Annotated in this window: 59 protein-coding genes and 1 pseudogene (1 of these 60 only partly in view); 26 read left to right on the forward strand and 34 right to left on the reverse strand. The window is 65.7% G+C overall.

Annotated elements, in window-relative coordinates; genetic code table 11:
• Window positions 1-99: 99 nt before the first annotated feature.
• From A5663_RS03550 to A5663_RS03580, 7 genes are read right to left on the reverse strand one after another with little or no spacing between them, the layout of a single operon-like run.
• On the reverse strand, window positions 100-867 hold the full coding sequence (locus tag A5663_RS03550) for an acyl-CoA dehydrogenase family protein (protein WP_197503282.1): 768 nt from the start codon (window positions 865-867) through the stop codon (window positions 100-102).
• Window positions 868-902: 35 nt separating this feature from the next.
• Window positions 903-2,030 carry an acyl-CoA dehydrogenase family protein gene (locus tag A5663_RS03555; protein WP_068143954.1) on the reverse strand — a complete coding sequence of 376 codons (1,128 nt, stop codon included), beginning with the start codon at window positions 2,028-2,030 and terminating at the stop codon, window positions 903-905.
• On the reverse strand, window positions 2,027-2,464 hold the full coding sequence (locus A5663_RS03560; RefSeq protein ID WP_068143956.1) for a nuclear transport factor 2 family protein: 438 nt from the start codon (window positions 2,462-2,464) through the stop codon (window positions 2,027-2,029). Before A5663_RS03560 ends, A5663_RS03555 begins: the two co-directional genes overlap by 4 nt.
• Window positions 2,457-3,668, reverse strand: coding sequence for an amidohydrolase family protein (locus A5663_RS03565; protein WP_068143958.1), 1,212 nt, complete (start codon window positions 3,666-3,668; stop codon window positions 2,457-2,459). Before A5663_RS03565 ends, A5663_RS03560 begins: the two co-directional genes overlap by 8 nt.
• 34 nt (window positions 3,669-3,702) lie before the next feature.
• Window positions 3,703-4,032 carry a hypothetical protein gene (locus A5663_RS03570; protein WP_068144092.1) on the reverse strand — a complete coding sequence of 110 codons (330 nt, stop codon included), beginning with the start codon at window positions 4,030-4,032 and terminating at the stop codon, window positions 3,703-3,705.
• Window positions 4,025-5,365: an aromatic ring-hydroxylating dioxygenase subunit alpha gene (locus tag A5663_RS03575; RefSeq protein ID WP_068143959.1), complete on the reverse strand. Its 1,341-nt coding sequence runs from the start codon at window positions 5,363-5,365 to the stop codon at window positions 4,025-4,027. The genes A5663_RS03570 and A5663_RS03575 overlap by 8 nt, the downstream gene beginning before the upstream one ends.
• A gap of 6 nt (window positions 5,366-5,371) precedes the next feature.
• On the reverse strand, window positions 5,372-5,899 hold the full coding sequence (locus A5663_RS03580; protein ID WP_068144094.1) for a carboxymuconolactone decarboxylase family protein: 528 nt from the start codon (window positions 5,897-5,899) through the stop codon (window positions 5,372-5,374).
• Between the two features lie 261 nt (window positions 5,900-6,160).
• On the opposite strand from A5663_RS03580, the gene A5663_RS03585 reads away from it, so the two are divergent.
• From A5663_RS03585 to A5663_RS03615, 7 genes are all read left to right on the forward strand, one after another.
• Window positions 6,161-7,456 (forward strand): amidohydrolase family protein, encoded by a 1,296-nt coding sequence (locus A5663_RS03585; protein ID WP_068143961.1) that lies wholly within the window; start codon window positions 6,161-6,163, stop codon window positions 7,454-7,456.
• Between the two features lie 123 nt (window positions 7,457-7,579).
• Window positions 7,580-8,746, forward strand: a complete 1,167-nt coding sequence (locus A5663_RS03590; RefSeq protein WP_068144096.1) for an acyl-CoA dehydrogenase family protein — start codon at window positions 7,580-7,582, stop codon at window positions 8,744-8,746.
• Window positions 8,747-8,762: 16 nt separating this feature from the next.
• Window positions 8,763-9,521, forward strand: coding sequence for an SDR family NAD(P)-dependent oxidoreductase (locus A5663_RS03595; RefSeq protein ID WP_068143963.1), 759 nt, complete (start codon window positions 8,763-8,765; stop codon window positions 9,519-9,521).
• Entirely contained in the window at window positions 9,518-10,735 is a 1,218-nt protein-coding gene (locus A5663_RS03600; protein ID WP_082973913.1) for a CaiB/BaiF CoA-transferase family protein, read from the forward strand. The genes A5663_RS03595 and A5663_RS03600 overlap by 4 nt, the downstream gene beginning before the upstream one ends.
• Window positions 10,732-11,538: an enoyl-CoA hydratase/isomerase family protein gene (locus tag A5663_RS03605; protein ID WP_068143965.1), complete on the forward strand. Its 807-nt coding sequence runs from the start codon at window positions 10,732-10,734 to the stop codon at window positions 11,536-11,538. Before A5663_RS03600 ends, A5663_RS03605 begins: the two co-directional genes overlap by 4 nt.
• Window positions 11,531-12,676: a thiolase family protein gene (locus A5663_RS03610; protein WP_068143966.1), complete on the forward strand. Its 1,146-nt coding sequence runs from the start codon at window positions 11,531-11,533 to the stop codon at window positions 12,674-12,676. Before A5663_RS03605 ends, A5663_RS03610 begins: the two co-directional genes overlap by 8 nt.
• 18 nt (window positions 12,677-12,694) lie before the next feature.
• Entirely contained in the window at window positions 12,695-13,843 is a 1,149-nt protein-coding gene (locus tag A5663_RS03615; protein ID WP_068143968.1) for an acyl-CoA dehydrogenase family protein, read from the forward strand.
• 7 nt (window positions 13,844-13,850) lie between these two features.
• Here A5663_RS03615 and A5663_RS03620 read toward each other — a convergent pair whose 3' ends face one another.
• Both A5663_RS03620 and A5663_RS03625 read right to left on the reverse strand, forming a co-directional pair.
• Entirely contained in the window at window positions 13,851-14,690 is an 840-nt protein-coding gene (locus tag A5663_RS03620) for a mycofactocin-coupled SDR family oxidoreductase (RefSeq protein WP_068143970.1), read from the reverse strand.
• A gap of 123 nt (window positions 14,691-14,813) precedes the next feature.
• Window positions 14,814-15,425, reverse strand: a complete 612-nt coding sequence (locus A5663_RS03625) for a TetR/AcrR family transcriptional regulator (RefSeq protein ID WP_068143972.1) — start codon at window positions 15,423-15,425, stop codon at window positions 14,814-14,816.
• 112 nt (window positions 15,426-15,537) lie between these two features.
• Here A5663_RS03625 and A5663_RS03630 point away from each other — a divergent pair, with 112 nt between their 5' ends.
• The 3 genes from A5663_RS03630 to A5663_RS03640 all read left to right on the forward strand — a co-directional run bounded on the left by A5663_RS03630 (window position 15,538) and on the right by A5663_RS03640 (window position 18,046).
• Window positions 15,538-16,818 (forward strand): cytochrome P450, encoded by a 1,281-nt coding sequence (locus A5663_RS03630; RefSeq protein WP_068143974.1) that lies wholly within the window; start codon window positions 15,538-15,540, stop codon window positions 16,816-16,818.
• A gap of 113 nt (window positions 16,819-16,931) precedes the next feature.
• Window positions 16,932-17,549: a TetR/AcrR family transcriptional regulator gene (locus A5663_RS03635; protein WP_068143975.1), complete on the forward strand. Its 618-nt coding sequence runs from the start codon at window positions 16,932-16,934 to the stop codon at window positions 17,547-17,549.
• Window positions 17,546-18,046 carry a hypothetical protein gene (locus tag A5663_RS03640; protein WP_068143977.1) on the forward strand — a complete coding sequence of 167 codons (501 nt, stop codon included), beginning with the start codon at window positions 17,546-17,548 and terminating at the stop codon, window positions 18,044-18,046. The genes A5663_RS03635 and A5663_RS03640 overlap by 4 nt, the downstream gene beginning before the upstream one ends.
• Before the next feature lie 72 nt (window positions 18,047-18,118).
• On the opposite strand, the gene A5663_RS03645 is transcribed toward A5663_RS03640, so the two are convergent.
• The 7 genes from A5663_RS03645 to A5663_RS03675 form a co-directional block, all read right to left on the reverse strand.
• Complete coding sequence (locus tag A5663_RS03645; protein WP_068143979.1) at window positions 18,119-19,084, reverse strand: NADPH:quinone oxidoreductase family protein; 966 nt, start codon at window positions 19,082-19,084, stop codon at window positions 18,119-18,121.
• Entirely contained in the window at window positions 19,084-20,088 is a 1,005-nt protein-coding gene (locus A5663_RS03650; protein ID WP_068144100.1) for a phosphotransferase family protein, read from the reverse strand. Before A5663_RS03650 ends, A5663_RS03645 begins: the two co-directional genes overlap by 1 nt.
• 32 nt (window positions 20,089-20,120) lie before the next feature.
• Window positions 20,121-21,422: an acyl-CoA dehydrogenase family protein gene (locus A5663_RS03655; protein ID WP_068143981.1), complete on the reverse strand. Its 1,302-nt coding sequence runs from the start codon at window positions 21,420-21,422 to the stop codon at window positions 20,121-20,123.
• A gap of 17 nt (window positions 21,423-21,439) precedes the next feature.
• Window positions 21,440-22,015, reverse strand: coding sequence for a TetR/AcrR family transcriptional regulator (locus tag A5663_RS03660; RefSeq protein WP_068144102.1), 576 nt, complete (start codon window positions 22,013-22,015; stop codon window positions 21,440-21,442).
• A 142-nt stretch (window positions 22,016-22,157) separates the two neighbouring features.
• Window positions 22,158-23,123: an LLM class F420-dependent oxidoreductase gene (locus tag A5663_RS03665; protein ID WP_068143983.1), complete on the reverse strand. Its 966-nt coding sequence runs from the start codon at window positions 23,121-23,123 to the stop codon at window positions 22,158-22,160.
• Window positions 23,124-23,135: 12 nt separating this feature from the next.
• Window positions 23,136-23,879 carry a hypothetical protein gene (locus A5663_RS03670; RefSeq protein WP_068144103.1) on the reverse strand — a complete coding sequence of 248 codons (744 nt, stop codon included), beginning with the start codon at window positions 23,877-23,879 and terminating at the stop codon, window positions 23,136-23,138.
• A gap of 10 nt (window positions 23,880-23,889) precedes the next feature.
• Window positions 23,890-24,798 carry an NAD(P)-dependent oxidoreductase gene (locus A5663_RS03675; RefSeq protein ID WP_068143987.1) on the reverse strand — a complete coding sequence of 303 codons (909 nt, stop codon included), beginning with the start codon at window positions 24,796-24,798 and terminating at the stop codon, window positions 23,890-23,892.
• A gap of 56 nt (window positions 24,799-24,854) precedes the next feature.
• Between A5663_RS03675 and A5663_RS03680 the strand changes: the two genes are divergently transcribed.
• A complete protein-coding gene (locus A5663_RS03680) occupies window positions 24,855-26,033 on the forward strand; it encodes an acyl-CoA dehydrogenase family protein (protein ID WP_068143988.1) in 1,179 nt (392 codons plus the stop codon).
• Window positions 26,034-26,118: 85 nt separating this feature from the next.
• Here A5663_RS03680 and A5663_RS03685 read toward each other — a convergent pair whose 3' ends face one another.
• From A5663_RS03685 to A5663_RS03695, 3 genes are read right to left on the reverse strand one after another with little or no spacing between them, the layout of a single operon-like run.
• Entirely contained in the window at window positions 26,119-27,828 is a 1,710-nt protein-coding gene (locus tag A5663_RS03685; RefSeq protein WP_068143989.1) for a nitric oxide reductase activation protein NorD, read from the reverse strand.
• A complete protein-coding gene (locus A5663_RS03690; protein ID WP_068143991.1) occupies window positions 27,825-28,643 on the reverse strand; it encodes a CbbQ/NirQ/NorQ/GpvN family protein in 819 nt (272 codons plus the stop codon). Before A5663_RS03690 ends, A5663_RS03685 begins: the two co-directional genes overlap by 4 nt.
• A complete protein-coding gene (locus A5663_RS03695; RefSeq protein WP_068143993.1) occupies window positions 28,644-29,807 on the reverse strand; it encodes a spirocyclase AveC family protein in 1,164 nt (387 codons plus the stop codon).
• Between the two features lie 126 nt (window positions 29,808-29,933).
• On the opposite strand from A5663_RS03695, the gene A5663_RS03700 reads away from it, so the two are divergent.
• Window positions 29,934-30,536, forward strand: coding sequence for a TetR/AcrR family transcriptional regulator (locus A5663_RS03700; protein WP_068143995.1), 603 nt, complete (start codon window positions 29,934-29,936; stop codon window positions 30,534-30,536).
• Between the two features lie 4 nt (window positions 30,537-30,540).
• Here the strand turns inward: A5663_RS03700 and A5663_RS03705 are convergent, their stop codons facing one another.
• A complete protein-coding gene (locus tag A5663_RS03705; protein WP_231976668.1) occupies window positions 30,541-31,674 on the reverse strand; it encodes a spirocyclase AveC family protein in 1,134 nt (377 codons plus the stop codon).
• A gap of 136 nt (window positions 31,675-31,810) precedes the next feature.
• On the opposite strand from A5663_RS03705, the pseudogene A5663_RS03710 reads away from it, so the two are divergent.
• A pseudogene (locus A5663_RS03710) lies at window positions 31,811-32,410 on the forward strand (TetR/AcrR family transcriptional regulator); the annotation flags it as partial.
• Here A5663_RS03710 and A5663_RS03715 read toward each other — a convergent pair.
• Together A5663_RS03715 and A5663_RS03720 are read right to left on the reverse strand one after the other, a co-directional pair.
• A complete protein-coding gene (locus A5663_RS03715) occupies window positions 32,400-33,170 on the reverse strand; it encodes an emopamil-binding protein (RefSeq protein ID WP_068144004.1) in 771 nt (256 codons plus the stop codon). The pseudogene A5663_RS03710 and the gene A5663_RS03715 overlap by 11 nt on opposite strands.
• A 3-nt stretch (window positions 33,171-33,173) precedes the next feature.
• Window positions 33,174-34,655, reverse strand: a complete 1,482-nt coding sequence (locus A5663_RS03720) for an aldehyde dehydrogenase (protein WP_068144007.1) — start codon at window positions 34,653-34,655, stop codon at window positions 33,174-33,176.
• Window positions 34,656-34,780: 125 nt separating this feature from the next.
• On the opposite strand from A5663_RS03720, the gene A5663_RS03725 reads away from it, so the two are divergent.
• The 12 genes from A5663_RS03725 (at window position 34,781) to A5663_RS03780 (ending at window position 44,545) form a co-directional block, all read left to right on the forward strand.
• Window positions 34,781-36,046, forward strand: a complete 1,266-nt coding sequence (locus tag A5663_RS03725; protein ID WP_068144009.1) for an aromatic ring-hydroxylating dioxygenase subunit alpha — start codon at window positions 34,781-34,783, stop codon at window positions 36,044-36,046.
• 1 nt (window position 36,047) lies between these two features.
• Window positions 36,048-36,392, forward strand: a complete 345-nt coding sequence (locus A5663_RS03730) for a hypothetical protein (protein WP_068144010.1) — start codon at window positions 36,048-36,050, stop codon at window positions 36,390-36,392.
• Window positions 36,389-37,651 (forward strand): amidohydrolase family protein, encoded by a 1,263-nt coding sequence (locus A5663_RS03735; protein WP_068144012.1) that lies wholly within the window; start codon window positions 36,389-36,391, stop codon window positions 37,649-37,651. Before A5663_RS03730 ends, A5663_RS03735 begins: the two co-directional genes overlap by 4 nt.
• 22 nt (window positions 37,652-37,673) lie before the next feature.
• Complete coding sequence (locus tag A5663_RS03740; RefSeq protein WP_068144018.1) at window positions 37,674-38,126, forward strand: MarR family winged helix-turn-helix transcriptional regulator; 453 nt, start codon at window positions 37,674-37,676, stop codon at window positions 38,124-38,126.
• A gap of 221 nt (window positions 38,127-38,347) precedes the next feature.
• Window positions 38,348-39,367 (forward strand): ferredoxin--NADP reductase, encoded by a 1,020-nt coding sequence (locus tag A5663_RS03745; protein WP_068144020.1) that lies wholly within the window; start codon window positions 38,348-38,350, stop codon window positions 39,365-39,367.
• 25 nt (window positions 39,368-39,392) lie between these two features.
• Window positions 39,393-40,136 (forward strand): SDR family NAD(P)-dependent oxidoreductase, encoded by a 744-nt coding sequence (locus A5663_RS03750; protein WP_068144022.1) that lies wholly within the window; start codon window positions 39,393-39,395, stop codon window positions 40,134-40,136.
• A gap of 36 nt (window positions 40,137-40,172) precedes the next feature.
• Window positions 40,173-41,432, forward strand: a complete 1,260-nt coding sequence (locus tag A5663_RS03755) for an aromatic ring-hydroxylating dioxygenase subunit alpha (RefSeq protein WP_068144025.1) — start codon at window positions 40,173-40,175, stop codon at window positions 41,430-41,432.
• Window positions 41,433-41,434: 2 nt separating this feature from the next.
• Complete coding sequence (locus A5663_RS03760; RefSeq protein ID WP_068144027.1) at window positions 41,435-41,770, forward strand: hypothetical protein; 336 nt, start codon at window positions 41,435-41,437, stop codon at window positions 41,768-41,770.
• 23 nt (window positions 41,771-41,793) lie between these two features.
• Window positions 41,794-42,639 (forward strand): TauD/TfdA family dioxygenase, encoded by an 846-nt coding sequence (locus A5663_RS03765; RefSeq protein ID WP_068144104.1) that lies wholly within the window; start codon window positions 41,794-41,796, stop codon window positions 42,637-42,639.
• 115 nt (window positions 42,640-42,754) lie between these two features.
• The gene (locus A5663_RS03770) at window positions 42,755-44,053 is read left to right on the forward strand and encodes a cytochrome P450 (RefSeq protein WP_068144029.1); all 1,299 of its coding nucleotides are present in this window, start codon (window positions 42,755-42,757) and stop codon (window positions 44,051-44,053) included.
• Window positions 44,050-44,241 carry a ferredoxin gene (locus A5663_RS03775; protein ID WP_068144031.1) on the forward strand — a complete coding sequence of 64 codons (192 nt, stop codon included), beginning with the start codon at window positions 44,050-44,052 and terminating at the stop codon, window positions 44,239-44,241. The genes A5663_RS03770 and A5663_RS03775 overlap by 4 nt, the downstream gene beginning before the upstream one ends.
• A 16-nt stretch (window positions 44,242-44,257) precedes the next feature.
• Window positions 44,258-44,545, forward strand: coding sequence for a DUF1330 domain-containing protein (locus tag A5663_RS03780; protein ID WP_068144035.1), 288 nt, complete (start codon window positions 44,258-44,260; stop codon window positions 44,543-44,545).
• Between the two features lie 96 nt (window positions 44,546-44,641).
• Here the strand turns inward: A5663_RS03780 and A5663_RS03785 are convergent, their stop codons facing one another.
• The 10 genes from A5663_RS03785 to A5663_RS03830 all read right to left on the reverse strand — a co-directional run bounded on the left by A5663_RS03785 (window position 44,642) and on the right by A5663_RS03830 (window position 53,888).
• Window positions 44,642-45,400, reverse strand: coding sequence for an alpha/beta fold hydrolase (locus tag A5663_RS03785; protein WP_068144039.1), 759 nt, complete (start codon window positions 45,398-45,400; stop codon window positions 44,642-44,644).
• Window positions 45,400-46,605 (reverse strand): cytochrome P450, encoded by a 1,206-nt coding sequence (locus A5663_RS03790; RefSeq protein ID WP_068144040.1) that lies wholly within the window; start codon window positions 46,603-46,605, stop codon window positions 45,400-45,402. Before A5663_RS03790 ends, A5663_RS03785 begins: the two co-directional genes overlap by 1 nt.
• Complete coding sequence (locus A5663_RS03795; protein WP_067218878.1) at window positions 46,602-46,802, reverse strand: ferredoxin; 201 nt, start codon at window positions 46,800-46,802, stop codon at window positions 46,602-46,604. The genes A5663_RS03790 and A5663_RS03795 overlap by 4 nt, the downstream gene beginning before the upstream one ends.
• Window positions 46,803-46,830: 28 nt before the next feature.
• On the reverse strand, window positions 46,831-48,033 hold the full coding sequence (locus tag A5663_RS03800) for a cytochrome P450 (RefSeq protein ID WP_068144041.1): 1,203 nt from the start codon (window positions 48,031-48,033) through the stop codon (window positions 46,831-46,833).
• A 112-nt stretch (window positions 48,034-48,145) separates the two neighbouring features.
• Window positions 48,146-48,937, reverse strand: a complete 792-nt coding sequence (locus A5663_RS03805) for an NAD(P)-dependent oxidoreductase (protein WP_068144043.1) — start codon at window positions 48,935-48,937, stop codon at window positions 48,146-48,148.
• Complete coding sequence (locus A5663_RS03810) at window positions 48,934-49,752, reverse strand: NAD(P)-dependent oxidoreductase (protein ID WP_068144045.1); 819 nt, start codon at window positions 49,750-49,752, stop codon at window positions 48,934-48,936. The genes A5663_RS03805 and A5663_RS03810 overlap by 4 nt, the downstream gene beginning before the upstream one ends.
• On the reverse strand, window positions 49,752-50,597 hold the full coding sequence (locus A5663_RS03815) for an alpha/beta hydrolase (protein ID WP_068144107.1): 846 nt from the start codon (window positions 50,595-50,597) through the stop codon (window positions 49,752-49,754). The genes A5663_RS03810 and A5663_RS03815 overlap by 1 nt, the downstream gene beginning before the upstream one ends.
• A gap of 38 nt (window positions 50,598-50,635) precedes the next feature.
• Window positions 50,636-52,279 carry an OB-fold domain-containing protein gene (locus A5663_RS03820; protein WP_068144047.1) on the reverse strand — a complete coding sequence of 548 codons (1,644 nt, stop codon included), beginning with the start codon at window positions 52,277-52,279 and terminating at the stop codon, window positions 50,636-50,638.
• Window positions 52,276-52,590, reverse strand: a complete 315-nt coding sequence (locus A5663_RS03825; RefSeq protein WP_068144049.1) for a ferredoxin — start codon at window positions 52,588-52,590, stop codon at window positions 52,276-52,278. Before A5663_RS03825 ends, A5663_RS03820 begins: the two co-directional genes overlap by 4 nt.
• Entirely contained in the window at window positions 52,587-53,888 is a 1,302-nt protein-coding gene (locus A5663_RS03830; RefSeq protein ID WP_068144051.1) for an NADH-ubiquinone oxidoreductase-F iron-sulfur binding region domain-containing protein, read from the reverse strand. Before A5663_RS03830 ends, A5663_RS03825 begins: the two co-directional genes overlap by 4 nt.
• Window positions 53,889-53,924: 36 nt before the next feature.
• Between A5663_RS03830 and A5663_RS03835 the strand changes: the two genes are divergently transcribed.
• Entirely contained in the window at window positions 53,925-54,398 is a 474-nt protein-coding gene (locus A5663_RS03835; RefSeq protein WP_068144052.1) for a hypothetical protein, read from the forward strand.
• Window positions 54,399-54,420: 22 nt separating this feature from the next.
• Here A5663_RS03835 and A5663_RS03840 read toward each other — a convergent pair whose 3' ends face one another.
• Entirely contained in the window at window positions 54,421-55,311 is an 891-nt protein-coding gene (locus A5663_RS03840) for an alpha/beta fold hydrolase (RefSeq protein WP_068144054.1), read from the reverse strand.
• A protein-coding gene (locus A5663_RS03845; protein WP_068144057.1) for a Rieske 2Fe-2S domain-containing protein crosses the window boundary here: on the reverse strand, window positions 55,308-55,584 show its 3' portion. It continues 131 nt past the right edge of the window; 277 of the gene's 408 nt are visible here — the last part of the coding sequence; its start codon lies beyond the right edge, outside the window; the stop codon is at window positions 55,308-55,310. Before A5663_RS03845 ends, A5663_RS03840 begins: the two co-directional genes overlap by 4 nt.

Raw genomic sequence — 55,584 nt, forward strand, 5'->3', positions numbered from 1 at the left:
GTGACGCTCGCGCGGCGTGAGCGTGCGCAAAATGCTGAACTTACGCGGCGTGTCGTGTGCAAACACGCACGCTCGCGGCAAAAGAAGGGGGGAGGAGGGCTAAAGCTCGGCGAGCCTCGGGGCTGAGCCTCGGGCACGCAGCCCCGCGCCGGCCTTTCGGGTGAGTTCCCTTGAGCTGCCCAGCAATCCGTCGAGCACGAGGGCCCGTTTGACGTGTCGGTGCAGATCGTGCTCCTCGGTGAAGCCGATGCCGCCGAGCACCTGCTGGGAGTGCTTGGCCGCGGTCAGCGCGGCCTTGCCCGCGGCGGCCTTCGCCAGCATCGCGGTCAAGTCTGCGCTCTCACTTCCGGGAAGCCCCAGCGTCGCCTCGGCGCCTTCGATCGCCACCAGCGTCTCGGCCAGCCGGTGCCGGACGGCCTGAAACGACGCGATCGGCTTGCCGAACTGCACTCGGTCCAGCGCGTGCTGCCGGGCCAGCGCCAGCATCCCCCTGGCCGAACCGACCAGCCACCAGCCGACCGCCCGTCGCGCCTCGCCCATCCGCATCAGCTCACCGTCGGGCACGCGGCGCAATGGGAGGTCACCGAGTGTCGGCTCGGCGTTGGCGGTACGTTCCCACACCACCCAGCCGCCGCCGGCATACGGCATCGGCGGTGTCCCGCCGGGAAGGCCGCCGATTGTCTCGAGCAGCACGTCGTTGAGAACCGATGCGTGCGAACCCGTTTCGCCCAGCAGGCGGAACACCAGCGGGATCGCCAGATCTGGTATGTCCGAGAGCATCTCGGCCCAGCCGAGGTCCGCCAGCGCGGCATCCAGCTCAGCGCCGGAGGTGGACAGCATCGTCTTGCGCAGCGTGTCCTCGAGCATCGCCAGCGATTCGGCGTCCAATCCGGTATCCACGGTCACCAGTCCTTACCGAGATCGAGCAGGCGACGAGCGATGATGTTGCGCTGCACCTCCGCGGTGCCGCCGTAGATGCTCGCGGCGCGCGAATACAGGAACTCTGTCCGCCAGGCATCGTCGTCGAGTTCTATCCTGCCCGGCAACAGATCCCGGACGGTGTCGTAGAGCCGCTGCTCGGCGGTAGCCAACAGCACCTTGTCGATCGACGTGTCGGTCCCCAGTTTCTGGCCGTCGCCCAGCCGGTGTTGGGTGGCTCGCGACCGGCAGCGCAGGGTGTGCAGTGCCAGATACACCTCGCCCAGATCCGAGTCCACCGACTGACCTTGCCTTTTCACCTCTTCGATCAGCGCGTCGAACCGCGAGTACAGGTAGGCGATCCGCTGCCAGAAGCATGTCGAGCGCTCGTACGGCAGCAAATCCATCGCCAGCTTCCAACCATCACCGGCCATGCCGAGCATCCGGTCGGCGGGCACCACGACGTCGTCGAAGTAGACCTCGCAGAACTCGTCGACGTCGTGCATGGTGCGTAGCGGCCGCACCGAGACTCCGGGAGAGTCGAGGTCGACGAAGAAGGCGGTGATGGCTTCGTGATTGGGAGTGCCCGCGTCACCGGTGCGGGTGAGCAGAATGCACCGCGTGGCGTACTGCGCGAAACTCGTCCAGACCTTCTGGCCGTTGACTATCCAGTTGTCGCCCTGTGGCTCGGCGCGAGTGGTCAGCGAGGCCAGGTCGCTTCCCGAACCGGGTTCGGAGAAGCCCTGGCACCACGACTCCTGGCCCGACAGCAGCCTGGGCACCATCTCGGCGGCCAGTTCCGGTCGCGCGTAATCGATCATGGTCGGGGTCAGCACGTCGAGCATCGAGTACGGCCCCGGATGGTCCAGTCCGCGGCCGACGATCTCTTCGCCGACGATCGCGCGCAGGATGTCCGGGCCGCCCAGGCCACCCGCCGACTCCGGCCAGCCGTAGCGCATCCAGTCGGCGTCGTACAGCGCCTTGAGCACCCGAAGGTGCTGCGCTTGGTGGGCGTCGAGGGAGTGGTCCCCTGGCGGGGGTGTCAGATCGTTGTCGTCGAGCCAGGCCTGCAGTGCCGCGCGGAACGCGGCGGGCTCGAACAAGTCGCTCATCCCGCCTCGGGCCTTCCGATCGCGTGGGGGCGCCCGGAGTCGTGGTCACCGCTGCGCCGGATGAACGTCATGGCACGGGTTTTCAGCCGCCAACCGTCGTCGGTGCGGACATAGGTGTCGTTGTAGTAACCGATTCGCATGTCGTGCTTGGAGTGCTCGATGAAGCAGAGGGGCTGGGTGCCGGTCGCCTTGTCGGGATCGTTCTCGTCGAGGTGCACGAGCGACGTTCCCGTCATGAACAGGCCCTTGGGTGCGGCGTCGACCAGTTCGGGAAAACGGTTGAGCGTGTAAGTCGAGCCGAACGCACTGTAGGTGCCGTCCGGGGTGAACACCGAGACCAGGCCGTCGATGTCGCCCTGGGTGATGGTGACGGCGTACTTGGCGAGCAGTTGCTGGATCTCGACGAGATCCTCGATTCGCTTCGACTCAGTCATTCTTGAAGACCTTACCGCCCTTCATTACAAAGTTGACATTTCGCGTAACGCTGATGTCTGCCAGTGGATCGCCGGGGACCGCGATGATGTCGGCCAGGTAGCCCTCCGCGATGCGGCCGAGGTCCGGCTTGTCGATGAGGTCGGCGGCGACGACGGTCGCCGCGCGCAGCACCGCCGCGGGCGGCATTCCCCAGTCGACCAGCGTGACGAGTTCGTCCGCGTTCTTTCCGTGCGGGATGGCCGGCGCATCGGTGCCGACCGCGATCTTCACGCCGGCCTCATAGGCGGCCTTGATCGAGGTGCGTGCCTTCGGGAACATCTCGGCGGCCTTGTCCTGCAACTCTTTCGGCGCCCGGGACACATCCATCGCTTCGGCCAGCCTGCGGGTGGTCACCAGCCACCGGTCGTTGTCGACGAGCATTCCGATGGCCTCGTCGTCCATCAGGAAACCGTGTTCGATGCAGTCGATACCGCACGCGACCGCGTGCTTGACGGCCTCTGCGCCGTGGGTGTGCGCGGCGACCTTCATCCCGCGACGATGCGCCTCGTCGACGATGGCCCGCAGCTCTTCGTCCGAATAGTGTTGTGCGCCGGCCTCTCCGGTCAATGACATGACACCACCGGACACGCAAACCTTGATCAGCTGCGCGCCGTGCTTGATCTGGTAACGCACCGCCTTGCGAATCTCGTCGACGCCGTTGGCGATGCCCTCCTCGATCGTCAATTCGAGCGCGCCGGGCATGAAGGCCGCGAACATCGTCGGGTCGAGATGGCCGCCCGTCGGTGTGATGGCGTGGCCCGCGGGGATGACACGCGGCCCTTCGATCCAGCCGGCGTCGATCGCCTTGCCCAGCGCCACGTCGAGCAGGTAACCGCCCGTCTTGACGAACAGTCCGAGGTTGCGCACCGTCGTGAAGCCTGCGCGCAGGGTCCGTCGCGCATTGCCGACGGCGCGCAACATCCGCGTCGGCGGGTCGTCCTGCACCTGGGACAGGCCGGGATTCTCGCCCCGGCCGCCCATGAGCAGGTTGACCTCCATGTCCATCAGGCCGGGGAGAAGGACAGCGTCGCCGAGATCGATGATCTCGCCCTCGGGTTCGCCACCCAGTCCCACGATCCGGTTGTCGTCGACCCGCACGACGCCCGGCCGGACGATCTCGCCGGCGTCGACGTCGAGCAGGCCTGCCGCCTTGAGGGTCAGCATCGATGAGCCGCTTGCGCGAAGGGCATCTGCACCGCTAAACCACCGGCTCCTTGATGAGATTGATATACGCGGCGCCGCTGTCGAGTACGCGGGGCTGCTTCCACACCTCGACGGGGAAGCTCACCATGACGATCGACTGACCGAGATGCACCAGCGCCTTGGCATCGTCCGGCATCCCCTTGAGTGGGAAGCGGGCGTCGACGTAGACCATGATGTCTTCGAGCCTAGCCATGCCCGCGTCGTACAGTTCCTGCATCTCTTCCATCGTGGAGTTCAGCCGCTTCTGGTAACGCTCTTCCTCGGTGGGTAGGCACCAGTCGCTGAACCGCTCGAGGTCCGCGAATTCCTCAGGGAGCTTAGACATTTGCAGCATCCTTCTCGCTCTTGGTGTGTGCCGCGCCATTCGCCCCGGCCCCGTTTCCGTTGGCCAGCGACTCCTTGTACCGGTCGACGTACTTGTGCGCGGTGTGGTGCAGGTGGCGTAGCAGGATTTCCTGATCGCACAGCGGGAAATCGAGTACGGCGCGGGTGCCGATCTGCGTCTGCGTGGCTTCGAGCGTGTTGGCGTCCTGGAACGCGTACTCCTTGAACGTCACCGCGGCCAGTTCCTGGGAGAGTCGTTCGCGCAGGTTCTTCGGCGGCACGAAGTACAGGTCGGCCTCGAAGATGTGGGTGTCCACACCGGTCGGCCAGTAGTTGTACGTCAGATACCATCCCGGCACCCAGAAGAGCAGGGTGAAGTTCGGAAAGAACTCGAAAGAGTCTTGTCCCCAGGTCGAGTGGCGGCCGGGATTGATTGCCGGCGGCAGCTCGTCGGGCAGGATGCCCTTGATGTCCGGGCGGTCCCACGGACCGAACAGGCCGCTGTGCAGGATCCGCTCGATGGGCTTGACCATCTTCAGATCCTTGGGCGGGCTCATGCCACCCCAGGACGAGATCATGGAGTGGTCGCCCTTGATGTCGTAGTGCAGCGCCTCGAAGCCGAACTTGGCCAGCTTCTCGGCTTCCTCCTTCTCCGCTTGCTTCATGTGCAGGATCGGTGCGTGGTAGAACTCGACGAATGCGTCGATGAACAGCTTCCAGTTGGACTTGACCTCCGCGCGATAGCTGTAGTGCTCGGTCATCTCGTGGAACGGATAACCCTTGAGGCCCTGGCCGAACTCGCCCAGATATTCCTCGAGCGAGACCGCGTCGTCGTCGAAGTTGACGAAGATGAATCCTTCCCACACCTCGCAGCGCACGGGCTTGAGCGGGTAGTCGGCCTTGTCGATGTCGAAGAACTCCTGCTCCTGCTGAATGAAGGTCAGGTCCCCTTTGAGGTTGTAGCGCCAGGCGTGGTACTTGCAGACGAACTGGCGGCAGGTGCCAGAGACCTCTTCACCGGGGTAGTCATTCCACACCAGCTTGTTACCGCGATGGCGGCACATGTTGTAGAAGGCGCGGACCTGGTCACCGTCGTTGACGATGACGATCGACGTGCCCGGGCCGACCGACGGCAGCTCACGGGTGATGTAGCTGCCCTTCTTGGGGATCAGCTCCACCCGGCCCATCTGCAGCCAGGTCTTGCGGAAGATGGCCTGTTGCTCCAGCTTCCATTGCTCGGGATCGATCGAGTCCTCATAGTTGACCGGAGCGGTGCCGAGTTCAGGCCAGTGCTCGGTCCAGCTGCCCTCTTCTGGTTTCGGGAAAAATGCCACGGTTTCTTACCTCTCCTGATCGGGTTCGACGCCGAAAGTGTTGATGGCCATGGCCAGTGCGCCATAGCAGCCGATAGTGAAGACGAGGTCCATCAGCTGACGTTCCTCGAGGTGTTCGGACAGGGTGGCCCACGTCGCGTCGGAGACGTTGGCGTGGTCCTGTAGTTCGTCGACCGCGCGCAGCACGGCGCGGTCCAGTTCGTCGGAGGCCTCGCCGCGTTGCACGGCCTCGATGGCCTCGTCGGTCAAACCCTCGTCGCGGCCCATGTTGACGTGGTGACGCCACTCGTACTCACAGTTGGTCAGGTGCGCGACGCGCAGCACCGCCAGCTCGCGCAACCGGGGCGACAGGGTCGAGCCGTACAACAGGTGGAAGTTGAATCGCAGGAAGTTTCTGGTCAGCTTCGGATGGCGGACGAGCGTGGCGAGCAGGTTGCCTGCCAGTTCGGGATTGCGCCGTTCGGGTGCCATGCCCGACAGGGCGTTGTCGACGGCGTCGTCCCACTCCTCGGCGGGCAGCGGAGGCAGGCGCAAGACGGCTCCTTCCTGTGTCCTCTCGGCGATGAGAATCAGGTTCTCATATTTCGCCAATAGATTTCCACCTTTCCCGCGAATGGTCAACGTCCGAGGCGGTAACCGATGGGCGCGGCGGGGCTCCGTTGAGCCTAATCCTGCTGCCAGGAGGCCATAGGGTGGCTTTCGGACATTGATTCTCGTACGGTGAGAAGATAGTTTTCCTCACATCGAGGACTGCCGCGCTGTACGACCTCTGGGCACGCGACGAAAGGAACGGGCATGAACAAGGACGAGATGATCCTGATCAGCGTTGATGATCACATCGTCGAACCGCCCGACATGTTCAAGAACCATCTGCCGAAGAAGTACATCGACGAGGCGCCGCGGTTGGTGCACAACCCGGACGGTTCGGATACGTGGCAGTTCCGCGACACGGTCATTCCGAATGTGGCGCTCAACGCCGTCGCCGGGCGGCCGAAGGAGGAGTACGGGCTCGAGCCGCAGGGTCTCGACGAGATCCGCCCCGGGTGTTGGCAGGTCGACGAGCGGGTCAAGGACATGAACGCCGGCGGAATTCTGGGTTCGATGTGTTTTCCGTCGTTTCCCGGGTTCGCCGGCCGGCTGTTCGCCACCGAGGACCGCGAATTCTCGCTGGCGTTGGTGCAGGCCTACAACGACTGGCATGTCGAGGAGTGGTGCGGGGCGTACCCGGCCCGGTTCATCCCGATGACGCTGCCGGTGATCTGGGACCCCGAGGCGTGCGCGGCCGAGATCCGGCGCAACGCCGCCCGCGGTGTGCATTCGTTGACGTTCACCGAGAACCCCTCGGCGATGGGCTATCCCAGCTTCCACGATTTCGACCACTGGAAGCCGATGTGGGACGCGCTCGTCGACACCGACACCGTGCTCAACGTGCACATCGGGTCGTCGGGCCGGTTGGCCATCACCGCCCCCGATGCGCCGATGGACGTGATGATCACCCTGCAGCCGATGAACATCGTGCAGGCCGCCGCGGATCTGTTGTGGTCGCGGCCGATCAAGGAGTACCCGGAGCTGAAGATCGCCCTGTCCGAGGGCGGCACCGGCTGGATCCCGTACTTCCTTGAGCGGGTCGATCGCACCTATGAGATGCACTCGACGTGGACCGGTCAGGACTTCGGCGGCAAGCTGCCCAGCGAGGTGTTCCGCGACCACTTCCTGACCTGCTTCATCGCCGACCCCGTCGGCGTATCGACCCGGCATCAGATCGGGGTGGACAACATCTGCTGGGAAGCCGATTATCCGCACTCGGATTCGATGTGGCCCGGCGCTCCCGAACAACTCGACGACGTGCTCAAGGCCAACGACGTGCCCGACGACGAGATCAACAAGATGACCTACGAGAACGCGATGCGCTGGTATCACTGGGATCCGTTCACGCACATCACCCGCGAACAGGCCACGGTCGGCGCTCTGCGGAAGGCCGCTGAAGGTCATGATGTCTCCATCCAGGCCCTGTCGAAGAAGGAGAAGACCGGCGCGACTTTCGCGGACTTCGCGGCGAACGCCAAAGAGCTGACCGGCAACAAGGATTGAGGCGCGCTTCCGGCGACGGCCGGCAGCACGTCCTGAAGTGCGCCGGTGCGCCGACGACCGTTCACGCGCCGGCGCACCGACGTGTGAGGCGATGACCATGAGGAGAACCACGTGCCCGGCGGGATGAGTTTCGAGCTGACCGAGGACCAGGAGCTGATCCGCAAGTCCGTCCGCGAGTTGGCGAGCAAGTTCGACGACCACTACTGGATGGAAAAGGATCTCGCGCACGAGTTTCCGCAGGAGTTCTACGACGCGATCGCCAAGGGTGGCTGGCTGGGCATGACCATCCCCGAGCAGTACGGCGGTCATGGGCTCGGCATCACCGAGGCGACGCTGCTGCTGGAGGAGGTCTCGCGGTCGGGAGCCGCGATGAACGGTGCCAGCGCCATCCACCTGTCCATCTTCGGGATGCAACCCGTCGTCAAACACGGCTCCGATGAGCTCAAAGCCGCGACGCTGCCCCGCATCGTCGACGGCGACCTGCACGTCTGCTTCGGTGTCACCGAACCCGGTGCGGGACTGGATACTTCGCGCATCACCACGTTCGCCAAACGTGAGGGTGACAAGTACCGCGTCAACGGCCGCAAAGTCTGGATCTCCAAAGCGCTGGAGTCCGAGAAGATCCTGCTGCTGACTCGGACCACGCCGTTCGACGAGGTCAGCAAGAAGACCGACGGCATGACGCTGTTCCTCACCGACCTCGACCGCGACCACGTCGACATCCGGCCGATCAAGAAGATGGGCCGCAACGCGGTGTCTTCCAACGAGGTGTTCATCGACGACCTCATGGTCCCGGTCGAGCACCGCGTCGGCGACGAAGGCAAAGGCTTCAAATACATTCTCGACGGGCTGAACCCGGAGCGCATGCTGATCGCCGCCGAAGCATTGGGCATCGGCCGCGTGGCGTTGGAGAAGGCGGTCAAGTACGGCAACGAGCGGCACGTGTTCAACCGGCCCATCGGAATGAACCAGGGCCTCCAGTTCCCGCTCGCCGACTCGCTGGCTCGGCTTGACGCCGCCGAGTTGGTGCTGCGCAAGGCCACCTGGCTCTATGACAACGGCAAACCCTGTGGGCGGGAAGCCAATACCGCGAAATACCTGTGTGCGGACGCCGGCTTCGGTGCCGCCGACCGCGCCCTGCAGCTGCACGGCGGCATGGGGTATTCCGAGGAGTACCACGTCTCGCGGTACTTCCGCGAGTCCCGGTTGATGAAGATCGCGCCCGTGAGCCAGGAGATGATCCTGAACTTCCTGGGCGAGCACGTGCTGGGATTGCCTCGTAGTTACTGACGATGGAGAGCTGTTGATGGTCAACTATTTCGACCTGTCCGGCCGGTCGGCATTGGTGACAGGCGCGGCCGGTGGCATCGGATCCGCCGTCGCACAAGCGCTCGCCGACGCCGGCGCCGCGGTGCTGGTCACCGATCTCGACAAGGACTCCGCCGCGGCTGTCGCCGAACGAATTTCGAGTGGCGGCGGCCGAGCGGAGGCCGCAGCGCTCGATGTGTCCGACCGCGAATCCGCCGACGCCGCTGCGATACAGGCCGCGGGGCTGGCCGGCGGAGCCCTGCACATCGTCGTCAACAACGCCGGTGTGACGAAGCCGGCGATGTTCGAGAAGACCAGCCAGGAATCGTTCCGGTTGCTGTTCGACATCCACGTCATGGGCGCCTTCAACGTCACCCAGGCAGCGCTTCCGCACATCCCGACCGACGGCACCGGCCGCATCGTCAACGTCACCTCGGCTGCGGGGCTCACGGGCACCTTGGGGCAGGTCAACTACTCCGCGGCCAAAGCGGGCATCATCGGGTTCACCAAATCGCTTGCCCGCGAACTGGCCACCAAGAGCATCACGGTCAACGCGCTGGCCCCGCTCGCCGCGACGCCGATGACCGAAACCATCCGCACGAACGAGAAATTCGCGGCCAACATGATGAACCGCATACCGATGAAGCGGTGGGCGGAACCGGCCGAGGTCGCGGGTGCGTTCGTGTTCATGGCATCGGACGCCGCCTCGTACGTCACCGGACAGGTGCTGCCGGTCGACGGCGGCATGGTGATGTGAGCGGCCCTGCGCCACTGGCCGGGATCACGGTCGTCGCGATGGAGCAGGCCGTTGCGGCGCCGATGTGCACCCGGGTGCTCGCGGACTTCGGCGCCCGCGTCATCAAGGTGGAAAATCCGAACGGCGGCGATTTCGCCCGCCACTACGACGACGTGGTGAACGGGCCCGGTGGGCTCGCCGCGCATTTCGTGTGGTGCAACCGCGGCAAGGAATCGGTGACGCTGAACACCAAGGCGCCCGAGGGGATGGAGCTGCTGCACCGCCTGCTCGATCGCGCTGACGCGTTCGTGTCGAACCTCGCGCCGGGAGCCACCGCACGGTTGGGGCTGGCGCCGGCCGATCTTGCTGCGCGGCACCCGAACGTCATCCCGGTCGAGATCGACGGTTATGGCCCCGGTGGGCCGATCTCACACAAGCGCGCGTATGACCTTCTGGTGCAGGCAGAGTCGGGTTCCTGCGCGGTCACAGGTTACCCCGGTATGCCGGCCAAGCCGGGTCCGGCGATGGCCGACTTCACCACCGGCCTCTACGCGGCGATCTCGATTCTGGCGCTGCTGATCGGCCGTGGTCACGGCAACGCCGAGACGGCGCCCGCGGTGGCGTTGAGCCTGTTCGACGTGATGACCGATGTGATGGGCTATCAACTGACCTACACCCAGCACTCGGGGATCGACCAGGAGCCGCTCGGGGTCGGCTCTCCCGCGGTCGCTCCCTATGGTGCGTTCCCGACGCGTGACGGGCAGACGGTGGTGCTCGGCACGACCAACGACCGCGAATGGCAGCGGGTGGCTCGAGAGATCATCGACCGTCCCGACCTCGCCGAGGACGCTCGCTTCGCCACCAACCCCGGTCGCTGCGCACATCGTGAGGTTCTCGACGAGGCCATCGGAAACTGGTGTGCGCAGCACGATCTGGTGGAAATCCAGAAGATCGCCGACGACGCCGGGATCGGGAACTCTCGTTATAACGTCCCCAGCGAGGTGGTCACGCATCCGCAGTTGACCGCTCGGGATCGGTGGCGCACGGTCAACACACCCAGAGGTGATATCCGCGCCTTGCGGCCGCCGCCGGTGATCAGCGGCTACGAGCAGCCGATGGGTGCGATCCCGGGACTGGGCGAACACACCGACGCGGTACTGGGTGAATTGGGCTTGACCGCAGACGATCTGGCGAGGCTGCGCGCGGACGGGGTGATCGGACCGGCGTACTCATGAGCGACGACGTCCTGTTGAGCGCCGACCGCGACGGCGTTCGCACCCTGACCCTGAACCGGCCGGAGCGGAAGAATGCGATCGACGCCGAGCTGTGGGAAGCGCTGGCCGACTCACTGCGCGCCGCCGCCCGTGACACCGAGTTACGTGCGCTGGTCATCACCGGTGCGGGTGGGGCGTTCTGCTCGGGCGCAGACATCGGTACCGGAGAGCAGATCCATCCGCGGCACAAGCTGCGCAGGCTCACTGACGTCGCGCTGGCGCTGCACGAGCTGGCCGTGCCCACGATCGCCAAGGTCACCGGGGTCGCCGTCGGCGCCGGCTGGAATCTGGCGCTCGGCTGCGACTTCGTCGTCGCAACGCCTGAATCGCGGTTCTGCCAGATCTTCTCGAAGCGCGGGCTGTCGGTCGATCTGGGTGGATCGTGGCTGCTGCCGAAACTTGTGGGCCTGCAACAGGCCAAGCGGCTGGTGCTGCTGGCCGACATGATCGATGCCGAGGAAGCGCTGTCGCTGGGGCTGGTCACGTGGATCAAGAGCACCGACGAGATCGACTCGTTCGTCGCAGATCTGGCATCGCGGCTGGCGGCCGGCCCGCCCTTCGCGCTCGCTCAGAGCAAGGCTCTGCTCAACGACGGCGCGAACTCGACATTGCGCGAGGCACTGGCCAACGAGGCCCGCGCGCAACCGGGTAACTTCGCCACCGCGGACGCGGCGGAAGCGTACGCGGCGTTCGCCGCGAAGCGCGACGCTGCTTTTACTGGTCGATGGGCTCTGCAGGCCGGATCGGAGAAGGACAATGCGTGAGACAGTGATCGTCGAGGCGGTACGGACGCCGGTCGGTAAGCGCAACGGCGGCCTGTCGGAGATGCACGCCGCTGACCTGTCGGCGGTCGTCCTCACCGCGCTCGTCGAGCGTGCCGGCATCGATCCCGAGATCGTCGACGACGTGGTGTGGGGCTGCGTTTCGCAGGTCGGCGACCAGTCGAGCAACATCGGCCGCTACGCGGTGCTCGCCGCGGGTTGGCCGGAGACCATTCCGGGCACCACGGTCAACCGTGCGTGTGGGTCGAGTCAGCAAGCCTTGGACTTCGCCGTACACGCGGTGATGTCGGGGCAGCAGGACGTCGTCGTCGCCGGCGGCGTCGAGGTGATGAGCCGAGTTCCGCTCGGCTCCGCTAGAGCCACCGGGATGCCGTACGGCCCGAGAGTGCTTGACCGCTACGGAGATTTCTCGTTCAACCAAGGCATCTCGGCAGAACTGATCGCCCAGAAGTGGGGCTTCTCGCGGACCCGGCTCGACGAGTATTCGGTGCGCTCGCACGAACTCGCCGCAGCGGCACAGGACAGTGGCGCGTTCGAGACGCAGATCATGCCGGTGTTCACCGAAGGTGAGCCTGTCGTCGCCGACGAAGGGGTGCGGCGGGGGAGCACCGTCGAGAAGCTGGCGGGTCTCAAACCCGCCTTCAAGGACGACGGCGTCATCCATGCGGGCAACTCGTCCCAGATCTCCGATGGCGCGGCTGCGTTGTTGGTGATGACCGCTGAGAACGCGGTCGCGCTGGGCCTGCGGCCGATTGCCCGCTACCGCGCGGGCGCGGTGACCGGTGCCGACCCCGTCTTGATGCTGACCGGACCGATTCCGGCCACGGAGAAGGTGCTGCGCAAGGCCGGAGTGGCCCTCGACGAGGTCGGAGTGTTCGAGGTCAACGAGGCGTTCGCCCCCGTGCCGCTGGCCTGGCTCGCCGAGACGGGGGCCGACGAGGCCAAGCTGAACCCGCTCGGCGGGGCGATCGCACTCGGGCACCCGCTCGGGGCGTCCGGCGCCGTCCTGATGACACGAATGCTGAACCACATGCGCGACAACGGAATCCGATTCGGTCTGCAGACCATGTGCGAGGGTGGCGGAACCGCAAATGCGACGTTGGTAGAACTCATCGCCTGAAGCCACGAGAGGACCGGCGTGCAAAGAGATCTGTTCACCGAAGACCACGAGGCGTTTCGGGAACTGGCCCGTGACTTCGTCGAAAAGGAGGTGGTCCCGCACTATCCCGAGTGGGAGAAGCGCGGACGCATGCCTCGGGAAGTGTTCAAGCAGATGGGGTCGCTGGGCATGCTTGGGATGCCCATCCCGGAAGAGTTCGGGGGAGGCGGCACCCCGGACTACCGCTACAACGTCGTGCTGCAGGAGGAAGCGGCGCGCGCCCTGGTCACGCTGTCAACTGTGCGCACCCAGCTCGAGGTGATTCTTCCGTACTTCCTGCACTACGCAAACGAAGAGCAGCGCCAGCGGTGGTTCCCTGGGCTGGCATCCGGTGAGCTGCTGACCGCGGTCGCGATGACCGAGCCGGGCACCGGATCCGACCTCGCGGGCATGCGCACCACCGCTGTGCGCGACGGAGAAAATTGGATTCTCAACGGCGCCAAGACATTCATCACCGGAGGCATGCAGGCCGACCTGGTGATCGTGGTCGCCCGCACGTCGACCGACCCGGACAACCGGCGTAAGGGGTTGACCCTGTTCGTCGTCGAGGACGGCATGCCTGGTTTCACCCGGGGCCGCGAACTGGAGAAGATGGGCTGCAAGGTTCAGGACACCGCCGAGTTGTCGTTCGTCGACGTCCGGGTGCCATCAGCCAACGTGCTGGGGCAGGAGGGCGAAGCGTTCGGATACCTCGGCCACAACCTGCCTCAGGAGCGGCTCACCGTCGCCGTGGGATCAGTCGCGCAGGCCCGCTCGGCGATCGCCGCGGCAATCGAGTACACCAAGAGCCGCAAGGCATTCGGCACGCCGGTGGCGTCGTTCCAGAACACGAAGTTCGAGTTGGCGGCGTGCTCGACCGAGGTCGAGGCCGCCCAGGCGATGCTGGACCGGGCGGTGAGCCTGCATGTCGGCGGCGACTTGTCGGCGCCCGATGCGGCCCGGGTGAAACTGTTCTGCACAGAGATGCAGCAACGGGTCGTCGACCGCTGCCTGCAGTTGTTCGGTGGCTACGGCTACATGATGGAGTATCCGATCGCGCGCCTGTACACCGATGCGCGAGTGGCCCGCATCTACGCCGGAACCAGCGAGGTGATGAAGGTGATCATCGCCAAGTCGCTCGGCCTGTAGTTGCCGATTACTTCAGCATGCTGCCGGCGTCGACGGTGACGGGAAGGCCGGTGATATAACGCGATTCGTCGGAGGCGAGGAAGAGCACGGCGTTGCTGATGTCGATCGGTTCCACCCATCCGACGGGCAGCACATGCATGAACTGCGCTGCGACGGCCAGGTCGTCGGGACCCGGGTTCTCCAGGTCGGGACGGAACAGCTTCATCGTGCCCTCGTTCATGAACAGTGGCGTGTTCACGTTGGTCGGGCAGACGGCGTTGACCCGGATCGAGTGCTGACCCAGCTCGACCGCGAACGTCCGCATCAGCCCGATGACCCCGTGCTTGGCGGCGATGTAGTGACCCGTGTGCGGATAGGGCTTGAGGCCGCCAACCGAACTCGTGAGGATGATCGACCCGCCGTGTCCGCCGGAGAGCAGGTGTGGCACAGCGGCTTTGACCGTCTTCCAGACACCGGAGAGATTGACGTCGATCATGTCGCGCCAATCGTCCTCACTGGTCTTGTCGAGCGTCGCCCCGCCGTTTCCGATACCGGCATTCGCGACGATCACGTCCAGCCGACCCAGCTGTTCGACACCGCTGTCGACCACTGCTTTCAGCGCGTCATAGTCGCGTACGTCGACTTCGGCTGTGACGATGCGGCGATTGAGGTTCTTGACCAGATCGGCGGTCTCGGCGAGGTCGTCGGGCGTCGCCGCCGGGATGTCGGTCTGACTGCTGATGCGCCTGCACACATCGACAGCGATGATGTCGGCGCCCTCCTCGGCCAGGCGCACGGCATGGCTGCGGCCCTGTCCGCGCGCCGCACCGGTCACGAACGCGACCTTGCCCTCGACTCGTCCACCCATGTGCCCACCTCGATTCTCCGGCCGCCCATCGGACGTACCTGTCAAAGACAAAAAAAGTTGGTCGATCGATCAGGAGCGTGGCATTGATCGACTCCGCTGTCAATAGCGGTTCCGCGTCTGCGCCTAACCCCGGGCCGGCGGCGTCGGCGACCGCAGCGGGTCGGCCAGGAATTTCAGCAGGTTGCCCATGAACGTGCGCAACTCGTCGTGGCCGAGAGTGACGCCGACCGCGCTCTCGTTACACAGGCTGCGGGCGATCTGGGCGATCAGCATCGAGACTGCCACCGGAGGGAATTCGTCGAGGTCGACGCCGTTGGCGCGCAAGGCAACCGTGACCGCCGCGGTCTCGATGTCGCGCACCCGCTCCGCATAGGCCTTGAGTTCGGCGCGAATCGCCTTGCGGTGATTGGCCAGCGCCATGAACTCGGTGTTGAGCGCCGTCGCGCGCAGATCGCTGTTGATCCGCCACAGCGTCTGCAGCGGGTCGTCGTCGGTCAGCGCGCTACGCATGTTGTCCAGGGACACTTCGGCGCCGGCGCGCAGCACCTCGACGAACAGGTCGTCCATCGTGGGGAAGTAGTAGTAGACCAGCGCCTGTCGCACACCGGCTTCGGCGGCCACTCGCCGCGACGTGGCGGCGGCGTAGCCCTCGTCGCGCATGACCTTGGCGGTCGCGTCGATCAAGCGCTGGCGCGCACCGGTTTCGGACGTCGTCGCCTTCCGGGAGGCCGGCATTCAGCGCGCTCCCGCTCGACTGCTTGACCGTCCGTCGCGTTCCGTGCTAAGCATGGCGCATCTTAACAGTTTGGTCGATCGATCAGATGATGATGACCGGAAGGACGATGGCATGACCGATCTCGCATCTGTGGACTACTTCTCGGACCAGGCGGTCAGTCAGGATCCCTACGACTACTGGGATCACCTACGCAACCAGGGACCGGTACTGCGCGAGCCCAACTACGGAGTGGTTGCCGTCACCGGCTATCAGGAAGTGCTGGCCGCGTTCAAGGACCATGACTCGTTCTCCGCGGTGAACGCGATCGGCGGTCCGTTTCCGCCGTTGCCGTTCGTTCCCGACGGCGACGACATCACCGAGCAGATCGAGGCGCACCGTCACCTGTTCCCGATCCACGAGCACATGGTCGTCATGGACCCTCCCGCGCACGAGCGGGCGCGGTCACTCCTGACCAAGCTGTTGACTCCGCGGCGCCTGCAGGAGAACGAGGACTACATGTGGCGGCTGGCCGACCGCCAACTCGACGAGTTCATCGCAAACGGCCGGTGCGAGTTTCTCTCCGAGTACGCGAAACCCTTTGCGACGTCGGCGATCATCGACCTGCTGGGAGTGCCTGACGAGGACCGGCCGGAATTTCTCGCGGCGCTGGGAGCAGAGCGCGACGGCGGCACCCGCGTGGGAGCCCTCGACGGTGAGCCGGTCGGACTCGACCCGCTGCAGTATCTCGACGACAAGTTCGCCGGTTATCTCGCCGATCGGCGCCGCGAGCCGCGCGGTGACGTGCTGTCCGGCATGGCGACCGCCCACTACCCCGACGGGTCGACGCCGGAGCTGATCGAGGTGGTCAAGCCGGCGACGTTCCTGTTCGCCGCGGGCCAGGAGACCGTCACCAAGCTGCTTTCCGCCGCGGTGCAGACGCTGGGGGACAGGCCCGAGTATCAGCAGCAGCTGCGCGAGCACCCAGAGCGGATCGGGGCCTTCATCGAGGAGGCGTTGCGCATGCATTCCCCGACGAAGGTGGACTTCCGGCTGGTCCGCAAAACCACCACCCTCGGCGGCGTGCACCTGCCGGCGGGGACGATCGTGATGCTGTGTCTCGGTGCGGCCAATCGGGACCCGCGTAAGTTCGAGGGCCCGCACGAGTTCCGTCCCGACCGCAAGAACGTGCGCGAACACATCGCGTTCGGCCGGGGCATCCACACCTGCGCCGGCGCGCCGCTGGCCCGCGTCGAAGGCAAGATCACCATTCGCCGGCTGCTGGACCGCATGTCCGAGATTTCGATCGACGAGTCCTTCCACGGCGCCGTCGGCAACCGGAACTACGCCTACGAACCGACCTTCCTGTTGCGCGGGCTCACGGAGCTCCACATCTCGTTCACGGCCACCAGCTGAGCCGCTGACCTGCGGTGTGATCGCCGCCTGAACACTTTTTCGCTGAGACGCTTGTCACAGAGGCCAAACCTACCTACTGTGTGTTCACTAGGTTGGTTGAACGAAGGGGTTCGGTGTCCAGCTCAGAGTCCGCGAGGCCCTACGCCACGCTCCTCGCCAAAGGCGAGGACCGCAGGCAGCGCATCCTTTCAGTGGCCGAGCGCCTGCTCGCGCGCAACGGGTGGCGCAACACCTCGCTGGCTCAGATCGCCAAAGAGGCCGGCGTCACGCCGGCAGGTCTGCTGCATCACTTCGAGTCCAAAGAGCAGCTCCTCAACGCGGTGCTCGACGCGCGTGACGCCGACGACGCGGTCCACGCCGATTACCGCTCCGGAGATCTGGTCACCGAACTCGGGCGGGTGCCCGAGCGCTTCGAACGGGCGCCCGAGCTGATCGGCACCTTCACCGTGCTGCTGGTGGAGAACATCGCGCCCGATGCGCCCCTGCACGGCCGTCTGGTCAAGCGGTACTGCGACGCGGTGGACATCATCGTCGGGATCATCGAGCGCGGCCAGCAGAGCGGCAAGTACCGCAAAGACGTCGACGCGGCAGCCAAGGCCGTGGAAATCCTCGCGTTTACCTATGGAATGGAGACTCTATGGTTGCTCGATCCCTCAATTCAGTTGGCCGAGGTGTTCAAGGGGTACGCCGAGTCGCTGGGCCGCGAGCTGGCGCCACGGAGCTCGACATGAGGTACCGATTGGATGTCGTCGCGCCGAGCGTTTCGGACGCGGTGAGGTTCGCGGGCGGGTGGATCTACGACCGGGTGATGGCAGGCTGGGACGTCACCGTCCTGGTCGGCGGGGACGAGAACGTCCGCCCGCTGACGATTCTCGGCGCCGAGACGCTCGACCTGGAGTCGGTGCTCTCGGACTGGGAAGGACGGCCGCATCCGCAGACCGTGGCCGTCGCGGCGAACATGTTCGACCGCGATACCCGCGTACTCCAGCACGTGCGCAACGCCCTGGAGCAAGGCGGAACCGAAGTCACCCTGTGGGGTGAACGGCTGCCCGCCGAACTCGACCGCAGCGTCGACTCCGTTGAGCACCCACTCAGCGCGGCGGCCCGAGCCTTCAAGGCCAAGGCACTCGCCGCCGCCGACGATCCTGACGCCGAGGTCGGCTACTGCGAGACGTTCCGCTGCGGGATGATGGCGTCGGTCGCCGCGGACCTGGTGCCCGCCAGCTGACATCACTGCGCCGAGCGTGCGGTGGCTGCGGAATTCAGCCCGATTTCTCGCAGTGGTCGCACGTTCGGCGGGTCAGGTGAGTTCGATGACGACCTTGCCGATGGCGCGCCCGTCGGCGACGTGGCGCAGCGCCTCGGCCGTCTGGGAGAGCGGATAGACGGCGCTGACGTGCGGGCACACCCGGCCGCCGACCAGGTGGTCACTCAACTCGGATTCGTTGCGGGCGAACTCGTCTGCCGGCACGTCCTGAAACTGGAAGCCCGACACGTGGACGCCTTTGACGAGGACCAGGTTCAGTGGGATGCGGGGGATCACACCCGAAGCGAACCCCACCGTGACGAACCGTCCGCCCCGGCGCAGCGAGCGCAGGGCGGCCTCGGAAAGTTCGCCGCCGACAGGGTCGACGACGGCGTGCGCCCCATCGGGAAGGGCCTCGCGCAGCGCACCGCGCAGGTTCGCCGTGCGATGGTTCACGAGGTGGTTTGCGCCGTATTGCGCTGCCGCAGCGAGCTTTTCGTCCGACGACGCGACCGCCGTGACCGAGGCGCCCAGCGCGACGGCGAGTTGCACTGCCGCCAGTCCGACGCCGCCGCCGGCACCGAGCACGACCAACTCGTCCCCCGGACGTACGCGTGCCACCGAGCGCAGGGTGTGGTACGCCGTGCGGTAGGCGACTCCGAAGGCCGCCGCAGTGCGGTCGTCGATGCCGTCGGGTATACGCATGAGTCCCGCGGCCGGCACGGCGATCTCCTCGGCGAACGCACCGTGAAGCCCTGTCCCGGTGACGCGGTCGCCGACGCTGAAATCGTCGGCCCCGTCGCCCAATTCGACGATCTCGCCGGCGAACTCACTGCCCGGAACAAAGGGCGCGGCCACGCTGATCTGATACTCGTCGGCGATGAGCAACACGTCGGGGAAGTTCACCGCCGCCGCGCGGACCCGCACCCGCGCCTGTCCTGCGTCGAGCGCGGGCGACGGCCGCGCCTCGATCCGGACCACCTCCGGCGGCCCATGGCGAGGGCAGATCGCCGCGCGCATCAGCGATAGTCGCTGGATTCGGCGAGATCAGCCGCCGAGCGCATCAACTCGACGATGATCGGGCCGTAGGCAAGCAACTTCTCGTTGTCCCCGGCCCGCTGGAACCCCTGCTCGAGAACGATCGCCAGCTTCCACTTGGCCAGCACCAGGTAGTAGTCCAAATCGTCGACCTGGCGACCCGACACCTGGGCGTAATGCTCGACAACGTCTGCGCGAGAGGGCATCCCGCGCATGTCGACGTAGCTCATCTCCGAAACATCGGCGTCCTGCCGGCCGCTGCCGGTGTCCTGCGGCCAGCTCTGCACCATCCAACCGAGGTCGAGTTTCGGGTCGCCGACCGTGCCCATCTCCCAGTCGACGATCGCCGCGAGTTGCGCCGGGGCACCGTGCCGGTACATCACGTTCGCGAACTGGTAGTCACCGTGCATGAGGCCGGGGACGAAGTCCAGCGGCCGGTGGTTGCGCAACCAGCCGGTCGCGACGTCGATGCCGTCGATCTCGCGGCCCTTGATCCGCTCGAAGAACGCGGTCCACCGGTCGACCTGACGCTCGTGGAAGCCGTCGGGGCGGCCGAGATCGTGCAGCCCCTTGGCTTTCCAGTCGACCTTCGACAGCAGCGCGATGCCTTCGGCCAGTTGGTAGGACAGCCCGGCCCGGGCGGCGAGGTCGGAGTCGAACGGGTCCGGCCATCGCCGGTTCTCGAGCTCCATCGGTGACCAGCCGTCGACGAAGCCCATCAGATAGAACGGCCGGCCCAGCACCGCGGCGTCGGGACACACTGCGACGGCCTCGGTGTGCGGGACATCGGTGCCGTCGAGCGCCTCGATGATGCGCCACTCGCGCAGGATGCCCTTGTCGCGGTCCGGGGGAGCGCCCGGCGGAGGCATCCGTAACACGCAACTGTGCTCGCCGCGGCGCAGTTCGTAGATGACGTTCTGGGTACCGCCGGACAGAAACCGGGTCCGCAGTGGTTCGCCCTTGCCGGGCAGCGCCGCCTCATCCATCCAGTCGGCGAGGCGCGCGACGTCGATGTCGCTCACAGGTTGCCCACCTCGGTTTCCAGGTACTCGGCGAACTTCGCTCGCGCGCGCTCCCGCTTGGCCGGGATCCACTCGGTCGGCCACGTGTCGGGGCTGGGCTGATAGTCACGCAATACCTGCTTGGCCACCGTCGTTTTGTGCACTTCGGTGGGGCCGTCGGCCAGCCCCATCACGGCGGCTCCGGTGACCATCCCGAGGAATGGCATCTCGTTGGTCACGCCGAGCGCACCGTGCACTTGCATTGCGCGCCAGGCAATGTCATGCAACACCGTCGGCATCACCACTTTCACCGCAGCGATGTCCTTGCGGACCTTCTTGTAGTCGTTGTACTTGTCGATCTCCCACGCGGCGTAGAGCACCATCAACCGAAACTGCAGCAGCTGCGCGTACGAATCGGCGATGTAGCCCTGGACGAACTGCTTCTCCGACAACCGGCTGCCCTGCGTCTCGCGGCTCAGCGCGCGCTCGCACATCATGTCCAGCGCCTTGCGCGACAGGCCGATCGTGCGCATGGCATGGTGGATGCGGCCGCCGCCCAGGCGGGTCTGAGCGATGACGAACGCCTGGCCCTCGCCACCGAGCAGCGCATCGGCGGGCACCCGCACGTTGTCGTAGTGGATCAGCGCATGCGAGCCCTCGTCGTCGCCCTCACCGTGGAGTCCGACGTTGCGGACGATGTCGACGCCCGGTGTGTCGGTCGGCACCAGGAACATCGACATACCCTGATACGCGCTCACTTCCGGATTCGTCACCACCATGACGATCAGGAACGAGGCGGTCCTGGCGTTGGAGGAGAAGAACTTCCAGCCGTTGATCACCCAGTCGTCACCGTCGCGCACGGCGGTGGTCTTGAACAGGGTGGGGTCTGCGCCGGCATGCGGTTCGGTCATCGAATAGCAGGAGAAGATCTCACCGTCGAGCAGCGGGCGCAGGTAGCGCTCCTTCTGAGCGTCGGTCCCGTAGTGGGCGATGATCTCCGCGTTGCCGGTGTCAGGAGCCTGACAGCCGAACACGATCGGCGCCCACTGCGATCGGCCGAGAATTTCGTTGAGTAGGGCCAGCTTCAGCTGCCCATAGCCCTGGCCGCCGAGTTCGGGACCGAGATGCGTGGCCCACAGCCCGCGGCGACGCACCTCCTCTTTGAGTGGGTCGATCGCTTTGCGACGGGTGGCGTCCAGCGGGACGAACTGCTGATCCGGGAAAGCCAGGTCGAGCGGCTCGACCTCCTCGCGGACGAACTCGTCGGCCCAGTCGAGCACCTTCTGATATTCGGGGTCGGTCTCGAAATCCCACGCCATCGGGGTCTCCTCTCGGTTCAGATACTTCGGTCTGCTGCTATGGCGGTGAGGCCGATGATCAGCGCGGCGATATCGGCGGTGACGACTTCGGCGAACGAACGGTCGCCGAAACTGCCTGCCGCCCAGTGCCGTACGCCCTCGCTGACGTGCATGCCGGCCAGGTGTGAGAGGTGTCCGACGTCGACGTGTCCGGCGAGCTTTCCGTCCTGCTGGGCTTGGGTGAACAGCTCGCCGAACATGTCCGCATCGGTGGTGCCGTCGACTGCGGTGCCGGCCAGGATCCGGTGCTCGTGCCGGTAGCCCTCGAGAATGGTTTCGATGATCAACTCGGGCGGGTTGCGCGACATGGACCGTTCGAGGCTGCGAAGCGCTTCAGCAATGACCGACTCGACGTCGTAGTCGCCGCGCAGCAGTGAACGAACCTTCTGCTGTGCGGCGCGGGTGGAGAGTAAGCCCACCTCGAAGAGGATGTCCTCCTTGGCCGGGAAGTAGAAGTAGAACAGCGCCCTCGACACCCCGGCGGCCCGGCAGATGTCGGCGACCGTCGTCTTGGCATACCCGTTGGTCCGCCACAACGCCATCGCGGCCTGGATCAGCGCCCGTTTGGTCGCATGCGACCGCGCGCGCTGATACGACGCGCGGCGTTGACCACCGTCAGCGGTCGCTGCAGCGTCACTTGGGGCCACTACGGCACCCTAGCAACGAAAACCGCCGGTGCAAATAGTCGACGCTTGTCTAACTAGAGGCGAAGCCCGCGGCCAGCGACGCGACGAACTCCTGAGTGCGGCTACGTGACCTGCCCCGCTCCGCGGCGTCCCGGCCCAGCGGCACGATCCGGGCGGCGAGATCGGTGACGCCCGCGTCGCGGTAGCGGCGCAGACGGTTCAGGACGGTCTCTTCGTCACCGGCGGCCATGGTGTCTCCGACGTCCTCGGCGTCGCCGTGCTCGAGCAGACGAACGTAGTTGGGGGAGAAGTCGGCGTGGCCGAGCACCTCGCTGGCATAGGCGCGAGCCTCGTCGACCTCGCCGGCTGAGCAGAGCGCGACGGGAACGCCCGCCACGACCCGCGTTCCGTTACGGCCGGCGTCGCGGGCCGCCTTGGTGATCGCCGGCACGACGTAGTCGCCGATTGCGCGTTCGTCGGCCATCCACAGAATCGTGCCGCCCGCGCGCTCGCCGGCGATCTTGAGCATCGTGGGGCCGAGAGCGGCGATCAGCACGGGCATCTCGAATGCGTCGGTGACGTCCACCGGGCTGTGCACGCGGTAGGTGTCGTTGTCAGCATCGACGGTGCCCGGCCCTCCGAAAGCGGCGACGAGCACGTCGAGGTAGTCGCGTACGAGACGCGCCGGTCGTTCGTAGGGCAGGCCGAGTTGGTCGCTGATGATCCAATGGTGTGACGGGCCCAGACCGAGCGTGAACCTGCCGTCGCACGCGACCTGAGTCGTCAGCGCCTGCTGGGCCATGATCATTGGGTGCCGGGTCTGGATCGGCACCACAGCAGTGCCGATCTCGACGCTCTCGGTGACGTGGCCGAGCAGCGCCGCGGCGGTCATGGCGTCCAGATAGCCGGGCACCTGCGGTATCCAGAACGATGCGAAACCTGCTGCCTCAGCGCTCTTCCCGTCTTCGAGGATCCCAGTCAGCCGCTCGGCCCGTGGGCGTTCCTTGTCGGAACCGACCATCAACCCGATGCGCATCAGACGCTGCGCTCACGGCACATAGCGGTCCCATTCGTGGGGGACGACGGCGTGAAACGGCGCGGCGAACAGTGGTTCGGCTCCCTCGTCGCTCCAGCGCTTGTCGAGCAGCGGGCACAGCCGCTCAGCCGTGACGACCGGGTCGCCGTCGAGGAAGCAATACGAAATCGTCTGCCCCGCTTGTGCACTGGCCAGCCGCGCCTCGACCGGCAGCGATGTCGCTGACCAGATCCCCACGACGCCCTCGACGTCGAGGACCTCTGTCGGCGGGGATGTGGCCGACTCCAGCAGCAGGTACGCGCCGCGCACCGGCCACCACGGCAGGACGTCGGCGCCGATCTTCACCCGCGGGGCCGCCGCCTTGTGCACGACGTCGTAGACACCTCGCTCGACCGGCGGCAGCAGCGGCAGCTTGCGTCCGGCGTCGCCGAGCGCCTTGGACAGGCTCAGGAACGGCGTCATGCCGCCGGGATCGGTGAAGAAGTAGGTCATCACATGGTCGATCTCGTCGTAACTGTCACGGCTGAACGCGCGGGCGGCCCGGCACTCCGGCGTCGACACCAGTCGCAGCGACGCGCGCACGGCAGAGAGCCGATGCTGTTCGGGGCGGTGGTCGAGCGTGTGCCAGCGCAGATAGTCCGCGTCGGCGCCGTCGGGATGTCGCCGTGCCATCGACACGAACAGTGTGGTGACGTCTCCGCGGCCTTCTGCGAGGACGCTCTCGACTTCATCGGACGGTGTGCCGGGTAGCTGCATCATTGTCCCTTCAGTCCGCTGCTCGCCGTAGGAGTTCTGGGCGCCGCGCTTCGATCATCTTTCGAAAGCCCTCGCGCCACGGCACTTTCGTCGACCCAAGCACCTCGTGCATGTAGGTGACGTCGGGCCACAGCGGGGTGTGCGCGTCCGGTGTGTACTCGAATGTCGGCTCGGCACCGACCAGTTCGCCCATGTACGCGCAGTAATCCTCGACGCTGACTGTCTCGCTGCCCGCCCAGTTGACCACGATCGGCGGGGTGTCGGCGACCTCCATCGCGCGGATGCCCAGGTCGACGTAGTCGTCCTCGTAGATCGGGTTGTAGTTGTTCGGCTTGTCGGGATGGAGGCGAATCGGCTTGCCGGCCAACATCATCTCCAACCGGTCGGCGGGTGCGCCGCCCTCGGGTCCGTAGGTGGAGCAGATTCGGATGATCGTCAGCGGTATGCGGTACTGCTTGGCAATCCAGGTGCAGACCGCCTCCCCGGCGATCTTGGAGAAGCTGTAGTTCGCGCGTAGCGGCACGCCCGGGGGATCGGACTCCCGCAGCGGACGTCGACCCTGATAGCCGTAAACCGAACCGGTGGAGCAGAAGACGAAGCCTTTGGCTGCGCGGCAGTGATAGAGCAGGTCCCCCGACTTCTGCGCGTTGGTGTCGATGCACCGGCTCCAGTCACCCTGTCCCGTGTCGACAGCTGCGTGGAAGACGTAGGTGAAGTCGTCTGGCAGCGCGGAGAAGTCGCCGGTGCTGACGTCGAGCGCGATCGGCGTGATGCCGGCGGCGGTGAGCTTTTCGCGGTCGTCCGGTTTCCTCAGCCGAGCCGCGCCCCACACCTCGTTGCGATGTGCGAGCGCACGGGCGATCGGGAACGCGATCTTGCCGGTCGCGCCGGTGATGAGGATCTTCTCTGCTTCGAGCATCCCTTCAGTCATAGCGCACCAAACCGCAAATGTTAAGTACTTGATATTCTGGGCGCGTGCAGCTCACCTTCGATGCCGACGTCGAGGCCTTCCGTGCCGAGTTCGTCGCGTTCCTCGATGAGCACCTGCCCGCACAGGCCGAGGCGGCAACCGAACGATCCCGTTCGACGTCGCATGTCCCCGCGTGGGCCCGCCGATGGCAGCAGGTGCAGTTCGACCACGGCTGGCTGCTTCCCGGCAATCCACCTGAGTACGGCGGTCGCAACGCGGGCGTGCTGCAGCAGTTCGTGCACCGCGAGGAACTCTCGCGTCGTCGCATCTACCACGCGTTCAACCCGCAAGGTGTTGGCATCATCGCCGCATCGCTGCTGTCGTTCGGCAGCGAAGAGCAGAAGCAGCGGTGGGCGGTGCCGATCCTGCGTGCGGAGATGACCGCGTCGCTGGGCATGAGCGAACCCGGCGCGGGGTCCGATCTGGCCGGATTGACCACTCGCGCCGCGATGACAGAGGACGGATTCGTCGTGACCGGCCAGAAGGTCTGGACGTCGGGCGCGCACGACGCCGACGTCATCCTCGCGTTCGTGCGCACCGATCCCGATGCGCCGAAACACAAGGGCATCAGCGCGCTGTTGATTCCGACCGACACTGCGGGCGTGGTGTGCCGACCGTTCGCGTCGGTGCACGATCGCGAGGCTCTCGATTTCAACGAGGTGTTTTTCAGCGACGTGCGGGTGCCGGCGGAGAACCTCGTCGGTCCGCTGCACGAGGGGTGGCGGGTGGCCAACGGGTCGCTCGGGCATGAGCGCACGATGATGTGGATGTCGTTCGCCAACCGGTTGGAGCAACTGCTCGATGACTTCCGGCCCCTCGGCGCGGTGAACCGGGACCATTACGCCTCGATTGCGATGGACTACCAGGCGCTACGGCTGCTCGGCTCCAAGGCGCTGGGGCAGGCGGCGCGCGGCGAGCGCGACATTCCTGCGGTCTCGGTGCTCAAGGTGCTCGGTTCGGAGGCCGAGCAGGACGCGATGAGGTGCGCGCTCGAGGCGGCCGGTGCCGACGGGCTGACCGATCCAGCGTTGACCGCGGCGGACAACCCTTATGCCCCAGACCTTTTCACCGCCAGCTGGTTCGCGCGCTACGTCAGCACGTACGCGGGCACGATCGCCGGCGGCACGTCGGAGATTCAGCGCAACATCATCGCTCAGCGGGTGCTGGGCCTGCCCGCGCGCTGACGGCGAGGGTCACGCCGCCGAGTGCACGCTGCAGGTACGGAAAAGCTCCAAAACCGGACGTGGACCGTGCATTCGGCACTTCGATCTACACCCGAGCGGGTTTCGGCGCGGCGAGTTCTGCGAGCGCGGACATGAACAACTCGTCCATCTGAGGGCTCAAGTCGGACAGGGTCGGGGCGCTGGCATAGCTGGCCGAGCCGAAGACTCGTTCGAGCACATCGTCTTCGGTGCAAGCGCCGATGGACAGACAAAGGCAGGCAACCCCGTCGACGCGTAGCTCTTCGAGGGCCTTGTGCGCGTCGGCTTCGGCGTATCGACCTTCGTAGCCCTCGTCGTACGGGAAGCCGTCCGACAGCACGAGCAGCAGCCGATTCGGCGTGCCGGCCTGGTTCTTCAGAACTTCGCCGGCGCCGCGAATTCCGGCGCCGAGACGGGTGTAGCTCGCAGGCTCGAGCTGGTTCAGCCTGGCCCTCCCGACGGCGCTGAAGCTCTGGTCGAACGTTTTGATCGCCGGCAGATGCACAGCGTGGCGGCCCTGCGACCGAAACGCATAGACGGCAACGCGGTCACCGAGCTCTTCGAGGGTGACTGCCAGAGTGGCTGCCGCGCGGCGCTGGTGGTCGTGCACCGTCAGGCCGTCCGAATCGGCGTCGACGGCGGAGCCGGAGGCGTCGATCAGGATGAGCACGCCGAGATTGCGGGCGAGTTTGCGGCGCTCCAGGTAGACGTGCTCGGGTGCAGAGTAGCCGGATTGCAGGTCGACGAACAGGTCGATGAGCGCCTCGACGTCGAGGTCATCGCCGTCGGCACGACCGCGCAGCACCTTGGGGCCGAGCCCGACCCGAGCCAGTCGGCGACGCAACACGTCGTCGCGCGCGACACCGGCATCGGAGACGTCGGCGGCGACCGTCAGCGGAAAGTCGATGACACGGCACCAGTCCGGTTTGTAGCGGTCGTTGAAGACGTCCCACTCCGGATACAGTGCGCCGCCCACGCCCACCGCAGCGCCAGGCTTTCCGTCATCGGTGAACTGGATTCGGGTGGGCAGTGGCCGGGCCTTGGCTCCGGCCTCGTGGACCCGCCGCACGGAGCGCAGTGTCATCCCGGCGCCCGCGGCGCCCTCTCCGTCTGAACGCTTGCCGCCGAACATCTTCCGGAAGTAGTCCGACACCGACTGATTGTTGAAGAGCGGACTCTCGAACAGCTTGAGAATCTTGCTCTCACCGGACTTTCCACCGTCGTCGTCCTCGTCTTCGTCGTCGTCCTCGGACTCGGGCATGTCGATCGGGTCGAACTGCAATTTGAGGTCTTTGTTCGTCGCCTGTCCGCCGGGCCCGGCGGTAGACCCCAGCAATCGGGAGGGCTTGATGACGCCGAACCACTCCGGTGGGTCGGCGACTTCGGCTCGGCCCTTGGCCACCTCGAGCGACTCGTCGGCGCTCGAAGTGCTGGGTTGGCCGTCAGGGAGAAGCGTGACGTCGATGGAAATCTCCCGGGCGAGATCGGCGAGAACGCGGTGACCTTCCAGTGCCAGGTAGCGGCGCGCCGTCGTCGCCCGCGCGCGCAATCTCTTCACCAACCGCGGGTCAAGGCTGCCCGCGCCGAGAAGTGCTGCCTGAACCAGTATTTCGCGGCGTTGGCCGTCGACGGACCCGCCGGCCGAGACGAAGATGAACTGTCCGTTTGTGTGGGCGGGCTGACCGGCCGGCGCCTCGGCGATATCGACGGACTTGCCTGCGATGTAGGTGGCGAGGAACCGGAACCGGTCCGGGTTGTTATCGGAAGCGTCGGTCACGTCTGGGGCAGAACGGTGTTCACGAGTTCGTCGAGGGCACGGATGACATCGTGATCGTCGGAGAGCACCTCGACGACGGCCGCGTGGACCGCACTGCGGAGGTTCAGCCCTTCGGCCGCAAGGCCGCCGGCAAGAATCAACATGCGGGTGGAGGACACTTCGCGCAGTGGTGAGCCGTCCAGGTTCCGGATCGCGTAGGCGAGCTTGACCAGCGACCGTGCCGTCTCGATGTCGATCCCGGCTTCGTAGGCCACCACCTCGGTCTCGACCTCCGGGGACGGGTACCCGAGTTCGATGGCGATGAAGCGCTGGCGGGTCGACTCCTTGAGGTTCTTCAGGACGCTCTGGTATCCGGGGTTGTAGGAAATCACCAACTGGAATCCGGGCGCCGCCTGCAACGTCGTGCCGAGCCGGTCGACGGGCAGCTCACGGCGGTGATCGGCGAGCGGATGGATGACCACGGTGGTGTCCTGGCGCGCCTCGACCACCTCGTCCAGATAGAAGATGGCGCCCTCACGCACCGCGCGGGTCAACGGCCCGTCCACCCAGACCGTCTCACCGCCCTTCAGGAGGAAGCGGCCCACCAGGTCTGCCGACGTCATGTCCTCGTGGCCGGCCACGGTGATCAGCTCCCGGCCCAGCTGGTGGGCCATCGCCTCCACGAATCGTGTTTTGCCGCAACCGGTTGGGCCTTTCAACAGTACTGGCAGGCCGCGGCGGGCCGCCGCGCGGAAGACCTCCACCTCGTCGCCGACTGCGCGGTAGAACGGCGCGTTCGAAACGGGCGTCACGACCGCAGAAGTACTGTTCAACATCTACTTTCCTCGCTCTAGCGGAACGTTCTCGGGAAGCTCGACCCCCTGGGGGAGGACAAGCTGACCGTCGTGGTTGATGTAGCCGGAATTCGTCAGCGGCATCGGTAGCGCGGGGTCCGGGCACGGCCTGTCGGTGTCTTCACCGCAGATGCCCATCAGGAAGTACGAGCGCTTGAGGATGTCCTGCGGCCACGGATCCTGGTGCATGGCGAAGAACTGAGCGGGAATGTTGTAGAAGACGAAGAAGAAGGCGCTGCACGCGGCGAAGATCGCAAGGAACCGGGTGAGCTGCTGTCTGACGGAACCGCCTCGGACCCGGTCGAGTCCACGCTCGACGAAGGTCCGGCCCCGATCGTCGGTGAAGTAACGCAAGCAGCAGAGGCCGGCCTGGACGCCTCCCCACATAAGGCCTTCATAGAGCGGCCACTGGTAGTAAGTTCCGGCATTGACCGACAGAGCCTGAATGGCGCCGGGGTAGGTGAACAGCCCCATCGGCATGAGGAACAGGCCCTCGATGACGAAATCGAAGAAGAAGGTCCAGGCGATCACCACGCCGATAAGGCCGACCGTGTTGATGTTGGGGAACCGCTTCTTGGCCAAGCGCATGACCGCGCAGCCGAGCATGGTGCACAGCAGCACGAAGAAATAGCCGGGAGCGTTCATCAGGACGGGTTCGGCCATCATGGCGCCCGGTTCCCCGAACGAGACCCAACCTGGAATGTCCTGGACCCACGAGCCCATGTTCCACATCCAGGTGTTGTAGGTGCTCCACGTGTTGAAGAAGTTCAGCAGCGGATCCTGGAACCACAGCAGGCCGCAGGACACGAAGAGCATGCCGTCGAGGGTGATTCGCCGTTCCCGACGCCACGGCCGAATGAGGAACCACCATATTGCGATGGGCATGCCGATCATGATCACGCCGGTCCAGGTGAACAGGATCGCCTTCATGAACGTCGGCGGGTCGGTCGGTCCTGGGGGGACGCGCTCGAAGTTGGGCCCGGTAACCCATTTGCCCCATACGAACAACTGGAAGGCGAGAATGAGACCGCCCACCGTCGCCCAGATTCTCACCGCGGGAATCTTCGATTGAGGCTGCGTGCCCAGCGACGCCTCATTCAGCGATTCGGTGACCACCGGCTTGTTCTTCTGCGAAAGATCGCTCACGACACCGTCTCCTCTGCATTCGTCGACTACATGGGCGCCAGAGCCCTCGAAGTGACCAAGACTCCGAAAATATACCAGTGAGTATCTTAGTGACCAAGGGGTAAAAACCTGTGGCAAGATTGTCCCATGGTTGAGCCTTGGACCCGCGAACGACGGCTCGAGCGCACGCGCTCGCTGCTGCTGAATGCCGCCGAGCATGTTTTCGCTGAAAAAGGGTTCGGCCCAGCGACTCTCGACGACATCGCCAAGGCGGCCGGCTACTCGAAAGGCGCGATCTACAAGTACTTCGCCACCAAGGAGGACCTCTTCTTGGCGGCGAGCGACCGGTACTGGCGTCGGTATTTCGACAACTTCACCGAGGTGATGTCGTCGTCCGACCACATCGGGGCGCGCGAGCTCGAGAACATCGCCAACCGCTGGCGCCAGCTCAGTCGTGATCGCGGCGCCGAGCATGCGGCACTGGGTCTCGAGTTCAACCTCTACCTGCTACGCAACCCGGACGCGCGAGAACGCGTGGCCGCCAAGCGATCAGAGGTCGTCGATCAACTCGCGAAGTACATCGTCGAGGGCATCGACAGCCTGGGTGCAACACTGCTGATCCCGGCGTCGACGTTCGCCCACATAATCATCGCCACGACCGACGCCGTCGAGTTGGGCAGCCACCTCGACGATGTCGACCTCTATCAGCCGACCGTCGAGATGTACGTGTCGGCCGTCAAGATGCCCTGACGGGTCAGTCCCCCCGTTCGAAGGGCACGGTCCTGGGAACCTCAGCTCCTTCCGGCAGTACGAGTTCACCGTCGGTGTTGATGTGGCCGGACCATCTGCTCGGCAATGGAAGGCTGGGGTCTGGGCAGGGGATATCAGTTCCGTCGCCGCAGATGCCCCCGTTGAAATATGAACGCTTCAGGTGGTCGGCGGGCCAGGGATCGGCGTGCAGGGCGAACCATTGCACGGGGATGTTGTAGAGCACGAAGAAGCATGCGCTCACGGCTGCGAAGATCGCGAGGAATCGGACGAACTGTGCTCTGACGAATCCGCCACGGACGCGGTCCAGGCCGCGTTCGACGATTGTGCGTCCGTGGTCGTCGGTGAAGAAGCGCAGACAACACAGGGCCGTCTGGACGCCGCCCCACATGAACCCTTCGTATATGGGCCATTGGTAATAAGTACCGGCGTTGAACGACACCTCCCTGATGGCACCCGGATACGTGTAGAGGCCGACCGGCAGCAGGACGAGGGCCTCCATCACGAAGTCGAAGACGAACGCGATCCCATAGGTCACCAGGATCAGGCGCAGGTTCGTGATATTGGGCCAGCGCGACTTGATCCTGCGCATGACCCAGCATCCGACGATCGTGATCAGCAAGACCCCGTATGCGTATCCCACCGTGTTCGTCAGCAGCGGTTCGGGCACCATGCGGCCCGGTTCGTCGGGTGAAAACCACCCTGGGATATGCGGTGTCCAGGCGCCACGGTTGAACAGCCAGCTGTTGTAGGTGCACCAGGTGTTGAAATAGTTCAGGAACGGGTCTTGGAAGAACATCAGACCCATCGACAGAAGGAGCATGCCGTCCAACGTGATTCGCCGCTCACGGCGCCATGGCCTGATGAAGAACCACCAGATGGCGAAGGGCAGGCCCACCCAGAGAACGACCGCGTTCGCGATCAGCGGGATCTTCATGTACATCGGCACGGGGGTCGGGCCGGCCGGCACTTGCTCGAAGTACGGCCCGGTGATCCATTTGGCCCATACGTACAACTGCAGCAGCAGGATCGCGCCGCCGAACGTCGCCCAGATCTGAACCGGCTTGCCCTTGGGTTGAACTTGAGCGCCCAGTTCGGCGGCTCCGCCAAGTGACTCGATCACTGCAGCTTGTTTGTTCGGCCGATCGCTCACAACGCCTCCTGATACGCCGCGCGGCTATGCGGCACACGAGCAAGATACCAGCCGGTATCTCACTGTCCAGCAAGATTCTCAGATTCTGTGGCACACTTTTTTGATGGTGGAGCGCTGGACGCGGGAGCGACGTCTCGAACACACCCGCTCGTTGCTACTCGACGCCGCGGAGGACGTATTCGCCGAAAAGGGTTTTGCGCCCGCCACTCTCGACGACATCGCCCAGACGGCGGGCTACACGAAGGGCGCCATCTACAAGCATTTCGCCACCAAGGAGGACCTCTTCCTGGCGGTGAGCGACCGGTACTGGCGGCGTTACTTCGACAACTTCGCAGACGTGATGGCGTCGTCCGAACAGCTCGGTTCGAGTGAACTCGACGAAATCGCCGCGCGGTGGCGCCAACTCAGCCGCGACCGAGGCGCGGAGCATGCGGCGCTGGGCCACGAGTTCAGCCTCTACCTGGTGCGCAACCCGGAGGTCCGCGACCGGGTCGCCGAAAAGCGGTCGGAGGTCGTCGAGGCGCTGGCCAAGTTCATCGTCGAGGGCATCGACAGACTCGGCGCGACCTTGCTGATCGCGCCGTTGACCTTCGCTCAGGTGCTGGTCGCCACCAGCGACTCGGTCGTTTTGGGCAGTGAACTCGACGACGTCGACCTCTACCGGCCGGTGATCGAGATGTACATCTCGGCGATCAAGCTTCCCGGAGCGTCCCGGCCCGCCGGGTCAGATAGTCGACCTGCAGGAAGATCGCGTAGAGCACCAGGAACGGCAGCACCATGAACGGCACGTTCTCGCCGATGAACTTGAACCAGAAGCCGAATGCGCCCTGCCCGATGTGCTCGAAGCCGGACCGCACCTCGGTCATGTAGTAGACGCCGGTGCTGCTGATCAGCATCGCTGTTCCCGCGAAAGCTAGCCACAGGCAACGAATCCGCGACTCCACGGTCAATCCCGGCTTGATCAGTCGCGTCCACACAGCGAACAACATGACGCCGACGACGACGCCGACGAACTCGAGGCCGAAGATCCAGTTGTTGGCGTTGGTGTAGCGGGAGTCGGCCAGCCCGTACTGCCACCACAGCCACTTCCAACCGGGGTCCTCGGTCGGCGTCCACAGCCCGAATGGGTGGCCGAGCAGGAAGACGAGTTCGTAGCCGATCTGGCTGGCCGCGGTGTACGGCAGGTACACCAGCACGAGCTCTGCGGCCTTTTCGAGCCGGGTGCGGGGCGCCCCCTTGCCCTCCCACAACAGCACGAATGGCAGGAGGATGACCGGCACCCCGAACAGCAGGTTCGCGATGACATCTGCCGTGAACGTCGGCTTGATCAGCCCGACGCCGACTCCGATCGTCATGCCCACGAAGACGACGCCCGTGATGGCGGTGACTGCGAAGTAGATCTTCACCCGATGTGGCGCCCACGGCTGCGCCAGATTCGGTTCCTTCTCGAGGGTGGTCGTCATAACCTAGGCTCCCTTTCCCACCGCCGCTGCGGCCGGATTCTGGCTCGCCGCAACGGAGATCGATTTGGTGTCGGTGAAGCCGTCGATGCCCTCGCGGCCGAGTTCCCGCCCGTACCCGCTGCCCTTCACGCCGCCGAAGGGGGCGAACGGGTCCATCGTGTAGCCCTGGTTGATCCCGAAGGTGCCGGTGCGGATGCGCGCCGCGACGTCGAGTCCGCGCTGACGGCCCCCGGTGAACACCGACCCGGCGAGGCCGTAGTCGGAGTCGTTCGCGATCGCGACGGCCTCGTCCTCGTCGTGATAGGAAATGACGGTCAGCACCGGGCCGAAGATCTCCTCGCGGGCGATACGCATCGAGTTGCTGGCGTCGGCGAACAGCGTGGGACGTACGTACCAGCCCTTGTCGACGCCGTCGGGCATCTCGGTGCCACCGGTGACCAGCCGCGCACCCTCGGCCCGGCCCGCCTCGATGTATCCCCGCACCCGGTCCTGCTGGCGGCGCGCGACCAGCGGACCGACCTGGGTTGCGGCGTCCGCCGGGTCGCCGACGACCAGTGAGGTCATCTCGGCGGCCAGCGCGTCGATGAATACGTCGGCTCGGGCGGCCGGCACCAGGATGCGGGTCAGCGCGTTGCAGATCTGCCCGCTGTTGCTCAGGCCGGCCGACCGCACGCCCACGGCGACGGCCTCGGGGTCTGCGTCGTCGAGCGCGATCGCGGCGGACTTACCGCCGAGTTCCAGGCTGACCCGTTTGAGGTCGACCGCGCATGCCGCTGCGACCGCCTTGCCCGCCGCGGTCGAGCCGGTGAACGAAACCTTGTCCACGCCAGGATGTTTGACGAGGTACTCGCCGAGAGCTCCGTCACCCGGCAGTACGCTCACCACCCCGGGCGGTAGGTCTGTCTCAGCGATCATCTCGGCGAGCAGCACTGCATCGAGCGGGGATTCGGGTGCCGGCTTGATCACCACGCTGCAGCCCGCCAGCAGGGCGGGGATCAGCTTGGTGACGATCAGGAACTGCGGCATGTTCCACGGCACGATCGCCGCGACGACGCCGACCGGTTCACGGCGGATGTGGACATCGGGCCCGTACATTCCGGGGCGGGCTTCCGACCACGGATACGACTCGGCCAGATCGCAGAACGCGGTCATCATCATCGCCGGCAAGCCGACCTGCGCGCGCTGCGCGAAGCTGATCGGAGCGCCGATCTCGGATGTGATGGTCGCGGCCATCTCAGAACGGCGTTCGCTGTAGCGCGTGGCCAGTCCGCGCACCGCGGCGATCCGCTCGGAGGGGGCTAGCCGCGGCCAGGGTCCGTGGTCGAACGCCTCACGCGCGGCGGCCACGGCGGCGTCGACGTCCAGGGGGCCGGCGGCGGCGACGCGGCCCACCGGTTCCTCGGTGTGTGGAGAGATGACCTCGATGTGCTCTCTGGTGGTCGGTTGCGACCACCTGCCACCGATGAACAGCTCATCCGGACGCACCTGTTCGAGTCCTTTCGCGATCCTGCACAGCAGAGTATCAACTACTTGTGATTGCCTGTCGCAGCATATATCGTCGGTTCATCAGGCTCCCGCCGAATGCCGAAAAGCAATGACAGGAGAAGCCGATGGCTCGCTTTCCCAAACCTGCGGAAGGCAGTTGGACAGAGCACTACCCGCAGCTGGGAACTGAGCCGGTCTCCTACGAGGACTCGATCAGCCCCGAGTTCTACGAGATCGAACGTCAAGCCGTCTTCAAGCGGGCCTGGCTCAATGTCGGTCGCGCCGAACAGGTTCCACGCAAAGGCAGCTATTTCACCAAAGAGCTCAAGGTGGCGAACACGTCCATCATCGTGGTGCGCACGACCTCGGGCGAGATCAAGGCGTATCACAACATCTGCCGCCATCGCGGCAACAAGCTCGTCTGGAACGACATGCCGCTGGAGGAAACCAGCGGTGTGTGCAGGCAGTTCACCTGCAAGTACCACGCATGGCGCTACGACCTCGACGGCAACCTGACTTTCGTCCAGCAGGAGGGCGAGTTCTTCGACCTCGACAAGAGCCGCTACGGCCTCGTGCCTGTCCACTGCGAGGTGTGGGAGGGCTTCATCTTCGTCAACTTCGCCAAGGAACCAGAGCAGTCGCTTCGCGAATTTCTCGGTCCGATGATCACCGATCTCGAGGGTTATCCGTTCGACAAGATGACCTCGCGGTTCTATTACCGGTCCGAGGTGAAGGCGAACTGGAAGCTGTACATGGATGCGTTCCAGGAGTTCTACCACGCACCGGTACTGCACGCGAACCAGTCACCCACCGCGTATTCGAAAGCCGCCGCCGAGGCCGGCTTCGAGGCGCCGCACTATCGCATCGAGGGGCCGCACCGGCTCGTCAGCACGTCGGGCGTCCGGGCTTGGGAGATGGCCGACGAGATGCGCAAACCTATCGAGGACATCTGCCAGAGCGGATTGTTCGGGCCGTGGGACAAACCGGATCTGGGGGAGATGCCCGCCGGACTCAACCCCGCGAAATGCGATCCGTGGGGGCTGGATTCGTTCCAGTTGTTCCCCAACTTCGTGATCCTGTTCTGGGGACAGGGCTGGTACCTGACCTACCACTACTGGCCCACGTCGCACAACACCCATATCTTCGAGGGGACGGTCTACTTCCCGCAGGCAAGAACTCCGCGCGAGCGCATCGCCCAGGAACTCGCTGCGGTGTCGTTCAAGGAATACGGGCTGCAGGACGCGAATACGCTGGAGGCCACGCAGAGCATGGTCGAGTCGCGGGTCATCGACGAGTTCCTGCTCTGCGATCAGGAGGTGTTGATTCGCCACCTGCACAAGGAGACCGCGGCGTGGGTGGAGGACTTCCAGCGCAAGACGGCGGGGGTGTGACATGACGACAACTGAGACGCCGGCGAAGTTGCCGCCCGAATTCTCTGATCTGGAGCAGTTTTCCGATTGGTGCCTGCCGACCGAGGCCGAGCGGTACGCCAAGCGGTTGGCCAGCACCATGCACGAGTTGCAGGCGTTCTACGACGCGCTCACCGCGCGCGCGGAGGAAGCAATTGCGTACTGCGACAAGTTCTCACTGGACGATCTGCCGGAGGACGTGCTCAACCTGATGCATCTGCTCTACTCCATGATCCAAGCGTCGTTCCCGGTCGAGTGCTGGAAGCAACCGAAGGTGCCGGATTCGGGCGCCACGACGCTGGACTGCGTGTCAGAACCCGTCCCGTGACCGGCCGAACAGTTCTGCGGGCCGCGCGGTGGGCGGACGTCGACACCGGCGAGGTACGCGCACCGGGCGTCGTAGTGGTCGAGGGCAACCGCATCACAGCGGTGAATCCGCCTGAGCTGCCATCGAATTCGACGATCGTCGAGCTGGGTGATGTCACGCTGCTGCCGGGCCTGATGGACATGGAGCTCAACCTGCTCATCGGCGGGCCGGGCGGTCCCGAGGGATTGCCCAGCCCGATGCACGGCGTACAGGACGATCCGGCGTATCGCACCCTGCGCGGCGCGGTGAACGCCCGCACCACTCTCGAGGCCGGTTTCACCACGGTGCGCAACCTCGGCCTGATGGTCAAGACCGGCGGCTACCTGCTCGACGTCGCTCTCATGCGCGCAATCGACCAGGGGTGGCACGTCGGTCCGCGCATCTATCCGGCCGGTCACGCCGTGACGCCCTACGGCGGTCACCTCGATCCGACCGTTTTCCAACGACTGGCGCCGGGGATCATGCCGCTGTCGGTGGCCGAGGGCATCGCCAACGGCGTCGACGACGTCCGCGCCTGCGTGCGCTATCAGGTACGGCACGGCGCCAAGCTGATCAAAGTCTCGGCTTCTGGCGGCGTGATGTCGCACAGCACCGCGCCCGGCGCACAGCAGTACTCCGACGACGAGTTCGCCGCGATCGCCGACGAGGCGCATCGCGCGGGGGTGCGCGTCGCGGCTCATGCGGTGGGGGACAGCGCAGTTCGCGCCTGTATAAAGGCCGGCATCGACTGCATCGAGCACGGTTTCCTCGCCAGCGACGAAACCATCCAGCTCATGGCCGACACCGGGACGTTCCTCGTCTCGACCACCTACTTGACCCAGGCCATGGCGATCGACCGGATCGCACCGGAGCTGCGCAAGAAGGCCGAAGTGGTGTTCCCCCAGGCGCAGGCGATGCTGCCCAAGGCCATCGCTGCGGGAGTGCGCATCGCCTGCGGCACTGACGCGCCCGCCATCCCGCACGGACAGAACGCAAAGGAACTCTGCGCGCTGGTCGAGCGTGGCATGACGCCGATGCAGGCGATCCGCGCAGCGACGGTCACCAGCGCCGAGTTGATCGAAGCCGACGACGAATTGGGGCTTCTCGCACCGGGTTACCTCGCCGACATCATCGCCGTACCCGGCGATCCCTCCCACGACATCGCGACCACGCTCGACGTCCGGTTCGTGATGAAAGACGGCCAGATCTACAAGCATGACGGCGGCGACGGCTGTGGCTAGGGAGACGAACCAAGAGCTGGGTATGGAGCTCGGCGACAACATCCTGTGGCATCTCAAGCAGGCGTGGTACTTCTCGCTCACAGCGGTCAACGACGCGGTCAGTCAACACGGCGTCAGCACCGCCCAGATCGGTGTGCTTCGCCAACTCACCAACGAGCCAGGGCTCTCGGGCGCTGAGCTCGCGCGTCGGCTGCTGATCACGCCCCAGGGTGTGCAGCTCGCGATCAAGGCGCTCGAGCAGCGCGGGTTCGTCGAGCGCAAAGCGGATCCACAGCACGCGCGGATCTTGAAGGCGTACCTCACCGAGGAGGGGCGCAAGGTCGCCACCGCGGTCGTCAGCGACGCGATCGCCGCGCACGAGGCGGTGTTCGGCGTGCTCACGCCGGAAGAGCAGCAGACGTTGCGCGATCTGTTGGCGCGCGTGGTCGAGAAGGGCACCGGCCACACGCTGGTCGACGACCACATCGGCGAATAGCGGTTCAGCTGTTGCCGAAGCCGATCTGGCTACGGATCGGCGGCAGGCGCGGTGGATACCGTTCAGCCCCGCCAGTCACAGCTATCGACATATTTCGTACTCCGTCTCGCACATTCTCTGACAGACGTCGATCGATGTGATCTGACGGGCTGGTGATGCGCCACAAACGCGATCAAGCTACTGCTTGATACCAATCACAAGTACTTGATACTCTCAACACGATGTCGGAACAAGCCGTCGAATTCGCGCCACTGCGCATCAAGCGGGTGGTGCGCGAAACCGGTGACGCGGTGTCGCTCGTGCTCGACGTGCCTGCCGATTGCTCGCAGCGGTTCCAGTACCAGGCCGGCCAGTTTCTGACCCTGCGGGTGAAGGTCGCCGGAGACGACCACCGCCGCTGCTACTCGATGTCGTCGTCACCCCACAATGGCGAAGAGTTGCAGATCACGGTCAAGCGTGACCCCGGAGGAGTTGTCTCCAACTATCTGAACGACACCGCATCCGCCGGCGACGAGATTCACGCCGCGCCGCCGGAGGGCCGCTTCGTCCTGGGGGAGTCCGAGCGCGACATAGTGGCCTTCGCGGGTGGCAGCGGTATCACCCCTATCTTCTCGCTGATCGGCTCCGCGTTGGTCAGCACGAACCGGCGCGTCAAGCTGTTCTACGCCAACAGAAGCCGTGGCTCGGTGATCTTCGGTGAATCGTTGAGCGCCCTCGCCGAGCGCAATTCCGATCGACTGTCTGTGGTCCAGCACTTCGACGAGGAGTCCGGGGTGGTCGAGCGCGCCGCCGTCCAGGCGTTCGTCGATTCCGGTCGCGACATCGACTATTACATCTGCGGACCGGGACCGTTCATGGACACCGTGGAAGCGACGCTGTTCGAGGCAGGCGTTCCGCGTGACCGGTTGCACCTCGAGCGGTTTGAGGTTGCGCCGGCGCCCGCAGATGCCGTCGAAGCCACCGAACAGACCGAGGAAGTGATCATCGAACTGGACCGCAAGACTGTCACCGCTGCCTACCGGGCGGGCAACACGTTGCTGCAGACGGCCCGCATCGCGGGGTTGCGGGCGCCGTCGTCCTGCGAAACCGGTTCGTGTGGAACGTGTATGGCGCGGATCGAATCGGGCAGCGCGCGGATGCTGAACAACGATGCGCTCGATGACGACGAGGTGGCCGAGGGTTGGGTGCTGACGTGCCAGTCCCTGCCGACCAGTCGGACAGTCCACGTGGTCTACGAGTAGGGGTGCTGAAGATGAGGCGGAATCGATGACTCGGGTCGCGGTGGTGACGGGCGGCGCGTCGGGAATGGGGGAGGCGACCTGCCACGAACTCGGCAGGCGGGGGCACAGGGTCGCGGTGCTCGACCTCAACGGCGATGCGGCGCAACGGGTCGCGGAAGACCTGCGCGCTCAAGGCGTCCCGGCGCTCGGCGTCGCTGCCGATGTCAGCGACCGCCAGGCGGTAGAGGAGGCGTTCGCCAAGGTGCGCACCGAGCTGGGGCCGGTGCACATCCTGGTCACCAGCGCTGGCGCGGTGGATTTCGCGCCGTTCACCGAGATCACCGTGCAGGCCTGGCAACGGCTGGTCGATGTGAACCTCACCGGTACGTTTCACTGCTGCCAGGTGGCGGTGCCCGACATGCTCGAAGCGGGCTGGGGCCGCATCGTGATGATCTCGTCGTCGAGCGCTCAGCGCGGTTCACCTGGAATGGCGCACTACGCCGCGTCGAAGGGTGCGCTGCTGTCGCTGACCCGATCGCTCGCGCGCGAGTACGGCCCGACGGGGATCACCGTCAACAACATCCCGCCGTCGGCGATCGAGACGCCGATGCAGCACGCTGGGCAGGCCGCCGGGCATCTGCCCTCGAACGAGCAGATGGCCGCAAGCGTTCCGCTCGGTCATCTCGGCACTGGCGACGACATCGCCGCAGCGGTCGGTTTTCTGTGCTCGGAGGAGGCCGGTTTCATCACGGGGCAGACTCTGGGCGTCAACGGTGGGTCGGTGATGTGATGGCGGGCAACGTATTCCCGCGAGGAGGAGGTTCGCATGGCCAAGTGGCCTAAGCCGGTGGAAGGCAGCTGGACTGAACACTATCCGGAACTCGGCACCGGACCGATCTCGTTCCGCGACTCCACGTCGCCGGAGTTCTACGAGCTCGAACGGGAAGCGGTCTTCAAGCGGGCGTGGCTCAACGTCGCCCGGGTCGAGGAGCTACCGCGGGTCGGCAGCTACCTCACCAAGGAGATCGATGCCGTCAGGACATCGGTGATCGTCGTGCGGGGCAAGGATCAGCAGATCCGTGCCTTCTACAACATCTGCCGCCACCGTGGAAACAAGTTGGTGTGGAACGACTTTCCCAACGAGGAGGTCAAGGGTACCTGCAGACAGTTCACGTGCAAGTATCACGGGTGGCGCTACGACCTCAAGGGCGATCTCACGTTCGTCCAGCAAGAGGGCGAGTTCTTCGGCCTCGACAGCGCCCGCTACGGGCTCAAGCCGGTGCACTGCGACGTCTGGAACGGCTTCATCTTCATCAACTTCGATCCCGAGCCGCAGTGGAGCCTGCGGGAATTCCTCGGCCCGATGATCACCGCGCTCGACGACTACCCGTTCGAAATGATGACCGAGCGTTACGAATTCGAAGCACACAACAACAGCAACTGGAAGATCTTCGCCGACGCGTTCCAGGAGTACTACCACGTTCCGTCGCTGCACTCGCAGCAGGTCCCCAGCGAGGTGCGTCAGCCGAACGCAACCTTCGAATGCGCGCACTTCCAGATCGACGGGCCGCACCGCTTGGTGTCCACGGCGGGCACCCGGCGCTGGCTGCTGGCGCCGGAGTACATGTATCCGGTCGAAAGGGTCACGCGCAGTGGGCTGGTCGGACCGTGGCGTACCCCGGAGACGCATCAGTCCGCCGGCCTGAACCCAGGCGGCATCGAACCGTGGGGCATCACCAACTTCCAGATCTTCCCGAACCTGGAGATCCTCATCTACCACGGCTGGTACCTGCTGTACCGGTACTGGCCGACGTCGCACAACACCCATAAGTTCGAGGCCTACAACGCATTTCACCCAGCACGCACCGTGCGCGAGCGTGTCGAGCACGAGGTTGCCTCGGTGGTGCTGAAGGAGTTCGCGCTGCAGGATGCCGGCATGCTCGGCGGCACGCAGGCCGCCTTGGAGTACGACGTCATCGACGACTACCCGCTCAGCGACCAGGAGATCCTCGTCCGCCACCTGCACCACGAGGCCGTCAAATGGGTGAAGGAGTACCAGGCCGAGCGCAGCACGGTTGGGGTTTGAGCATGCCAGACACTCGCCTGCCCAGCGCCTTTGCCCAATTCGAACAGTTCGCCGAGAAATGGTGTCTGGCAACCGAACCCGAGCGGTGGGAAGCGCGGTTGACCACTCCGATGCCGGAAATACGGGAGTTCTACGATGCGTTCTCGCCCCGCTTCGAAGAAGCGATCGACTACTGCGACAAGTTCCCGCTCGACGACGTGCCCGACGACGCGCTGAACCTGTTGCATCTCGTCTACTCGATGATCATGGTCTCGATGGCCGTCGAGATCTTCGGCACGCAGAAGCCCATCGACTCCGCCGACGCCGAAATGCACCGCGTCAGCGCGCCGGTGCCATGATGACCGATAAGGATGCGACGACCATGACTGTGCTCACGATGAACAAGCTCACCGCATCGGTCGGCGCGGAGGTGACCGGCCTGGATTCGGACGTCTTGGCCAACGATGACGCGATCGGCACAGCCGTCCTCGAGGCGCTGAAGGACAACGGCGTGCTCGTCTTCCCCGGAGTCGGCCTCACACCCGAGGCGCAGGTGGCGTTCTGTCGGCGACTCGGCGACATCGACCACTCGTCCGACGGACACCATCCGGTTGCCGGCATCTATCCGGTGACGCTGGACAAGTCGAAGAATTCCTCGGCGGCCTATCTGCGGGCCACGTTCGACTGGCACATCGACGGCTGCACACCGACAAACGGCGAGTGCCCGCAGAGGGCGACTGTGCTTTCAGCCAAACAAGTGGCCGAAAGCGGTGGCGAGACGGAGTTCGCGAACTCGTATGCGGCTTACGAGGCTTTCAGTGACGAGGAGAAGGAGCGTTTCGGCGGGTTGCGGGTGGTGCATTCGCTCGAGGCGTCGCAGCGCCGGGTGACGCCCGATCCGTCGCCGGAACTGGTGGCCAGGTGGCGCTCGCGGCCCACGCACGAGCATCCATTGGTGTGGACGCATCGCAGCGGTCGCAAATCGCTGGTGTTGGGCGCCTCGGCGGACCATGTGGTCGGCATGGACCCCGAGGAGGGCCGGGCGCTGCTCGCCGACCTGCTCGACCGCGCCACCCAGCCGCATTTGGTGTACAGCCATCGCTGGTCCGTCGGAGACACGGTCATCTGGGACAACAACGGCGTCCTGCACCGGGCCGCGCCATACGACCCCGACTCGCCCCGGCTAATGCTGCGCACGACCGTGCTCGGAGACGAGCCGATCCAGTAACTGCTGAGCGCTCGCACAGCACTGCTCGTTGACGGCGGCAGTGCCATATGGAAACCTGATACCCCGATATGAGAATCACGTTCTCGCTTGCCGAGATCGCTGAAACGGAGGGCCAATGACGGAGGACCTCACCTCGGTCGACTTCTTCCGGGACGGCCGTCTGACCGACGACCCGTACCGGTTCTACGCGGCACTACGCGACAAGTGCCCGGTAAGCCGTGAGGACCACTACGGCGTGACGATGGTGACCGGCTGGCAGGAGGCCGTCGACGTCTACAACGACGCCGAGACGTTCTCGTCGTGCATCTCGGTCACGGGCCCGTTCCCCGGGTTCCCGGTCCCGCTCGAAGGGCGGCAGGACGAGGACCTGACCGATCTGATCGTCGAGCACCGCGACGAGATCCCGTTCAGCGACCAGTTGCCGACGCTGGACCCGCCGACGCACACCAATCACCGCGCCCTGTTGATGCGGTTGATCACGCCCAAGCGCCTCAAGGAGAACGAGGACGCGATGTGGCAGTTGGCCGATGACATCCTCGACGAGTTCCTGGCGCCCGGCGAGGGCGAATTCATCAAGGGGTTCGCCGGTCCGTTCACCTTGCGCGTCATCGCCGATCTCCTCGGTGTGCCGGACGAGGACCGCCCCGAGTTGCTCGAGCGACTGGCGCGGGGCACCCATGGCGGTGGGCTCGGCAACGCCGAGAAGACGCTCACGAAGACGCCGCTGGAGTACCTCTACGAAGTGTTCGCCGAGTACGTCGAGGACCGCCGTCGTCAGCCGCGCGACGACGTGCTCACCGGCTTGGCGACGGCGACCTTCCCGGACGGCACGCTGCCCGAGGTGGGTGACGTGGTGCGGGTGGCCACCAATGTGTTCTCCGCGGGTCAGGAGACCACGGTGCGGCTGCTGTCGACCGCGCTGAAGGTGATGGGTGACCGCCCTGACATTCAGCGCAGGCTGCGCGACGATCGCAGCCTGCTGCCGAACTTCATCGAGGAGTGCCTGCGAATCGAGAGCCCCGTGAAGGGCGACTTCCGGCTGTCGCGGGTGCCGACGACGGTGGGTGAAGAGCCCTTGGGCGCGGGCTGCACCGTGATGGTCATCAACGGGGCAGCCAACCGCGACCCGCGCCGCTTCGAGGATCCCGACACGTTCGATCCGGAGCGTAAGAACGCCCGTCAACATCTGGCGTTCGGTCGCGGCATCCACAGCTGTCCGGGTGCGCCCCTGGCCCGCGCCGAAACGCGCGTCGGGCTGGAGCGACTGCTGGATCGCACTACCGACATCAGGATCAGCGAGAAACATCACGGGCCGGCGGATGACCGTCGCTACCAATACATTCCGACGTACATCCTGCGCGGGCTGACCGAGCTGCACCTGGAGTTCGATGTCGTTGCCGGTGATGGCCGATGAAGGTGACCGTCGACGAAGACCGCTGCGCCGGACATGGAATGTGTCTGACGCTGTGCCCGGAAGTCTTCGAGATGACCGACGACGGTTGGGCGGTCGCAGCTCCGGGCGCCGTGCCTGCCGGTCTCGAGGATGCCGCACGTGACGCCATCCAGAACTGTCCCGAACAAGCGATTTCCGAAATCGACTGAACACAAAGGAGTTCGAGTGCCCAAGGCGTACATCCTCATCACCGAGGACGTGAAGGATCCGGCCGGCATGGCCGAGTACGGCAAACTGGCCAGCCAGGCGATGGCCGGGTCGACTCTGTTGTCGTTCGACCAGAAGCCGGAGGTGCTCGAGGGCGACTGGCACGGCACCCAGACCGTGTTGCTGGAGTTCGAGTCGGCCGAAGCTGCTCGCGAGTGGTACAACTCCGACGCCTACCAGGAAGCCGCGAAGCTGCGGCAGGCCGCCGCCGACTGCAACGGCGTCATCCTGCACGGGCTGGGCTGATACTCGTCTACTCGTCACTGAAACCGACGTATTGGCGGAAAAGCACTTGTGAAAGCCGCCGAAACGTCGGTCTCGACGCAGTGGTGATCCGCTGGATCAGTGGGGGACCAGCGGGCCGGTGGGCTGCGTCGTCGTGGCGTGCACGAGCAGTTCGGCGAGCTCGCGCGGCCGGCTGAGGAACGGCGAATGCGAGGTGTCGATGGTCAACTGCTCGACACCGAGTCTGCGAGTCACGGTGTCGGCCAGCCAGCGCGGCATCGAGCGATCCTGCAGGCACCGGATGAAGCTGCGGGGGAGTTCGGCGGCCCAGAATGCGGGCACGGACACCGGCGTGACCGTGGTGTCGCCGAACCGCTCCGGCCCGAGGCGCTCGAACGCCCAGCGCGCGGTCGTCTCGTCGCAGTCGTGGTAGAAGTACCGCCACGCGCCGTCGAAGTCGGCGAACCACATCGCCCCGTCGTCGTCGAACTTCAAGTAGCTCAACATCTCTCCGACGTCGGCGTCGAACTCGCCGTCTTCTGAGTCACGCATGGCCATCGCTTCGGGGTACGTGCGGCCTTCGCGCGGCAGCGCCGCAGCCAGGTAGATGATGTGGCCGACCAGGTCCGGCCGCTCGTCTGCGGCCAGTGTGGCGTCGAACCCGCCGCCGGAGTGGCCGACGAGGACGTCGCCGGCGTGCATCACCGACACGATCGCCTCACGGCGGTTCGCCAATGTCGAGTCCTCGTCGACGCGCGCACCGTGGCCGGGTAAGTCGACGGCCACCGCCTCGTGGCCCATCCGCTGCAACTCCGCGATTGTGCGCTCCCAGCACCACGCGGCATGAAAACCGCCGTGCACGAACACGAACCGCATCAGCGCAGCACTCGCACCGGCACCTGCGACCAGCCCGCGACGTTCTGCGCGGCCACCCGGCGACAGTCGTCGAAGATCACTTCGTAGCGGGGCATGAAGTCCAGCAGCATCTCCAGCGCGATCGCACTCTCCATGCGGGCCAGCGCGGCACCCAGACAACTGTGCACGCCGTATCCGAACCCGAGATTCTGCGCCTCGGTGCGATCGCGGTCGATGTCGAAGGTGTCCGCATCGGCGAACGCCTCGGGATCCCGGTTGGCCGAACCCGCAAGCAGGAACACCGGTTTGCCGGCCGGGATCGTCACCCCGTGCAGCTGCACCTCGCGCATCGAGCGACGGACGTTGTACTGGTTGGGCGCCTCGTAGCGCAGCAACTCTTCGACGGCGGCCGGAACCTTCCTGCGGTCGTCGAGGAGCTTCTGCCACTGCTCGGGATTACGCGCGAACGTCACCGCGGCGTTGCCGATGAGCTTGGTGACGGTCTCCGCGCCCGCGCCGCCGAGAAGTGTGGCGAACCCGGCGATCTCGAAGTCGTCGAGCTGCTGCTTCTCCCCGTCCTCGCGCTCGACCTCGGCGGCGATGAGGCGGCTGAACATGTCGTCCTTCGGCTCGGCGCGCCGCTCCTGAATCAGGTTGAAGTACAGGCCCATCGACTCCGCGACGGCCTGCATGCCCTTCTCCGACATCTCGATCTGGCCGGGCTCACGCTGCAGGGAAAGTTCGACCCACTCACGTACCTGCTGGCGGTATTCCTCTGGCACACCGAGCATCTGGGTGATCACTTCGACGGGGAAGAGTGCGGAGAAGTCCTGCACCACGTCGAAGCGGCCGGGGTCCACCTTCGACAGGTGACGTTCGATCGTGTGGGTGACCATGGGCTTGAGGGCCTGGATCGCGCGCGGCGTGAACACCTTGTTGACCAGGCTGCGCATCTGCCGGTGTTCAGGGGGGTCCATGACGATGATCATCTTCGCGACGATCGGTTCGTCCGACCGCACGGTGGCGAGGTCCAGGCCGTAGGCCGACGAATACGTCTCGAAGTCCTTGTACGCGGCGGCCACGTCCTCGTGCCGGGAAAGCGCGTAGAAGTCGTACTCCTCGCTGTGGTAGACGGGAGCTTCCGCGCGCAACCGACGGTAGATTTCCCAGGGGCCGTTGAAGAACTCCTCGGAGAACGGGTCGAAGACGAGGTTCGTCGTCGTCATGCGTCTTCGATCGAGATCGCCTGGCGCGGGCACTGGCGCACCGCTTCTCTCACCTGCTGTTCGTTTTCCGGCGTCACTTCTTCCTGGAGCACATGCAGGTAGTCCTGGTCGTCGAGATCGAACACCTCGGGGATGATGCCCATGCACACCCCGTTGCTCTCGCAGAGCCCGAAGTCGACGACGATCTTCTGAGTCATGCGCGATCCCGCTCCGCTTCTCGCTGGCTCACTTCAGCACCCGCACCGGCACATGGTGGTATCCCGCGACGTTCTGCATGTGCACTCGTTCCAGACCGTCGAAGTCGAGCTGGTAGCGCGGCATGAAGTCGAGCAGGTGCTCGAGCGCGATCGTGGTCTCCAGGCGCGCGAGCGCCGCGCCCAGGCAGCTGTGAATGCCGTAGCCCAGCCCCAGGTTCTGGGCCTCGGTCTTGTCCCGGGTGATGTCGAAGGTCTCGCCGTCGGTGAAGGCTCGCGGGTCGCGGTTCGCGGCCGCTTTCATCAGGAACACCGGCTTGTGCGCCGGAATCGTGCCGCTGGGCACCTCGGCCTCTCTGAGGGTGTAACGCACGTTGTACTGCACCGGCCCTACATAGCGCAGCAATTCTTCGACGGCGGCAGGCACCAGGCTGCGGTCGTCGAGCAGCATCTGCCACTGCTCCGGATGCCGCGCGAACTCGACCACGGCACTGCCGACCAACTTCGTTACGGTCTCGGCACCGGCACCGCCCAGTAGCGCAACGAAGCCCGTGATCTCGATGTCGTCGAGCTTGCGCAGTTCGCCGTTCTCGCCAGGTATCTCAGCGGCGATCAGCCGGCTGATCATGTCGTCCTGCGGGTCGGCCCGACGCTCCTGCACCAGACCGTAGTAGTAGACGCCCGCGTCCATGTTGGCCTGCATGTTCTCTTCGGACAGTTCGACCTGGCCCGGTTTGACTTCCAGGCCCTTGTCGATCCAGTGCCGCACCTGCTGCCGGTAGTCCTCGGGCACCCCGGCCATCCGGGTGATCACCTCGACGGGAAACGGGCCGGAGAAATCCTGCACCACATCGAAGTTGTCGGGATCGACTTTCGACAGGTAGTGCTCGACGAGTTCGACGACGGTCTCGCGCTGCGACTGGATCGCTCGAGGGGTGAACGCCTTGTTCAGCAGGCTGCGCATGAAGCGGTGCTCCGGGGGATCCATGAAGATGATCGACTTCTGGAAGCCCTCGCCGGACTTGATCATGGACAGGTGGCAGCCTCGGGTGGACGAGAACGACTCGTGGTCCTTGAGCGCCGCCGCCACGTCGGCATGCCGGGTGAGCGCGTAGAAGTCATCCTGCTCGTCGTAGTAGATCGGAGTCTCGTCGCGCATGCGCCGGTAGATCTCGTATGGATCGTCGAAGTACTCCTGCGAGTACGGGTCGAACTCCAACTTCGGCTTGGTCATGATCTCCTCTTTCGCGGCGGGCTGACGACCGCTTCCGTTACGCGAGGCTGCAATTGTGTAACGCCAATAGTATCCCTCACGGGAAGGGTTTGAGTAGGGAGAATCGCTGTCTTCATGGCCGGATTCCGGCGTCGATGACGTCGTCGAGCAGCCCCAGATCGCTGCCGAGTTCCGCGGCGATCCGTCGCACCACCGCGACGTCCTTGCCGATGAACTCCCCGACGTCGGCGACGAACCCGTGCACTGACCCGCGGCGTGCGATGAACTCGCCGACGCGGCTCGCGCCGCTTCCGTGGGTGATCGAATCCAACAGTCTGTTCTCGTCCACCTCGAGGGAGGCGCCCAAGGACACTGCTTCGGCGAGCAAACCGATCTGCGCGGCGAACAGGGCGTTGTTGATCAGCTTGACGACCTGCCCCCCACCCAGCGGGCCGACGTGCAGGATCGGGTCGCCGTACGCGGCGACGACCGGGCGGATACGCCCTACCGCCTCGTCTGAGCCGCCGACGAACAGTGTCACCTCGCCGGCGGCGATATCGTGTGGGCCGCCGCTGACCGGTGCGTCGACGACGCCGATATGCGAAAACTCGGCCGCGATGGCGCGCGCCGTCGCCGGGCTTCCGGTGGTGTGGATGACGAGCGAGGCGCCCGGGCGCATCGCCGCCGCCAGCGCGTCTCGAAAGCAGATCTGATGGACCTGTTCGTCGGTGAACACGCACACGATCACCACGTCGGCAGCGGCGACGTCGGTCAGCGTGGCGACCGGGCGAGCGCCGAGATCGCTTACGGCGGCGCGTTTTTCGTCGGTCCGGCCGAGGGCGGCGACGTCGTGACCGGATTCGACGAGTCGACGGACCATCGGAGCGCCCATTCGCCCCGCTCCGACGAACCCGACGCCGGTCACCGCGGATGGTCCATCGACTCCAGTGCGGTGTCGGCCACGGTGAACACCGAGCCCTCGGGAGCCGAGGCGGTGGCGGCGATGCTGGCGGCGTGCCGAACGTCCTTCTGCAGCAACGCCCCGGCGATGGGAGCGAGGCCCTCCACGGTCCCGCCGAACATCGCGATGCTGCCCAGCGCCTTACTGGTGGCTGATCCGCCGTTGAGCACCTCGGCGAGGCGAACCCGTGGGATGCCCAGCGACTCGCCGAGATCCAGAGTGCTCAGTGCGCTGCCGAGGTTCGCGGTGAACAGCAGATTGTTGAGGATCTTGGTCACCTGTCCGCTGCCCAGGGGGCCGAGGTGGACGATCGGGTCGGCATAGCTGGCGAACACCGGGCGGCAGCGTTCGACGACGTCCTCCTCGCCGCCGACCATGACCAGCAGCTTGCCCTCCTCGACAGCGGGGGCGCCGCCGCTGACCGGCGCGTCGATCACCGAAACCCCTTGTTTCGCAGCGAGTTCGGCGAGTTCCCGGCACGTGTCGGGGTGCACGGTGCTGTGTATCGCGACGACGCCGCCGGAGGCCAATCCGGCGAGCACCCCGTTCGCACCGTTGAGGACTTCGCGCACGTCGTCGTCGCCCACTACACAGATGCACACCAGATCGCTTGCGGCGGCCATCTCGGCCGGCGTGGCCGCTGTCTTCGCTGGTGTGTCCCGGTACGGTTCCAGGCTGGCCTCGCGGCGAGCCCACAGTGTCGTCTCGAACCCGCTCTCGGCGATCCGGCGTGCCATGGGGCCGCCCTGGCTGCCCAACCCGATGAATCCGACCCGCATCAACCCGCCTCCAACTCAGCTTCGGCACTCTTGTGCGCAACGACACATTCTTCGACGAACGAAAGAACCTTGAGGTGGTAGGCCGCAGCGCTGACCGACAGCGAAATGTTGTGTCCGGCATCGCGTTGTTCGTCGAGCACGAACCGCGGTGCGGCGCTGAAGATCGCGGAGATACCGGCCGACGCGTCGGCGTCAGTCAGCCACACCCGTTCGTGCTCGGCGACGCTGAACAGCACCGGAACCGTCACCTGCGCGGCGAGCGCCGGAAAGTCCTGCCGCGGCCACGTCTTGGTCATCTCCGCTTCGTACGGTGCGCCGCCCGAGGAGTTGGTCATCCCGGAGAGCACGTCGGCTGGATACAGGCGCGCGGGCTCCCACAACAGTTCGCGTAACCCGACCGGACGCTGGGTGGCCGTCGCGGTCTTCATCATCTCGGCCGCCTGCTCTGAATACCGCAGGCCGGTTCCTGCCAGCCCGAGGCCGACAACCGCTGCGGCTGCCGGGCTTTCACTTGCGGCCATTCGCACCGCCAGTTCGCACCCGGCCGAGTGGCCCAGCAGGAACAGTCCGCCGCCGCGCGAGCCATCGCCGAGGATCTTGTCGATGGCGCCGTATGCCAGTGAGACGCGTTGGCCTGGTTGCTGCATCGCATCCGGATACGGCGCCGAACTGCCGTAGCCCGGCCGGTCCAGTGCCACGACGGTGAACCCGAGGGCGGCGCCGGCGCGCAGCAGGGAAAACCGCGGATGGCCGGGGCAGTCGAAATACGCTGCGGTGCTGGCTCCGCCGTGAAACGCGACGACGACGGCCCGCGGCTCGTCGACCGCCGCGACCAGTCCGGACATCGGTACGCCGTCGACCAGAACGACGCGTGGACGGGCCGTCACGGATCGGTCCGCATCAGGATCGCACCGCTCGGAGTCAACCCGCCGCTGCTGACCACGGCGACGCGCGCATTCTCGACCTGTCGCTCCCCGGCGTCGCCACGCAGTTGCGTGACCGCCTCGTGGAGCAGTCCCATTCCGTGTGTGCGACCGTGCGACAGCTGACCGCCGTGGGTGTTCAGCGGGATCACGCCGTCACGTGCGATGGCCTTGCCGCCGTCGAGGAAGTCCTTGGCCTCGCCGATGCCGCAGAAGCCGAGCGCTTCCAGCCAGGACAGGCAGTTGAACGAAAAGCCGTCGTACAACTCGGCGACGTCGACGTCGTTGGGCCGCAGCGAGGTTCGCGTCCACAGGTGCGCCGCCTGGCCGAGCACCTGAGGCTCGTGGGTCAGTGTGCTCTGGTCCCAGTCCGTGCGCTCGACGATCTGGGTGCCGACCGCTTCGAACAACACCGGTGTGCGCGGCATGTCCCTGGCCACCTCGACGGCCGAGACGATCACCGCGACCGCTCCGTCGCAGGGCACGTCGCAGTCGTACAGGCCGAACGGCGTGGTGATCATCCGCGCGCTCAGGTAGTCGTCCATGGTCATCGGGTCGCGGTAGATGGCAGTAGGATTCAGCGCCGCGTTCGCGCGCTGGTTCAACGCGATCCACCCGAGCGTCTCCCGCGTGGTGCCGTAGCGGTCGAAGTGCCGTTGGGCGTTGAGCGCGAGCGTGTGCGCCGCGGACATGGCGCCGAAGGGCATCTGCCAGCTCGACGTCCGCCCGCCTCCCGGCGGTGAGGCCTTGCCTTCCTTCATCAACTGCTGAAAGGTGGCCTCCCACAACGTGCGGAAGCACAGCACGTGGCGGGCCATACCCGTCGCGACCGCCATCATCGCCGCGATGACGGAGCCGCCCGGGCCGAAGGTGTCCATGCCGCCGTTGATCCACGCCGGACGGATGCCGAGCGCTCCCTCGAGCGCGCTGACGCCGCCTTCACCCATGCCGGCGATGTCCAGCCCCGGATACGTCGAGAGCCCGTCGATCTCGTCCAAGGTGAGGCCCGCGTCGGCGACCGCTGCTTCGCAGGCCTCGATCGTCAGCGACAGCGGCGGCACCATCAGCCGGCGGCCGAGCCGCGAGGCGCCGATTCCCGTGATGGCGGAGTGCTCTTCGAAACGCTGCGTCGTCAGCGGCGTGCTGACGTGCTTGGCGAAGTCCTGCGGCGCGATCTCGTCCTGCGGCAGCGGGCCGGGCTGGTCGTCGCCACTGGGCCGAAAGACCGGCAGCCAGACATCTTCGAGCTTCTCGAACTCGACTTCGACCAGCTGACCCAGCTCCAGGTCTTGCGGGTCGCAGTCGACGATGTTGGTGGTCAACCGCACTCGGGGGTCTTCGACGACCGCGACCTGGGCGACCACGTACGGCGGCGGCAGGTCGGGGAAGCCGAAGCGATGGTTGACCGTGAAGGCCGACAGCGTCGCTTTGCCGGACACGTCGCGCACGCCCATGTTGCGGCCGCGGCAGTACCGGCACACCGGCTGCGGCGGATGGATGAGCGCCGAACAGTCGCGGCACTCCTGGATGCGTAGGACGTTGTCAGCGCCTGCGGTCCAGAAGAACTCGTTGAGAACCGTCAGTTCCGGCAGTGGCCTTGTCACCGAACGAATCCCGAGATCGCCTCGTTGTTGTCGCCGGCCGTCGGGTCGGGCTCCGGGGACTCGTGCGGTTCGTCGCGCACGGCATTGTCGTCCGAAGGGCGGTGCTCGCCCATGTAGATGATCGCGTGCACGGGGCAGTCGAGCAGCGCACGCATCACCGCGTCGCGGTCCTTCTCCGGCACTGTTCCGTCGCCGATCAGCGAGGCGTATCCCCAGTCGTCGAGCGAGAAGTACCCCGGCGCGTGCTTGGCGCAGATGCCGAAGCCGTCGCACAGCGTGCGGTCGAGCCGAATCCTCAACCCGTCACTCATGATTGAGCCACCGCCTCCACTTCGTACGGCCGAACAGCATCGAACTTCCGGTTTCGGCAGGCATCGCAGTCATCGGCGAGATGGCGGGTGACCGCCTGCGGGAACTGGCGCAGCAGACTGGCGGCGATGTTGGTGGCGCCGTCGAGTGTGCCGCAGGCGCCGCGGCCGCGCAGCACCACCGACCACCGCTCCAGCCGGGTGACATCCTCGTCGGTCGCCGTTCCGTCGCGCAGCGCGCAGATGACGGCTGCCATCGCGGCGGTGCCGTTGAAGCAGCTTCCGCACTGGCCGGCGTTCTCGCGGTCGAAGTAGGACATCACCGATGCGGCGACGGCGACCGGGCAGTCGTCGGTCAGGATTGAGATTGCCCCGCAGCCGAGGCCGCTGCCGAGGCGCCGGATCGACTCGTGGTCGAGCGTCGCGTCGAGGACGTCGGTGTTGAGCAGGCCGGCGAAGTAGCCGCCCATCAACGCGCCGATCACGGACTCCTTGTCGACGCCGTGCACGTGCAGCAGCTCGGCAAATGTTGCGCCATGCGGGATCTCGTACAGTGCGGGCGGTCGGTCAGCGCCGGTGACGGTTGCGAGGAACGTCCCGGGCGACATCGGCGTGCCCGCCGACCGGAATGCCTGCGCGCCGTGCTCGTGGATGACCGGCAGGTTGGCCAACGTCTCGACGTTGCTGACCATCGTCGGCAGTCCGGCGACCCCTTCTTCGAAGGGCCGGGGCGGTTTGTCGGTTGGCTTGGCCTGGCCTCCGTTGATGCGCCGGACCGCCGCGGTCTCCTCGCCGGCGACATAGCCCGGTTCGACGGTCACGACCGCCACCTCGGTGCCACCGAACGTGTCCGATGGGACCTGGCTCAGCGCGGTGCTGACGGCACTGGCGGCCTCGTCGTCGGACACGTAGACGTAGGCACGCACGGCTCCGGCGACGGCGGCCGCGAGGCGTAGTCCGTCGAGTACCAGATGGGGCCGGTTGCGCAGCAGCCAGCGATCCTTGACCGAGGCCGGTTCGCCCTCTTCGCCGTTCGCGACCACGACCGTGTCCGATCCGCGCTGGTGTGCGGTGCGCACCGAGCGCAGCTTGGTGCCGATGGGGAAGGCGGCGCCGCCCCGGCCCAGCAGTCCCGACAGATCGACCTGCTCGGCCAACGCTTCCGCGTCGGTCAGTGGGCGATATCCACCGGCCTGCACGTAGTCGGCGTAGTCCTCTGGGCCCGACCCCGCGGTCCGCAGCAGTCGCGGCGCAGAGTCCGGCCAGGCGGCGGTGATGAGATCGGTGGCGGTGGAGGTCATGAGGGGTCCTTGTGAACCGCGGATAGGCTGACGGACATGAGGACTGCGGTGGTTCGTGTCGGCGTCGACCGCGCCGGCGAACTCAGCCCGGTGCAACTCGCCGACGGCACGGCCCGGCTACGCGAGTTGGCCGGTTCGGCAGGTATCGAACTGGTGGACAATGACATTTCCGGTCTGCCGCCCCACCGCCGCGAGGTGGAACTGCTGATCACAGGCGATGAACCCGACGAGCTCACGCGTACCGCAGTCAACTTGTGCGCCAAGGCTTTCGGGACCGCACCGGTACCCGGCGTGGTGACTTTCATCAGCCGTGGCACCGACGACGACGCGCACGGGGTGCTCGCCGGGCTCGGGCTTGCCGGCGACATCGAACGTGAAACCGGTGATGACGGTTGGGACATCGTCCATGTGACGCTGCGCAAGGCGGACCTCGAGCGCGTGCCCGAGAGTCGCGTCCACACCGCGCTGGAGGCATCGCTGAACTGCGAGGTGCGCATCCGCACGAGGTGAGGCACTGATGATGGTGCGCTCATCAGCTGTCCAGGAACTGGAGGATCGCCGGCGCTGCCTGCACCCAGGTGTCGAACATGTTGAAGCGCTTCACCTTTCCGGACGCACGCGCCTCGCCGGCCCGTTCCCACGCGTCCTCCGGCCATGGCGGGTCGATCAGCTGGGACCCTTTGATCAGGCAGCTGACCTCGAGAGACGTCCGCTTGGGGTGGTCGAGGTCGTTCTCGCCGCCGCGGATGATCAGCGTCGGCACCTTGATGTTGTCGAACATCTCGTCCTCGACACCGGGGATGGTCTGCCCTGGTTTCGGGACGAACGCGTTGAGCCACCGCAGCATCAGCTTGAGGAACTCATCAGGGTCCTGGCCCAGGAAGCGGTCACGGTTGGCGGGGTTCTCCTCGATGCGCTGCTTCCACTCGTCGACGTGGATGACGCCCTTCATGCCCGCACCGCGAACCGCGAGGATGCTCGGCACGATGTAGTACGAGCCCAGCACGAATGAGCCATACACACCACCGACGATGTTCCACACCACGAGTTTTCGGACGATCTCCGGATACAGCATGGTGGTCAGCATCGAGTCGCGCGCACCGCCGGACCCCCCGGCGATGATGCACGGACCGATGCCGAGTCCGGTGATCAGCGCGTGCAAGGTGTCGGCGCGCATGTGCGACTCGCTCTGCCCGTAGAACTGCACATCGGACTTGCCGCAGTTCGGCCGGTCCCACAGCAGTACGCGGTAGCCGCCGTCGACCAGCGCCTGCGCAAGCGGCCGCAGACCGTCGATGTCCTTGCTGAACCGGCCGCCGGGGGTGAGTGCGATGAAATCGCCTTGTTGGCCGAGGATTTCGTAGACGACGTTGCCGCCGTTGATCTCGGTGATCTCCTCGCCGGGCTGGAGCTTCGGGCTCATGCTTGGACCAGCACCTCGTTGCCGACCACCCGCACGGGATAGGTGCGAATGCTCCATTCCGGCTTGACCGCGGTTGTCCCCGTGGCCAACTCGAAACCCCACTGGTGCCAGGGGCAGTAGATGTACTCGAGGTCGCGCACCATCACCGCGTCGCCGGGCACGCTGTCGTCGACGACGGTCCGGCCCCGGGCCCGTCCGGAGCACAGCGGGCCGCCTTCGTGCGGACAGTAGTTCGCGATCGCGTAGAACGTGCCGTTGACGTTGTACACCCCG

The organism is Mycobacterium sp. E740 (genome assembly GCF_001672895.1).
Lineage (GTDB): Bacteria > Actinomycetota > Actinomycetes > Mycobacteriales > Mycobacteriaceae > Mycobacterium.

What these genes read in the sequence shown, in the direction of transcription:
- A5663_RS03750 (WP_068144022.1), top strand. Translation starts at nt 39,393, where the DNA reads ATGACTCGGGTCGCGGTGGTGACGGGCGGCGCGTCGGGAATGGGGGAG.
- A5663_RS03570 (WP_068144092.1), bottom strand. Translation starts at nt 4,032, where the DNA reads ATGTCTAAGCTCCCTGAGGAATTCGCGGACCTCGAGCGGTTCAGCGAC.
- A5663_RS03795 (WP_067218878.1), bottom strand. Translation starts at nt 46,802, where the DNA reads ATGACTCAGAAGATCGTCGTCGACTTCGGGCTCTGCGAGAGCAACGGG.
- A5663_RS03605 (WP_068143965.1), top strand. Translation starts at nt 10,732, where the DNA reads ATGAGCGACGACGTCCTGTTGAGCGCCGACCGCGACGGCGTTCGCACC.
- A5663_RS03790 (WP_068144040.1), bottom strand. Translation starts at nt 46,605, where the DNA reads ATGACGACGACGAACCTCGTCTTCGACCCGTTCTCCGAGGAGTTCTTC.
- A5663_RS03760 (WP_068144027.1), top strand. Translation starts at nt 41,435, where the DNA reads ATGCCAGACACTCGCCTGCCCAGCGCCTTTGCCCAATTCGAACAGTTC.
- A5663_RS03825 (WP_068144049.1), bottom strand. Translation starts at nt 52,590, where the DNA reads ATGAGTGACGGGTTGAGGATTCGGCTCGACCGCACGCTGTGCGACGGC.
- A5663_RS03625 (WP_068143972.1), bottom strand. Translation starts at nt 15,425, where the DNA reads ATGCCGGCCTCCCGGAAGGCGACGACGTCCGAAACCGGTGCGCGCCAG.
- A5663_RS03610 (WP_068143966.1), top strand. Translation starts at nt 11,531, where the DNA reads ATGCGTGAGACAGTGATCGTCGAGGCGGTACGGACGCCGGTCGGTAAG.
- A5663_RS03675 (WP_068143987.1), bottom strand. Translation starts at nt 24,798, where the DNA reads ATGCTCGAAGCAGAGAAGATCCTCATCACCGGCGCGACCGGCAAGATC.
- A5663_RS03645 (WP_068143979.1), bottom strand. Translation starts at nt 19,084, where the DNA reads ATGCGCGCGGCGATCTGCCCTCGCCATGGGCCGCCGGAGGTGGTCCGG.
- A5663_RS03835 (WP_068144052.1), top strand. Translation starts at nt 53,925, where the DNA reads ATGAGGACTGCGGTGGTTCGTGTCGGCGTCGACCGCGCCGGCGAACTC.
- A5663_RS03800 (WP_068144041.1), bottom strand. Translation starts at nt 48,033, where the DNA reads ATGACCAAGCCGAAGTTGGAGTTCGACCCGTACTCGCAGGAGTACTTC.
- A5663_RS03650 (WP_068144100.1), bottom strand. Translation starts at nt 20,088, where the DNA reads ATGGATGAGGCGGCGCTGCCCGGCAAGGGCGAACCACTGCGGACCCGG.
- A5663_RS03785 (WP_068144039.1), bottom strand. Translation starts at nt 45,400, where the DNA reads ATGCGGTTCGTGTTCGTGCACGGCGGTTTTCATGCCGCGTGGTGCTGG.
- A5663_RS03595 (WP_068143963.1), top strand. Translation starts at nt 8,763, where the DNA reads ATGGTCAACTATTTCGACCTGTCCGGCCGGTCGGCATTGGTGACAGGC.
- A5663_RS03550 (WP_197503282.1), bottom strand. Translation starts at nt 867, where the DNA reads ATGCTCGAGGACACGCTGCGCAAGACGATGCTGTCCACCTCCGGCGCT.
- A5663_RS03640 (WP_068143977.1), top strand. Translation starts at nt 17,546, where the DNA reads ATGAGGTACCGATTGGATGTCGTCGCGCCGAGCGTTTCGGACGCGGTG.
- A5663_RS03810 (WP_068144045.1), bottom strand. Translation starts at nt 49,752, where the DNA reads ATGCGGGTCGGATTCATCGGGTTGGGCAGCCAGGGCGGCCCCATGGCA.
- A5663_RS03840 (WP_068144054.1), bottom strand. Translation starts at nt 55,311, where the DNA reads ATGAGCCCGAAGCTCCAGCCCGGCGAGGAGATCACCGAGATCAACGGC.
- A5663_RS03745 (WP_068144020.1), top strand. Translation starts at nt 38,348, where the DNA reads ATGTCGGAACAAGCCGTCGAATTCGCGCCACTGCGCATCAAGCGGGTG.
- A5663_RS03830 (WP_068144051.1), bottom strand. Translation starts at nt 53,888, where the DNA reads ATGACCTCCACCGCCACCGATCTCATCACCGCCGCCTGGCCGGACTCT.
- A5663_RS03765 (WP_068144104.1), top strand. Translation starts at nt 41,794, where the DNA reads ATGACTGTGCTCACGATGAACAAGCTCACCGCATCGGTCGGCGCGGAG.
- A5663_RS03555 (WP_068143954.1), bottom strand. Translation starts at nt 2,030, where the DNA reads ATGAGCGACTTGTTCGAGCCCGCCGCGTTCCGCGCGGCACTGCAGGCC.
- A5663_RS03560 (WP_068143956.1), bottom strand. Translation starts at nt 2,464, where the DNA reads ATGACTGAGTCGAAGCGAATCGAGGATCTCGTCGAGATCCAGCAACTG.
- A5663_RS03755 (WP_068144025.1), top strand. Translation starts at nt 40,173, where the DNA reads ATGGCCAAGTGGCCTAAGCCGGTGGAAGGCAGCTGGACTGAACACTAT.
- A5663_RS03655 (WP_068143981.1), bottom strand. Translation starts at nt 21,422, where the DNA reads ATGGCGTGGGATTTCGAGACCGACCCCGAATATCAGAAGGTGCTCGAC.
- A5663_RS03775 (WP_068144031.1), top strand. Translation starts at nt 44,050, where the DNA reads ATGAAGGTGACCGTCGACGAAGACCGCTGCGCCGGACATGGAATGTGT.
- A5663_RS03690 (WP_068143991.1), bottom strand. Translation starts at nt 28,643, where the DNA reads ATGTTGAACAGTACTTCTGCGGTCGTGACGCCCGTTTCGAACGCGCCG.
- A5663_RS03630 (WP_068143974.1), top strand. Translation starts at nt 15,538, where the DNA reads ATGACCGATCTCGCATCTGTGGACTACTTCTCGGACCAGGCGGTCAGT.
- A5663_RS03565 (WP_068143958.1), bottom strand. Translation starts at nt 3,668, where the DNA reads ATGCTGACCCTCAAGGCGGCAGGCCTGCTCGACGTCGACGCCGGCGAG.
- A5663_RS03725 (WP_068144009.1), top strand. Translation starts at nt 34,781, where the DNA reads ATGGCTCGCTTTCCCAAACCTGCGGAAGGCAGTTGGACAGAGCACTAC.
- A5663_RS03715 (WP_068144004.1), bottom strand. Translation starts at nt 33,170, where the DNA reads ATGACGACCACCCTCGAGAAGGAACCGAATCTGGCGCAGCCGTGGGCG.
- A5663_RS03620 (WP_068143970.1), bottom strand. Translation starts at nt 14,690, where the DNA reads ATGGGTGGACGAGTCGAGGGCAAGGTCGCGTTCGTGACCGGTGCGGCG.
- A5663_RS03665 (WP_068143983.1), bottom strand. Translation starts at nt 23,123, where the DNA reads ATGCGCATCGGGTTGATGGTCGGTTCCGACAAGGAACGCCCACGGGCC.
- A5663_RS03585 (WP_068143961.1), top strand. Translation starts at nt 6,161, where the DNA reads ATGAACAAGGACGAGATGATCCTGATCAGCGTTGATGATCACATCGTC.
- A5663_RS03740 (WP_068144018.1), top strand. Translation starts at nt 37,674, where the DNA reads ATGGAGCTCGGCGACAACATCCTGTGGCATCTCAAGCAGGCGTGGTAC.
- A5663_RS03700 (WP_068143995.1), top strand. Translation starts at nt 29,934, where the DNA reads ATGGTTGAGCCTTGGACCCGCGAACGACGGCTCGAGCGCACGCGCTCG.
- A5663_RS03670 (WP_068144103.1), bottom strand. Translation starts at nt 23,879, where the DNA reads ATGCAGCTACCCGGCACACCGTCCGATGAAGTCGAGAGCGTCCTCGCA.
- A5663_RS03770 (WP_068144029.1), top strand. Translation starts at nt 42,755, where the DNA reads ATGACGGAGGACCTCACCTCGGTCGACTTCTTCCGGGACGGCCGTCTG.
- A5663_RS03730 (WP_068144010.1), top strand. Translation starts at nt 36,048, where the DNA reads ATGACGACAACTGAGACGCCGGCGAAGTTGCCGCCCGAATTCTCTGAT.
- A5663_RS03815 (WP_068144107.1), bottom strand. Translation starts at nt 50,597, where the DNA reads ATGTCCGGACTGGTCGCGGCGGTCGACGAGCCGCGGGCCGTCGTCGTC.
- A5663_RS03590 (WP_068144096.1), top strand. Translation starts at nt 7,580, where the DNA reads ATGAGTTTCGAGCTGACCGAGGACCAGGAGCTGATCCGCAAGTCCGTC.